This window comes from Variovorax sp. LjRoot175 (assembly GCF_964253805.1).
GTDB lineage: Bacteria > Pseudomonadota > Gammaproteobacteria > Burkholderiales > Burkholderiaceae_C > Variovorax.
In genome coordinates this window covers 5,952,751-6,007,594 of sequence record NZ_CAXURY020000001.1, presented here as the reverse complement: position 1 = coordinate 6,007,594, position 54,844 = coordinate 5,952,751, and the positions used below count along the sequence as shown (strand labels likewise).

The 54,844-nt window shown below is 67.3% G+C and carries 52 protein-coding genes, 2 pseudogenes and 1 riboswitch (2 of these 55 running past the window's edge); of the genes and pseudogenes, 27 read left to right on the top strand and 27 right to left on the bottom strand.

All coding sequences use genetic code 11. The features are described from left to right. A protein-coding gene (locus ACSQ89_RS29775; protein ID WP_436296608.1) for an RNA recognition motif domain-containing protein crosses the window boundary here: on the bottom strand, positions 1 to 245 show its 5' end (the start). Its footprint begins 298 nt before the window's first position; only the first 245 of its 543 coding nucleotides appear in the window; its start codon is at positions 243 to 245; the stop codon falls past the left edge of the window. Between the two features lie 246 nt (positions 246 to 491). Further along, positions 492 to 680, top strand: a riboswitch (yybP-ykoY riboswitch). A gap of 6 nt (positions 681 to 686) precedes the next feature. On the opposite strand from ACSQ89_RS29775, the gene ACSQ89_RS29770 reads away from it, so the two are divergent. The 5 genes from ACSQ89_RS29770 (at position 687) to ACSQ89_RS29750 (ending at position 4,562) form a co-directional block, all read left to right on the top strand. Continuing rightward, on the top strand, positions 687 to 1,253 hold the full coding sequence (locus ACSQ89_RS29770; RefSeq protein ID WP_436294841.1) for a TMEM165/GDT1 family protein: 567 nt from the start codon (positions 687 to 689) through the stop codon (positions 1,251 to 1,253). A gap of 117 nt (positions 1,254 to 1,370) precedes the next feature. After that, positions 1,371 to 2,525, top strand: coding sequence for a homoserine O-succinyltransferase MetX (gene metX / locus ACSQ89_RS29765; protein WP_436294842.1), 1,155 nt, complete (start codon positions 1,371 to 1,373; stop codon positions 2,523 to 2,525). Positions 2,526 to 2,580: 55 nt separating this feature from the next. Then, the gene (metW, locus tag ACSQ89_RS29760) at positions 2,581 to 3,168 is read left to right on the top strand and encodes a methionine biosynthesis protein MetW (protein ID WP_093107082.1); all 588 of its coding nucleotides are present in this window, start codon (positions 2,581 to 2,583) and stop codon (positions 3,166 to 3,168) included. A gap of 10 nt (positions 3,169 to 3,178) precedes the next feature. Continuing rightward, the gene (locus ACSQ89_RS29755) at positions 3,179 to 3,775 is read left to right on the top strand and encodes an IMPACT family protein (RefSeq protein WP_436294843.1); all 597 of its coding nucleotides are present in this window, start codon (positions 3,179 to 3,181) and stop codon (positions 3,773 to 3,775) included. Positions 3,776 to 4,025: 250 nt separating this feature from the next. Beyond that, entirely contained in the window at positions 4,026 to 4,562 is a 537-nt protein-coding gene (locus tag ACSQ89_RS29750) for a bactofilin family protein (protein ID WP_436294844.1), read from the top strand. Positions 4,563 to 4,574: 12 nt separating this feature from the next. On the opposite strand, the gene ACSQ89_RS29745 is transcribed toward ACSQ89_RS29750, so the two are convergent. Further along, entirely contained in the window at positions 4,575 to 5,384 is an 810-nt protein-coding gene (locus ACSQ89_RS29745; protein WP_436294857.1) for a DUF72 domain-containing protein, read from the bottom strand. A 115-nt stretch (positions 5,385 to 5,499) separates the two neighbouring features. Here ACSQ89_RS29745 and ACSQ89_RS29740 point away from each other — a divergent pair, with 115 nt between their 5' ends. Together ACSQ89_RS29740 and ACSQ89_RS29735 are read left to right on the top strand one after the other, a co-directional pair. After that, positions 5,500 to 6,993, top strand: coding sequence for a M20 family metallopeptidase (locus ACSQ89_RS29740; RefSeq protein ID WP_436294845.1), 1,494 nt, complete (start codon positions 5,500 to 5,502; stop codon positions 6,991 to 6,993). Next, on the top strand, positions 6,990 to 7,841 hold the full coding sequence (locus tag ACSQ89_RS29735; RefSeq protein WP_436294846.1) for a lysophospholipase: 852 nt from the start codon (positions 6,990 to 6,992) through the stop codon (positions 7,839 to 7,841). The genes ACSQ89_RS29740 and ACSQ89_RS29735 overlap by 4 nt, the downstream gene beginning before the upstream one ends. A 9-nt stretch (positions 7,842 to 7,850) precedes the next feature. Here the strand turns inward: ACSQ89_RS29735 and ACSQ89_RS29730 are convergent, their stop codons facing one another. Next, positions 7,851 to 8,081 (bottom strand): helix-turn-helix domain-containing protein, encoded by a 231-nt coding sequence (locus ACSQ89_RS29730; RefSeq protein ID WP_436294847.1) that lies wholly within the window; start codon positions 8,079 to 8,081, stop codon positions 7,851 to 7,853. A 157-nt stretch (positions 8,082 to 8,238) separates the two neighbouring features. On the opposite strand from ACSQ89_RS29730, the gene ACSQ89_RS29725 reads away from it, so the two are divergent. After that, positions 8,239 to 8,859, top strand: coding sequence for a helix-turn-helix domain-containing protein (locus ACSQ89_RS29725; RefSeq protein WP_436294848.1), 621 nt, complete (start codon positions 8,239 to 8,241; stop codon positions 8,857 to 8,859). A 120-nt stretch (positions 8,860 to 8,979) separates the two neighbouring features. Here ACSQ89_RS29725 and ACSQ89_RS29720 read toward each other — a convergent pair. From ACSQ89_RS29720 to ACSQ89_RS29695, 6 genes and pseudogenes are all read right to left on the bottom strand, one after another. After that, positions 8,980 to 9,102, bottom strand: a pseudogene (locus ACSQ89_RS29720) (IS630 family transposase); the annotation flags it as partial. A gap of 11 nt (positions 9,103 to 9,113) precedes the next feature. Beyond that, positions 9,114 to 9,485, bottom strand: a pseudogene (locus ACSQ89_RS29715) (MFS transporter); the annotation flags it as partial. A gap of 10 nt (positions 9,486 to 9,495) precedes the next feature. Beyond that, positions 9,496 to 9,966 (bottom strand): YidB family protein, encoded by a 471-nt coding sequence (locus tag ACSQ89_RS29710; RefSeq protein ID WP_436294849.1) that lies wholly within the window; start codon positions 9,964 to 9,966, stop codon positions 9,496 to 9,498. 31 nt (positions 9,967 to 9,997) lie between these two features. Continuing rightward, positions 9,998 to 11,356 carry a M20/M25/M40 family metallo-hydrolase gene (locus ACSQ89_RS29705; RefSeq protein ID WP_436294850.1) on the bottom strand — a complete coding sequence of 453 codons (1,359 nt, stop codon included), beginning with the start codon at positions 11,354 to 11,356 and terminating at the stop codon, positions 9,998 to 10,000. 53 nt (positions 11,357 to 11,409) lie between these two features. Next, a complete protein-coding gene (locus tag ACSQ89_RS29700) occupies positions 11,410 to 12,144 on the bottom strand; it encodes a 16S rRNA (uracil(1498)-N(3))-methyltransferase (RefSeq protein WP_093107098.1) in 735 nt (244 codons plus the stop codon). Then, positions 12,141 to 13,235 (bottom strand): aminoglycoside phosphotransferase family protein, encoded by a 1,095-nt coding sequence (locus ACSQ89_RS29695; protein WP_436294851.1) that lies wholly within the window; start codon positions 13,233 to 13,235, stop codon positions 12,141 to 12,143. Before ACSQ89_RS29695 ends, ACSQ89_RS29700 begins: the two co-directional genes overlap by 4 nt. A 93-nt stretch (positions 13,236 to 13,328) precedes the next feature. Here ACSQ89_RS29695 and ACSQ89_RS29690 point away from each other — a divergent pair, with 93 nt between their 5' ends. From ACSQ89_RS29690 to rsmA, 3 genes are read left to right on the top strand one after another with little or no spacing between them, the layout of a single operon-like run. Further along, positions 13,329 to 15,719 carry an LPS-assembly protein LptD gene (locus ACSQ89_RS29690; RefSeq protein WP_093107101.1) on the top strand — a complete coding sequence of 797 codons (2,391 nt, stop codon included), beginning with the start codon at positions 13,329 to 13,331 and terminating at the stop codon, positions 15,717 to 15,719. A 10-nt stretch (positions 15,720 to 15,729) separates the two neighbouring features. Beyond that, on the top strand, positions 15,730 to 17,136 hold the full coding sequence (locus ACSQ89_RS29685) for a peptidylprolyl isomerase (RefSeq protein ID WP_436294853.1): 1,407 nt from the start codon (positions 15,730 to 15,732) through the stop codon (positions 17,134 to 17,136). Between the two features lie 17 nt (positions 17,137 to 17,153). After that, positions 17,154 to 17,927: a 16S rRNA (adenine(1518)-N(6)/adenine(1519)-N(6))-dimethyltransferase RsmA gene (rsmA, locus tag ACSQ89_RS29680; protein WP_093107105.1), complete on the top strand. Its 774-nt coding sequence runs from the start codon at positions 17,154 to 17,156 to the stop codon at positions 17,925 to 17,927. A gap of 242 nt (positions 17,928 to 18,169) precedes the next feature. Here the strand turns inward: rsmA and ACSQ89_RS29675 are convergent, their stop codons facing one another. From ACSQ89_RS29675 to ACSQ89_RS29665, 3 genes are all read right to left on the bottom strand, one after another. Further along, complete coding sequence (locus ACSQ89_RS29675; RefSeq protein WP_093107358.1) at positions 18,170 to 18,604, bottom strand: barstar family protein; 435 nt, start codon at positions 18,602 to 18,604, stop codon at positions 18,170 to 18,172. A 47-nt stretch (positions 18,605 to 18,651) separates the two neighbouring features. After that, the gene (locus ACSQ89_RS29670; protein ID WP_093107106.1) at positions 18,652 to 19,065 is read right to left on the bottom strand and encodes a ribonuclease domain-containing protein; all 414 of its coding nucleotides are present in this window, start codon (positions 19,063 to 19,065) and stop codon (positions 18,652 to 18,654) included. Positions 19,066 to 19,245: 180 nt separating this feature from the next. After that, positions 19,246 to 21,585, bottom strand: coding sequence for an NADP-dependent malic enzyme (locus ACSQ89_RS29665; protein WP_436296607.1), 2,340 nt, complete (start codon positions 21,583 to 21,585; stop codon positions 19,246 to 19,248). Positions 21,586 to 21,741: 156 nt separating this feature from the next. Between ACSQ89_RS29665 and ACSQ89_RS29660 the strand changes: the two genes are divergently transcribed. From ACSQ89_RS29660 to ACSQ89_RS29630, 7 genes are all read left to right on the top strand, one after another. Then, positions 21,742 to 22,791 carry an SPFH domain-containing protein gene (locus tag ACSQ89_RS29660; protein WP_436294122.1) on the top strand — a complete coding sequence of 350 codons (1,050 nt, stop codon included), beginning with the start codon at positions 21,742 to 21,744 and terminating at the stop codon, positions 22,789 to 22,791. 77 nt (positions 22,792 to 22,868) lie between these two features. Then, positions 22,869 to 24,347 (top strand): DUF4178 domain-containing protein, encoded by a 1,479-nt coding sequence (locus tag ACSQ89_RS29655; protein ID WP_436294123.1) that lies wholly within the window; start codon positions 22,869 to 22,871, stop codon positions 24,345 to 24,347. Positions 24,348 to 24,368: 21 nt separating this feature from the next. Beyond that, the gene (locus tag ACSQ89_RS29650) at positions 24,369 to 24,590 is read left to right on the top strand and encodes a DUF350 domain-containing protein (protein WP_093107114.1); all 222 of its coding nucleotides are present in this window, start codon (positions 24,369 to 24,371) and stop codon (positions 24,588 to 24,590) included. Between the two features lie 97 nt (positions 24,591 to 24,687). Next, positions 24,688 to 26,229, top strand: a complete 1,542-nt coding sequence (locus ACSQ89_RS29645) for a polyamine aminopropyltransferase (protein ID WP_436294124.1) — start codon at positions 24,688 to 24,690, stop codon at positions 26,227 to 26,229. Further along, positions 26,230 to 27,825 carry an FAD-dependent oxidoreductase gene (locus ACSQ89_RS29640; protein ID WP_436296606.1) on the top strand — a complete coding sequence of 532 codons (1,596 nt, stop codon included), beginning with the start codon at positions 26,230 to 26,232 and terminating at the stop codon, positions 27,823 to 27,825. A gap of 47 nt (positions 27,826 to 27,872) precedes the next feature. Then, positions 27,873 to 28,241, top strand: a complete 369-nt coding sequence (locus ACSQ89_RS29635) for a TA system antitoxin ParD family protein (RefSeq protein WP_436294126.1) — start codon at positions 27,873 to 27,875, stop codon at positions 28,239 to 28,241. Next, a complete protein-coding gene (locus ACSQ89_RS29630; RefSeq protein WP_436294127.1) occupies positions 28,241 to 28,840 on the top strand; it encodes a zeta toxin family protein in 600 nt (199 codons plus the stop codon). Before ACSQ89_RS29635 ends, ACSQ89_RS29630 begins: the two co-directional genes overlap by 1 nt. On the opposite strand, the gene ACSQ89_RS29625 is transcribed toward ACSQ89_RS29630, so the two are convergent. Further along, positions 28,837 to 30,222 carry an aminopeptidase P N-terminal domain-containing protein gene (locus ACSQ89_RS29625; protein WP_436294128.1) on the bottom strand — a complete coding sequence of 462 codons (1,386 nt, stop codon included), beginning with the start codon at positions 30,220 to 30,222 and terminating at the stop codon, positions 28,837 to 28,839. The two genes, ACSQ89_RS29630 and ACSQ89_RS29625, sit on opposite strands and share 4 nt — an antisense overlap. Positions 30,223 to 30,471: 249 nt before the next feature. Between ACSQ89_RS29625 and ACSQ89_RS29620 the strand changes: the two genes are divergently transcribed. After that, positions 30,472 to 32,334, top strand: a complete 1,863-nt coding sequence (locus ACSQ89_RS29620; RefSeq protein ID WP_436294129.1) for a hypothetical protein — start codon at positions 30,472 to 30,474, stop codon at positions 32,332 to 32,334. Between the two features lie 528 nt (positions 32,335 to 32,862). After that, positions 32,863 to 35,220, top strand: coding sequence for a hypothetical protein (locus tag ACSQ89_RS29615; RefSeq protein ID WP_436296605.1), 2,358 nt, complete (start codon positions 32,863 to 32,865; stop codon positions 35,218 to 35,220). Between the two features lie 25 nt (positions 35,221 to 35,245). Here the strand turns inward: ACSQ89_RS29615 and ACSQ89_RS29610 are convergent, their stop codons facing one another. Then, positions 35,246 to 35,962 carry a nucleotidyltransferase family protein gene (locus tag ACSQ89_RS29610; RefSeq protein WP_436294257.1) on the bottom strand — a complete coding sequence of 239 codons (717 nt, stop codon included), beginning with the start codon at positions 35,960 to 35,962 and terminating at the stop codon, positions 35,246 to 35,248. 11 nt (positions 35,963 to 35,973) lie between these two features. Then, positions 35,974 to 36,366: an S-adenosylmethionine decarboxylase family protein gene (locus ACSQ89_RS29605; protein WP_436294131.1), complete on the bottom strand. Its 393-nt coding sequence runs from the start codon at positions 36,364 to 36,366 to the stop codon at positions 35,974 to 35,976. Between the two features lie 105 nt (positions 36,367 to 36,471). Here ACSQ89_RS29605 and tkt point away from each other — a divergent pair, with 105 nt between their 5' ends. Both tkt and gap read left to right on the top strand, forming a co-directional pair. Next, the gene (gene tkt / locus ACSQ89_RS29600) at positions 36,472 to 38,523 is read left to right on the top strand and encodes a transketolase (RefSeq protein WP_436294132.1); all 2,052 of its coding nucleotides are present in this window, start codon (positions 36,472 to 36,474) and stop codon (positions 38,521 to 38,523) included. 45 nt (positions 38,524 to 38,568) lie between these two features. Continuing rightward, positions 38,569 to 39,570, top strand: coding sequence for a type I glyceraldehyde-3-phosphate dehydrogenase (gene gap, locus ACSQ89_RS29595; RefSeq protein WP_093107137.1), 1,002 nt, complete (start codon positions 38,569 to 38,571; stop codon positions 39,568 to 39,570). Here the strand turns inward: gap and ACSQ89_RS29590 are convergent. The 5 genes from ACSQ89_RS29590 to ACSQ89_RS29570 form a co-directional block, all read right to left on the bottom strand. Then, positions 39,491 to 40,543 (bottom strand): HipA domain-containing protein, encoded by a 1,053-nt coding sequence (locus ACSQ89_RS29590; RefSeq protein ID WP_436294133.1) that lies wholly within the window; start codon positions 40,541 to 40,543, stop codon positions 39,491 to 39,493. The genes gap and ACSQ89_RS29590 overlap by 80 nt on opposite strands. Then, the gene (locus ACSQ89_RS29585) at positions 40,543 to 40,812 is read right to left on the bottom strand and encodes a helix-turn-helix transcriptional regulator (protein WP_436294134.1); all 270 of its coding nucleotides are present in this window, start codon (positions 40,810 to 40,812) and stop codon (positions 40,543 to 40,545) included. The genes ACSQ89_RS29590 and ACSQ89_RS29585 overlap by 1 nt, the downstream gene beginning before the upstream one ends. 89 nt (positions 40,813 to 40,901) lie before the next feature. After that, positions 40,902 to 41,210 carry a putative quinol monooxygenase gene (locus ACSQ89_RS29580; protein ID WP_093107141.1) on the bottom strand — a complete coding sequence of 103 codons (309 nt, stop codon included), beginning with the start codon at positions 41,208 to 41,210 and terminating at the stop codon, positions 40,902 to 40,904. A gap of 345 nt (positions 41,211 to 41,555) precedes the next feature. Then, positions 41,556 to 42,314 (bottom strand): alpha/beta fold hydrolase, encoded by a 759-nt coding sequence (locus ACSQ89_RS29575; RefSeq protein WP_436294135.1) that lies wholly within the window; start codon positions 42,312 to 42,314, stop codon positions 41,556 to 41,558. Continuing rightward, positions 42,311 to 43,336, bottom strand: coding sequence for a M14 family zinc carboxypeptidase (locus ACSQ89_RS29570; RefSeq protein ID WP_436294136.1), 1,026 nt, complete (start codon positions 43,334 to 43,336; stop codon positions 42,311 to 42,313). Before ACSQ89_RS29570 ends, ACSQ89_RS29575 begins: the two co-directional genes overlap by 4 nt. An 83-nt stretch (positions 43,337 to 43,419) precedes the next feature. Between ACSQ89_RS29570 and ACSQ89_RS29565 the strand changes: the two genes are divergently transcribed. Beyond that, complete coding sequence (locus tag ACSQ89_RS29565) at positions 43,420 to 43,551, top strand: hypothetical protein (protein WP_280142631.1); 132 nt, start codon at positions 43,420 to 43,422, stop codon at positions 43,549 to 43,551. Between the two features lie 13 nt (positions 43,552 to 43,564). Here ACSQ89_RS29565 and ACSQ89_RS29560 read toward each other — a convergent pair whose 3' ends face one another. Together ACSQ89_RS29560 and ACSQ89_RS29555 are read right to left on the bottom strand one after the other, a co-directional pair. Then, positions 43,565 to 43,990, bottom strand: coding sequence for a VOC family protein (locus ACSQ89_RS29560; RefSeq protein ID WP_436294137.1), 426 nt, complete (start codon positions 43,988 to 43,990; stop codon positions 43,565 to 43,567). Between the two features lie 47 nt (positions 43,991 to 44,037). Then, a complete protein-coding gene (locus ACSQ89_RS29555) occupies positions 44,038 to 44,445 on the bottom strand; it encodes a VOC family protein (RefSeq protein WP_093107149.1) in 408 nt (135 codons plus the stop codon). Between the two features lie 112 nt (positions 44,446 to 44,557). Between ACSQ89_RS29555 and ACSQ89_RS29550 the strand changes: the two genes are divergently transcribed. After that, positions 44,558 to 45,202 carry a TetR/AcrR family transcriptional regulator gene (locus ACSQ89_RS29550; RefSeq protein WP_436294138.1) on the top strand — a complete coding sequence of 215 codons (645 nt, stop codon included), beginning with the start codon at positions 44,558 to 44,560 and terminating at the stop codon, positions 45,200 to 45,202. A gap of 5 nt (positions 45,203 to 45,207) precedes the next feature. Further along, positions 45,208 to 45,888, top strand: coding sequence for a DNA-3-methyladenine glycosylase (locus ACSQ89_RS29545; RefSeq protein ID WP_436294139.1), 681 nt, complete (start codon positions 45,208 to 45,210; stop codon positions 45,886 to 45,888). Here the strand turns inward: ACSQ89_RS29545 and ACSQ89_RS29540 are convergent. The 3 genes from ACSQ89_RS29540 to ACSQ89_RS29530 all read right to left on the bottom strand — a co-directional run bounded on the left by ACSQ89_RS29540 (position 45,833) and on the right by ACSQ89_RS29530 (position 52,094). Beyond that, the gene (locus ACSQ89_RS29540; protein ID WP_436294140.1) at positions 45,833 to 51,088 is read right to left on the bottom strand and encodes an amino acid adenylation domain-containing protein; all 5,256 of its coding nucleotides are present in this window, start codon (positions 51,086 to 51,088) and stop codon (positions 45,833 to 45,835) included. The genes ACSQ89_RS29545 and ACSQ89_RS29540 overlap by 56 nt on opposite strands. A gap of 143 nt (positions 51,089 to 51,231) precedes the next feature. Beyond that, positions 51,232 to 51,771, bottom strand: a complete 540-nt coding sequence (locus ACSQ89_RS29535; protein WP_093107157.1) for a hypothetical protein — start codon at positions 51,769 to 51,771, stop codon at positions 51,232 to 51,234. After that, on the bottom strand, positions 51,768 to 52,094 hold the full coding sequence (locus tag ACSQ89_RS29530) for a DUF6172 family protein (RefSeq protein ID WP_093107158.1): 327 nt from the start codon (positions 52,092 to 52,094) through the stop codon (positions 51,768 to 51,770). The genes ACSQ89_RS29535 and ACSQ89_RS29530 overlap by 4 nt, the downstream gene beginning before the upstream one ends. A gap of 81 nt (positions 52,095 to 52,175) precedes the next feature. Between ACSQ89_RS29530 and ACSQ89_RS29525 the strand changes: the two genes are divergently transcribed. Beyond that, a complete protein-coding gene (locus ACSQ89_RS29525; protein WP_093107159.1) occupies positions 52,176 to 52,370 on the top strand; it encodes a hypothetical protein in 195 nt (64 codons plus the stop codon). Between the two features lie 17 nt (positions 52,371 to 52,387). After that, on the top strand, positions 52,388 to 53,233 hold the full coding sequence (locus ACSQ89_RS29520; protein ID WP_436294141.1) for a GNAT family N-acetyltransferase: 846 nt from the start codon (positions 52,388 to 52,390) through the stop codon (positions 53,231 to 53,233). On the opposite strand, the gene ACSQ89_RS29515 is transcribed toward ACSQ89_RS29520, so the two are convergent. After that, a complete protein-coding gene (locus ACSQ89_RS29515) occupies positions 53,211 to 53,990 on the bottom strand; it encodes a fumarylacetoacetate hydrolase family protein (protein ID WP_436294142.1) in 780 nt (259 codons plus the stop codon). The two genes, ACSQ89_RS29520 and ACSQ89_RS29515, sit on opposite strands and share 23 nt — an antisense overlap. Beyond that, positions 53,987 to 54,844: the 3' portion of a Bug family tripartite tricarboxylate transporter substrate binding protein gene (locus ACSQ89_RS29510; RefSeq protein ID WP_436294143.1), read on the bottom strand. Its footprint extends 123 nt past the window's final position; only the last 858 of its 981 coding nucleotides appear in the window; the start codon falls outside the window, past its right edge; its stop codon occupies positions 53,987 to 53,989. The genes ACSQ89_RS29515 and ACSQ89_RS29510 overlap by 4 nt, the downstream gene beginning before the upstream one ends.

The following is a 54,844-nucleotide window of genomic DNA, read 5'->3' as shown; positions in this document are numbered from 1 at the left end:
CGCGCTTCGTTCACGACGACGCTGCGGCCGCCCATGTCCTGGCCGTTCATGCCCTTGATGGCCGCTTGCGCTTCTGCATCGCTGCCCATTTCAACAAATCCGAAGCCCTTGGAACGCGGGGGGCTGGAGTCGCGCTCCATCATGACCTTGGCACTTGCCACGGTGCCGAACTGGCTGAAGGCGTTGTGGAGATCATCGTCGCGTGCCGAATAAGGCAGGTTACCGACGTACAGTTTGTTGCCCATCAAGGGACTCCTATAAACACATCAAGAAAAGCGATGGAGTCCCGAGAGCACCACCCAAACGAAATCCGCCGAGCCGCGCGAAACTGACCGATCACCGAATCACCGCCCCGAAATCTGAAGGGAGGCTCGTGCATTATGTGTGAAATGCTTCGAGCGCAAGTAGGAATTTGCCCGCAACCGCGCCGCGCTCAAAATTTTTCGAAAGCTAGCGCACGCTTACAAACATCCTCGGTGCTGCACTACAATCGTGCGGTCATTGGGGAGTAGCCGCCTTCCATCGCGAGAAGGGTTTGCGTCAACAGACTTGTCCTGCCCCGTGCAGGACATGGCGCAGGCAGTGTTCCACCTGGCGAGACCTTTGACCGTGCAACTTCGGATATGGCCGAAGGCGTTGCACGGTCAATTGCGTCCTCGTCCTTCGGCCCAAGGAACCCCTTTCTCGTGGAAGCTTTTCTCGTTGCGACCGGCGTGGTCGCGCTCGCCGAAATGGGCGACAAGACCCAATTGCTCTCGCTCGTGCTCGCCGCACGGTTCCGCAGGCCCTGGCCGATCGTGCTGGGGATCTTCACCGCGACCGTGCTGAACCACGCACTCGCGGGTGCGGCGGGCAACTGGGTCACGCACACGCTCGGGCCCGAGGTGCTGCGCTGGATTCTGGGCGGCTCTTTCATCGCGATGGCGCTCTGGATGCTGATCCCCGACAAGCTCGACGAGGACGATATGCCGAAGGCTTCGCACTTCGGCGTGTTCGGCACCACCGTGACGGCCTTCTTTCTCGCCGAGATGGGCGACAAGACGCAGATCGCGACCGTCATGCTCGCCGCGCGCTACGTGAGCGCCTATGTCTGGGTGGTGCTGGGCACCACGTTCGGCATGATGCTGGCGAATGCGCCGGTCGTATGGCTCGGCGAGCGCATCGTGAAGCGCGTGCCGATCCGCCTGGTTCACGGCGTCTCCGCCGTGCTGTTCCTCATGCTCGGCGCCGCCGCGTTGATCGGCTGGGGCTGAGCCGCATATACTCGTCGGACGCGCCGATTTGCTCCAGCTTGCGGGCGCTTAACAAATGCAGCTAAAGACGGATGCCGGACCCGGCTCGTTTTTGGCGAGGCCGGGTCTTTTTCATTCATGTCGTTGGTCGTCTCCTCGCAATCGATGCCGTTCGCAGGCCCGCTGCCTCTCAGCAGCGGCGCATCGATTGCCAACTACATCTTGGCCTACGAAACCTACGGCACGCTCAATGCCGAGCGCAGCAACGCGGTGCTCGTCTGCCATGCGCTGAACGCCTCGCACCATGTCGCGGGCGTCTACGCGGGCCAGGACAAGTCCGAGGGCTGGTGGGACAACATGATCGGCCCCGGCAAGCCGGTCGACACCGACCGCTTCTTCGTGATCGGCATCAACAACCTCGGCTCCTGCTTCGGCTCCACCGGGCCGATGCATGTCAACCCTGCGACCGGGCGCGTCTATGGCGCCGATTTCCCGGTGGTCACGGTCGAGGACTGGGTGCGCGCGCAGGCTGCACTGCTCGATGCGCTCGGCATTCGGACGCTCGCTGCGGTGATGGGCGGCAGCCTCGGCGGCATGCAGGCGCTGTCGTGGGCGCTGCAATATCCCGAGCGCGTGCGCCATGCGGTGGTGATCGCCAGCGCGCCCAGCCTGACGGCGCAGAACATCGCGTTCAACGAAGTCGCGCGCCGCGCCATCGTGACCGACCCCGACTTCAACGGCGGCCACTTCTACGAGCATGGGGTGATCCCCAAGCGCGGCCTGCGCATCGCCCGCATGATCGGTCACATCACCTACCAGAGCGACGACCTCATGAACGAGAAGTTCGGTCGCGCGCTGCGCAGTGCGGTCGAGGGCGAAGTGTCGAGCGCGGACTTTCTCTACTCGACCCAGGAGGTCGAGTTCCAGATCGAAAGCTACCTGCGCTACAACGGCGACAAGTTCAGCGAGTACTTCGACGCCAACACCTACCTCCTGATCACGCGCGCGCTCGACTACTTCGATCCTGCGCGTGCGTATGGCGGCGATCTGCGCGCCGCGCTGGCGCAGGCCACGGCCAAGTTCCTGCTCGTGAGCTTCAGCACCGACTGGCGCTTCGCGCCGGCACGCAGCCGCGAGATCGTGAAGGCCCTGCTCGACAACCGCCGCAACGTGAGCTACGCGGAAATCGATGCGCCCCACGGACACGACGCCTTCCTGCTCGACGATGTGCGCTACATGAGCGTGGTGCGCTCCTACTTCGAGCGCATCGCGAAAGAGGGAGCGGCCGCATGAGCCGCCGGGCCGTTCCCAAGGCGAATACCGTAGCGCGCAGCGCGGAGGTTGCCTTATGAGCGATCTGGACACCCAGCGCGTGATCGCCCGGCTCGTCCCCGAGGGCTCGCGAGTGCTCGACCTCGGCTGCGGCGACGGCGCGCTGCTCGACCTGCTGCAGCGCGAACGCGGCTGCAGCGGCTACGGCGTGGAGATCGCCGACGGCAACGTGCTGCAATGCATACGGCACGGTGTCGACGTGATCCAGCTCAACCTCGACGAAGGCCTCGCGATGTTCGACGACGCCTCCTTCGACGTCGTGCTCCAGATCGATACGCTGCAACACCTTCGCAATGCCGAAGTGATGCTGCGCGAAACCGCGCGCGTCGGCCGCATCGGTATCGTCGCCTTCCCCAACTTCGCGCACTGGCCGAACCGTATCAGCATCGCCCGCGGCCGCATGCCGGTCACGCGACGCCTGCCCTACCAGTGGTACGACACGCCCAACATCCGCGTCGGTACCTTCAAGGATTTCGAGGTGCTCGCGCGCAAGAACCGGCTGCGGGTGCTCGATGCCTTTGGCCTGCAGGAGGGCGCCGAGGTGCGCTGGCTGCCGAATGCGCGCGCCAGCACGGCGGTCTTCAAGTTCGAACGCGAACGCTAGCGGGCGAACGATGCCCTTCACGCTCGCCGCGCCGCAGCACAGCGAGCTGCTCGTCAAGAAGAGCCGCTTCATCGGCTGCGTCCAGCCGGTCGCCGATCGTGCCGCGGCGCAGGCGGTCGTCGATGCACTGCGCAGCGCGCATCCCGGCGCGACCCATGTTTGCTGGGCACTGATGGCCGGAGGGCAATCCGCGGCCAACGACGACGGCGAGCCCGGTGGCACCGCCGGCCGGCCGATGCTGGAAGTGCTGCGACATCACGAACTCGAAGGTGTGCTCGCAACGGTCGTTCGCTACTTCGGCGGCATCAAGCTCGGCGCGGGCGGGCTGGTGCGTGCCTACACCGACAGCATCGCGCAGGCGCTCGCCGGTGCCGCGCTGGTGCCGCTGGTGCGCCAGTGCGGCTTGCAGTGCGCCGTGCCGTACGCGCTCGAAGGCGCGCTGCGCCGCGAGATCGCGGCGGCCGGCGCCACGCTGGTCGAAGTTCGCCACGACAGCATGGTGCACTTCTCGCTCACGCTGCCCGAGCCCCGAGCCGCCGGCTTCATCGCCAGGGTCGACGATGCTGCGCAAGGGCGCGCCGTCTGGCAGCGGGCGATCACGCCATAGAAGTTCGTCGCGCGAGGATGACGACTGTCACGCTCGTGACAATCACGGCGATCAAGATCAGGTCGAACAGCCCTCCTGCGCGCGATTCAGAGTCTGAAGTGAGGAGCGCTGACATTGTTGACGCGCCCTTCACGCAGACGAAAGTTCCCAACGACGCGTGTTCGAGACGTATTCAGTTACGCTTCTTGCGCAATGAAGTGCGAAGCGCCGTAAGCGCCTTCTTACGATAGCCCTTTTGAGGAGCTCCCCATTGGCCACACAGTCCCCCTTCTTCGGCAAGCGTGATCGCGACGCCGACTCCCTCCCCTCCCGTCCCGCGCCGCTGATGGGTTCCGGCACCAACCTTTCGGGCACGCCGGTCAATCCTTCGAACCTGTCGGCCCAAGCGGCCAATGCGGCAGCGAGCACCGCCAAGGAAGGCGGCAGCAAGCTCACCGTCGGCCCCAACATCAAGCTCAAGGGTGTCGAGATCACCGACTGCGACACGCTCGTGGTCGAAGGCCTGGTCGAAGCGACGATGGATTCGCGTGTCATGCAGATCGCCGAACAAGGCGCGTTCAAGGGCTCGGCCGAAATCGACATCGCCGAGATTCGCGGCCTCTTCGACGGCAATCTCACCGTGCGCGAAAAGCTCGTCATCCACTCCACCGGCAAGGTCACCGGCAAGATCCGCTACGGCAAGATCGTGGTCGAAGAAGGCGGCCAGCTGTCCGGCGAGATCAGCTTCGGCGCATCCGCCGGCAGCAGCAGCAGCAGTGCCAAGCCGGCACTGCAAGCCGCCGCCTGACGCGACTTCAGTTCAGCCCAGGCGCTGAATCAAGGCACCTGCTGCGGCCGGTGCCTTTTCTTTTGCGCCGTTGATGAAGTAGATGAACACGTCGCGCGCCGCGGCAGCCCTCGGCGCGGCCTTCTCGACGCGCGGCAACGCAGCCGGCGAACCGCCCTCGGCCCAGATCTTGGCTGCCTCGGCCCATGCATCGAGCGCCTTCGGCGCATAGCCACTTTTCAGTTTGGCGTCGCTCATCATCAGCCGCGCATAGACGAACTCGCCGGTCAGGTCGGCGAAGGACGGAAACTTGTCGGCGTCGGTGAAGACCGTCGCGGCCTCGTACTTGCGCGCGAGCGCCAGGTACTCCGGCGTCATGAAGCTCTCGTGCCGGACATCGAGCACGTGGTGCAGCGTGCGGCTGCCCTCCTTCTTCGGAAGCAGCGCGAGAAAGCCCTCGAAATCCTCCGCATCGAAAGCCTTGGTGGGCATGAACTGCCAGACGATCGGCCCCAGCTTGTTGCCCAGTTCGGCGATGCCGCTCTCGACGAAACGCGCGATCGACTCGCCGGCCGCCGACAGCTGCTTGCGGTTGGTCGCGAAGCGCGATGCCTTGAGCGAGAACATGAAATCGTCGGGCGTCTCGTCATGCCACTTCTTGAAGGTCGGCGGCTTGAAGCTGCTGTAGTAGGTGCCGTTGACTTCGATCGCCGTGAGCTGCCGGCTGGCGTAGCTCAACTCCTGGCTCTGGGGCAGCCCGGCGGGATAGAAATTGTTGCGCCAGGGCTCGTAGGTCCAACCTCCGATGCCGACGCGGATGCGCTTGTTTGTACTGCTCAAGATCTCGCCTTTCGAAAAAGCTGCCACTCTGAAGCAGCGGCGAGATTAGCCCAAGGCCTGCGGGTTTGGCGAGCTGCGCCCATAATTCGCCACGCCCCTTCTCACACGCGGAGACCCCATGAACGCTCCCCTGCACCGCGAAATGCCCTCTGGCCTGCTCGATGCCGAGCGCGCCTTGTCAGATGTCTCGTCCAAGTGGGACCAGGACATCCTCAGGCAACTCACCGGCTACATCGCGATCCCGGCCAAGTCGCCCGGCTTCGACAAGGACTGGGTGCAGAACGGCTATCTCGAAACCGTTCTTCAGAATGCGGCCAGATGGGTCGAGGCGCAAAAAGTCGAGGGCCTGAAGCTCGAGATCGTGCGGCTCGAAGGCCGCACCCCGGTGCTCTTCTTCGAAGTGCCGGCCACCGGCACCGAGATGAAGGAAACCGTGCTGATGTACGGCCACCTCGACAAGCAGCCCGAGTTCACCGGCTGGCGCAACGACCTCGGGCCGTGGACGCCGAAATACGAAGACGGCCTGCTCTACGGCCGCGGCGGCGCCGACGACGGCTACGCGGTGTATGCGAGCGTGGCGGCGCTGCAGGCGCTCAAGGCGCAGGGCGTGGCGCATCCGCGCATCGTGGGCCTGATCGAAACCTGCGAAGAATCCGGCTCCTACGACCTGCTGCCCTACATCGACGCGCTGCGTCCGCGCCTCGGCGAAGTGGGCCTCGTGATCTGCCTCGATTCGGGCGCCGGCAACTACGATCAGCTGTGGCTCACCACCTCGCTGCGCGGCATGGCGAGCGGAACGCTGAAGGTGGAGATCCTGACCGAGGGCGTGCACTCCGGCGATGCCTCCGGCCTCGTGCCCTCGAGCTTCCGCGTCATGCGGCAGGTGCTGGACCGCCTTGAAGACAGCAAGACCGGCCGCCTGCTGCCGGAGAGCTTCCATTGCGAGGTGCCGGCCGAAAGGCTCGCGCAGGCGCAGGCCACTGCAGCCATCCTCGGCGACGAGGTCTACAAGCGCTTTCCGTGGGCGCACTACGACTGCGGCGGCGCGACCGCGTTCGCGTTGCCGACCACCAGCGACCCGGTGGAGGCGCTGGTCAACCGCACCTGGAAGCCGACGCTCTCGGTGACGGGTGCCGAAGGCTTCCCGGCATTGAAGGATGCGGGCAACGTGTTGCGTCCTTACACCGCCTTCAAGCTTTCGCTGCGCCTGCCGCCGCTGGTCGATGCCGATCAGGCGGTGCAGCAGCTCAAGACGCTGCTCGAAGACAACGCGCCCTACCAGGCCAGGGTCACCTTCGACAGCAACGGCGGCGCCACCGGATGGAACGCGCCCGGCACCGCACCCTGGTTCGAGCGTGCACTCAATGCCGCGTCGCAGGCGCACTTCGGCGCCAATTGCGGCTACATCGGCCAGGGCGGCACCATCCCGCTCATGAGCATGCTGAGCGTCGGCTTCCCGAAGGCGCAGATGATGGTCTGCGGCGTGCTGGGGCCCAAGAGCAATGCGCACGGCCCCAACGAGTTCCTGCATGTGCCCTATGCGAAGAAGCTGACCGCGGCGGTGGCCGAGGTGATCGCCGCGCTGCCAGCGGCGCACGCCCTCGCCGCTTGAAGCCGCAGCCCACGCAGAACAGCACGCTGCGCACGCCGGACGGCGAAACGTTGGCCGTCCACGAGTGGCCGCTGCCCTCCGACCTTCCTGCAAAGGCCATCGTCCTGCTGGTGCACGGCATCGGCGAGCATGCGGGCCGTTACCGGCGCGTGGCCGAGCGGCTCAACGACTGGGGCTTCGCGGCGCGTGCCGCCGACCACCACGGCCACGGCGCATCGAGCGGTCCACGCGGGGGCTTGCCCAGCGTGATGCGGCTGGTCGACGATCTCGCGCTCGTGGTCGACGACACGCGGCGCAGCCATCCCGGCCTGCCGCTGGTGCTGCTGGGCCATAGCCTCGGTGGATTGGTCGCCGCAAGCTTCGTGGCGCGGGCGGTCCGCAAGGTCGATGCGCTGGTGCTTTCATCGCCGGGGCTGGATCCGGGCCTCGGCGCATTCCAGAAATTCCTGATCGCGCTGCTGTCGCGCGTGGCGCCCGATCTGCGCGTGGGCAACGGGCTCGACGACCACTACCTCTCGCACGACCCGGCCGTGGTGCAGGCCTACCGCGACGATCCGCTGTGCCACGATCGCATCGGCGCCCGGCTCGCGCGCTTTCTGGCCGACGAAGGTGCGGTCGTTCAGGCGGCCGCGCCGCAATGGCAGGTGCCGACGCTCCTGATCTACGCGGGCGACGATCGCCTCGTGAAGCCTGCGGCCAGCCGCGCCTTCGCGGCCGCCGCGCCGGCTTCGGTGCTCAGCGCCACCTGCTTTCCGGCGCTCTATCACGAGATCTTCAACGAGCGCGATGCGACGCCGGTGTTCGAGACGCTGGAGCGCTGGCTCGGCGAGCGCTTCCCGTCTCCCTAGCCCTCGCGGCTACCTGGCGAGCAGCTCGGCCACATCTACACCCAACGCAATCGCAAGGCGCTCAATGTTATCGAGCGACACATTGCGCTCCTTTCTCTCGACTGAACCAACGTAAGTTCGGTGCAGAGCGGCGATGTCAGCCAATGCTTCCTGGGAAAGTCCACGCTCCGCACGCAGCGCGCGAAGATGCCGGGCCAGTCTGGCCCTCGCCGATTCCAAGGTTCTTGCCCCACCGCTCATGCGGTTGAGAATTACGTTTGGATGACTTAAAGTCGACAGACGTTAAGTAGCATCTATTTGTTGAGCAACAGCCGTGGCCACCCCCATCAACCGCCCAGGCAGGCCTGTGCACAAATCTCTCCTGGCCTTTCCGTTACCAGCTGCCAGAAGGTCTGCGATGCTTCAAGCAGTTGCTCGTGCCAACCCGCAGCGCCCCGCCGCAGCGGCGAAAAGCGAATACGTACTCAGGCTCGGCGAACAGATCAAGGCCTTACGCGTTGCGTCCGATCAGACGGCCGGCGATATGTCGCGAGCCACTGGGATATCTCGCTCCATGCTATCCCGCGTCGAACGCGGCTTAGTTTCACCTTCAGTCGAGACCCTCAGGCGGATCGCAGCTGGCCTTGATGTGCCGCTTTCCCGCTTCTTCTCCGACCAACCAGCCAGAAACGACCTGTCGTTCGTGCGAGCAGGCGAAGGAGTCATTGTCGATCGCAGCGGTGCCGTCGCCGACTACCGATACCAGTTACTGGGACATGTGCTGTCCGGCAATCTCTTTGTCGAACCGTACCTCGTTGAACTGCTAGAGAACGCAAAGCCCTACGTAAGCTTTCAGCACCCGGGAATGAAGTTCCTTCACATGAAGACCGGCCGGGTACGCTATCGCTTTGGGGAACGGGTCGCGGAGGTTCGCGAGGGCGACTCTCTGCTCTTCGAGGCCAGCGTACTGCACGGGATTGAGGAGGTGTTGCAGCATCCGGTGAGCTACCTGGTTGTGGTCTTCACCATTCGAGAGTAGCTGCCCTCCCCGCCATGGGCGGCACGCGAGTTCAGCGGCGCGAATCAATTTCGCGGCAAGCCAACCAACGTACTGAGGCCGCCACCGTGTCCTAGTGTAGTGCGCCACTCAGATATGTACTTATCTTGTGGTCCGTGCCAGCGCAGCTTTGGCGCGCGTGACCTTGGCCAGGATGTCGGTCGCGCTGGCCGTCCAGATGAACGGTTTGGGGTTGGCATTGTGCTGGGTCACATACAGATCGATGGCCCCCCGTCAGGAGCGGCCAATTCGGCGGCGGCAAAACGGTAGAGGCTGGCGTTCGCGTTGTAGTAGCCGGCCACCACCGTGGCGAAGCACAGCAACCAGAAGTCTTTCCAGACCGCGGCTTGCGCGCACAGCAGAGCCGAGCCCAGCGCCACCGCAAGGCCGATCTGGAACGAGTGGCGCCGCCCGAAGCGCTGCTGCGTGCGCGCCACCAGGCCGGTAGCGAGTGCGCCGCCGACCACGTAGCCCATCACGGGCAGCGTGGCCATCCAGCCGCGCGGTGCGAGCGCCAGACCCACGAGGCCGTTGATCGCGATGAAGGTGACGTTGTTGGTCAGGAACAAGCCCTGGCAAACGGCGAGCAGCCAGAGATTGCGCTTCATCGAGACCTGTTCAACCCTTCTGCAGCAGGCCGCTCAACGAGGACAGCAGGTCGTCCTGGTTGCCCAGGCCCTCGGCCGGCACCTGGCCCTTGGGCGTGAGCTGATCGATCAGCGTGGGCAGCAGCGTGGCCAGCATCGGCAGCAGCGTCGCCGCGTTGATGCCGAGCTTTTGCGCGATGCTCGAGATCACGTCACTGCCCAGCACGTCCTGCAGCTGCCCGCCCGAGATCGGCGCGTTCTCGCCCTTGCCGACCCAGGAGCCGATCACGTCGCCCATGCCGGCCTGCTCGAACTTCGAGACCAGGCCGCCCAGACCGCCCTGCTCGCCATTGTTGGCGAGCAGCCCGCCGAGCGCATCCGCGAGGCCGCCGAGATCACCGAGTCCGCCGCCCATGCCGCCGCGGCTGCCTATGCTGCCGTCCTGGGCCTGTGGCTGTGCACCGCCGAGCACCTGTCCGAGTACCGAATCGAGCAATCCCATGGTGGGCTCCTGAAGTAATGGGGGAGATGGCCTACTTCGACCGCGGCGGACGCTTCGGCAGCAGGGGCTCGCTCACGCCTTGCACGCCGACCAGCCCCAGCACGGTCGCCAGGGAATTCTGCGCGCCCTTCCACCCGTCTGTCACGTCGATCCATTCGGAGAGCGAGTGAAAGCCGCCGGTCTTGCCGCCGCCGCCGATGATGATGGCCGGGATGCCGAGCGACATCGGCACGTTGGCGTCGGTGCTGGCGCCGGTCAGCAGGGTCTTGTGGCCGAAGGCGCTGTTCGAGCGGATGGCCGCTTCGACGATCGGCGAATCCGAAGGCGTGCGCCCGCCCGGCCGATCGCCAATCAGCTTGTTGGACACGGCGAGCGTCGTCACATTCCAACGCTTGTTTTCCTCCGCCACCGCTTCCTCGATCGCGGCCAGCACCTTCTTCTCGGTGTCGAGCAGCGCGCCCATCTCGTCGGAGCGGATGTCGACCGCCATGCGCGCGTCGGGTGCAATGGTGTTGACCGACGTCCCGCCGCCGACGGTGCCGACGGTGAAGGTGGTCTTCGGAAAGCTGGGCGTCCTGATCTCGGCGATCTTGGCGATCGCGCGGCCCATGCCGTGGATCGCGCTCGGCACCTGGCCGAAGGCGGCATAGCTGTGGCCGCCGGGTCCCTTGAAACTCACTTCGTAGCGATGACTGGCGGTGCCGAGGACCAGCACGGTACCGTCGGGCGCGGGCTCCACGCCCACCATGCCGTCGATGTCGAGGTGGTCGCGGAAGATGGCCTTCATGCCGCGCAAGTTGCCCAGCTCCTCTTCGCCGACGTTGCCGACGAAGAGCAGGTCGCCCACGGTCTGCACCTTGTTGTCGTTGAGCACCTTGAGCCACGACAGGAGCACCGCGAGGCCGCGCGTGTCGTCCGAGATGCCGGGCGCGTGGAGCTTGCCGTCGCGCTCCTTCACCTTGACGTCGGTGCCGGCGGGAAAGACCGTGTCGAGATGGGCCGAGACCAGCAGCTTCGGTCCGTTGCCCGTGCCCTTGCGCAGGCCCACCACATTGCCCTCGCTGTCGATGCGCGCATCCGCGAGCCCCAGCGCCTTCATGCGGGCGAGAAAGGTCTCGGCGCGCTTCTGCTCCTTGAAGGGCGGCGCTTCGATTTCGGTGAGCAGCTTGAGGTCCTCGATCGAACGCTCGTGGTCGGCCTTGACCGCATCGAGCAGCTGCTTGACGGCGGGCGCGGCCAGGAGTTGCGTATAGGCCTGGTCGACGGCCGGCTTCACCTGCGTGGGCGTCGGCGCCACGGCCGTGCCTTGCGCATGGACGGCGCCGGCGGCGCAAAGGGCGGCAAGCAGAACGGGCGCGAGGCGCGACGGAACGGAATGGAGGGAAGACATGCGTTGGCGGCCTTGGGCTCGATGGGGTGATGGAGGAAAGGAAGAAATTCTGGTCACTGGCCCGCAAGCAATGCAAGCGCCGCGAGGGCCGCGGTCTCGGCGCGCAGCACGCGCGGCCCGAGCGTGAGCGGTGCGAAGCCGCGCGCGATCGCATCCTGCTCCTCGGCGGCGCTCAGGCCGCCCTCGGGGCCGCTCAGAACGCAGGCGCGGCGAAGCGCGGTGACCGACGTCCGCTCGCGGATCTCGCGCATGTCGCAGGTGCCCTCGGCCAGGCTCAGGACGAAGCGCTCCGCATCGTCGATCGGCGGCATGTCGATCCAGCCGGCCAGGGCGCGCACTGGGTGGATCAGCGGCAAGCGGTTGCGGCCGCATTGTTCGCAGGCGGCGATGGCGATCGCCTCCCAGTGCGCGCGCTTCTTGTCGGCGCGCTCGCCAGCCAGGCGCAGCACGCCATGGGCGGTCATCAGCGGCTGGATGCTCGCCACGCCGAGTTCGGTGGCCTTCTCGACCAGCCAGTCCATGCGCTCGTTGGCCGGCATGCCGATCGCCAGGTGCACGGCGCGCGGCGCCTCCCGCTCGACGGCGATGTGATTCTCGACCTGGACCGTCACTTCGCTGCGGCCCATGCGCTCCACCGTGGCGGCGTACTCGCCGCCGCTGCCGTCGAACAGCGTCAGCGCATCGCCCGGCTGCATGCGCAGCACCTGCACGTGGCGTGCGGCGCCGGGCGGCAGCGCCAGCGCGCTGCCGGCGGCCAGGGTCACGGCGCAATGGAAGCGCGGCGTCACATCCGCCCGTACGCAAAGCCGGTGGCGGCCTGCGTGCCTTCGACCTCGTCGATCACGCGCAAGAGCGGCGTGAGTTCGCGATAGCGGCCGGCGGTCGCGCGGATGTAGGCGATGAAGCGCGGGGTGTCGGCCAGGTACCTCGGCTTGCCGTCGCGCAGCGTCAGCCGCGCGAAGATGCCGGCGACCTTCAGGTGGCGCTGCAGGCCCATCCACTCGACTGCGCGGTAGAAGGCGCCGAAGTCCTCGTCGACCGGCAGCCCGGCCTTGCGCGCCTGTTCCCAGTAACGCACCGTGACATCGAGAACGAAGTCTTCGTCCCAGCTCAGGAAGGCATCGCGCATCAGGCTCGCGATATCGTAGGTGATCGGGCCATGGACCGCGTCCTGGAAATCCAGCACCCCGAGCGTGGGGCCACCGGTGATCATCAGATTGCGCGGCATGAAGTCGCGGTGCACGTAGACGCGCGGCGCGGCCAGGTTGTTCTCGACGATCAGCTTGAAGCTGCGTTCGAGGCGCTCCTGCAGCTGGCCTTCCACGCGCATGCCGCGGTGCCGCGCGATGTACCACTCCGGAAAGAGCGCCAGCTCGCGCTCCAGCAGCGCCCGATCGTAGGGCGGCAGCACGTCGGGCCTGGACGCCAGCTGCCAGTGGATCAGCGCATCGATCGCCTGGGCGTAGAGCGGCCGTGCCGCATCCGAATCGGCCGGGTCGATCACCTCGAGCATGGTCTGCCGGCCGAGGTCGTCGAGCAGCAGGAAGCCCTGGGCCTCTTCCCATTCGAGCACCTGCGGCGCGGTCAGGCCGGCCGCGCGCATCAGCTTGGCGACGTGCACGAACGGGGCGCTGTTCTCCTGGGCAGGGGGCGCGTCCATCACGATCCGCGTCATCGCGGCGTCGCTGGTGTCGATCCTGAAGTAGCGCCGGAAGCTCGCGTCGGCCGAGGCGAGGCGCACGGTCGCGGGCAACAGCCGATGCCGCTCTGCGATGTGTTCAAGCCATTGCGCGAAAGCCTTGGCGCGCTCCGGATCGCTCCAGCTGAACGGGTAGGAAGGCGTCGCGGCGCCGCTGGCCGGGGGCGGGGAAGCTGTCATGGATAATCGATTCTACAAATCCGCCCGGCGCGGACCTCCGCAACCCGCCAGCCGCTGGCGCCAATTCCCCGAAGACCTCTCCGTTCCGTACCGATGCCTGACCTGACCCGAGCTGCCTGGCGCCGGTGCCGCCCGCCTTTGCCGCTGGCCGTGCTGTCGCTGGCACTGCTTCAAGCGCACGGCGCGTCGGCACAGGACGCCGGTCTGGACGCGCCGCTCACTCTCAAGCGCACCCCGCAACTCGTCGAGACCATCCCGCAGGCGCAGCGCGGCCAATTGCCGAGCTTTGTCGACGGCGACCGCATTTCCGGGCGGCCCGATCTCGAAACGGTGGTCGAAGGCAACGCCTCCCTGCGCCGCGGCGAGACCGTGATTCATGCCGACCGGCTCGAGTACTACCAGCCCGACGACCTCGCCAAGGCGCGCGGCAACGTCCGCGTCAACCAGGCCGGCAACGTCTACGAGGGGCCTGAATTGGAGCTCAAGCTCGAGACCTTCGAAGGCTTCTTCAACAACGTGCGCTATCGCTTCCTGGCGACGGGCGGGGGGGGCGATGCCGAGCGTATCGACTTCGTCGACAGCAATATCTCGGTCGCCCGGCGCGCCACTTACACCACCTGCCGGCGCGAAGACTATCCTGGCTGGATGCCTGCCTGGCTGCTGAGCGCCGCGACCCTCACGACCGACACCGAAGAGAACGTCGGCGTCGCCACCGATGCGCGCCTGAGCTTCATGGGCATCAGCACCCCGCCCTTTCCGTCGCTGAGCTTTCCGCTCGGCAACGACCGCAAGAGCGGCTGGCTGCCGCCGACCATCGGCATCGACAGCGTGAACGGTGTCGACATCACAGCGCCGTACTACTGGAACATCGCGCCCAATCGCGACGCGACCTTCTACCCGAACCTGATGAGCAAGCGCGGCGTGAATCTCGGCACCGAGTTCCGCTACCTCGAGGAGAAGTACAACGGCGAGGCCCGCGTCGACTACATGCCGACCGACAGCCTGCGCAACCGCAAGCGCTGGGGCATCTGGACGCACCACCAGCAGACCTTCGATGCCAAGTCCTACGGCCTGGACTCGCTGGGCGCCACGATCAACTTCAACCGCGTCAGCGACGACGACTACTGGCGCGACTTCACGCGCACACCCTCGCTGACGCAGCGCCTGCTGTCCAACGATGCCTCGCTCAACTGGAGCAAGGGCGACTGGAGCGGCGCCGCACGCACGCTGAGCTACCAGACGCTGCAGTACGCGCCCTCGCCCATCCTCCCGCCCTACGACCGGCTGCCGCAGATCACCGCCAACTACAACAAGTACGACTGGCACGGTTTCGATTTCTCGCTCAACACCGACTACACGCGCTTCCGCGCCGACCCGGTGCAGCAGGGTCAGCCCAACGGCGAGCGCGTCTTTGCGCTGGCGTCGCTGAGTCGGCCCTTTCTCACGCCCGGCACCTTCGTCATCCCGAAGGTGCAGCTGCATACGACCTCCTACCAGTTCGAGGCACCGCTCGCCAACGGCGCGAGCTCGGCCAGCCGGACGGTGCCGACCTTCAGCCTCGACAGCGGCATGATCTTCGAGCGCGACGCCAACTTCTTCGGCCGCGCGTTCCGCCAGACGCTGGAGCCGCGCGCGTTCTACGTCTACACGCCCTACCGTGACCAGAGCCTGCTGCCGAATTACGACTCGGCGTCCAACGACTTCAACTTCGCGACCGTCTACACCGAGAACGCGTTTTCCGGCAACGACCGCATCTCGGACAGCAACCTGCTCACGCTGGGCGTGACGACGCGCCTGATCGATCCCGAAAGCGGCGCCGAAGCCGCGCGCTTCGGCATTGCCCAGCGCCTGCGCTTCAGCGACCAGCGCGTCACGCTGCCCAATACCACCGCCGTGACCGACCGGCTCAGCGACGTGCTGCTCGGGGCCCAGATCAACTGGACGCCGAAATGGAGCGTGGACACCACGCTGCAGTACAACCCTGACGACCACAAGTCGACGCGGACGGCGATCAGCGCGCGCTACAACCCCGGCTCGTACCGCAACATCAGCGCGGCCTACCGCTACCAGGCGAACAGCACGCCGACCGCGACGGACGGCAACAAGTCGATCGACGTGAGCTGGCAATGGCCGCTGAACGACCTGTGGGGCGACAAGGGCCAAGACCTCGGTCCGGGCCGCGGCCAGGGCGGCGGGCGCTGGTACGCCGTCGGCCGTCTCAACTACAGTCTGCAGGACCGCAAGCTCACCGACGGCGTGCTCGGCTTCGAATACGACGGCTGCTGCTGGATCGGCCGCGTGGTGCTGGAACGCATCAGCACTGGCCAAGTCACGGCCGCGACGCGCATCATGTTCCAGCTGGAGTTCGTTGGATTCGCCGCCATCGGTTCGAGCCCGAAGCGCACGCTGACACAGAACATCCAGCGCTACCAGCCCCTGCGTCAACCGGTGGCTGCACCGAGCCGCTTCACCAATTACGACTGAGCTTCTTGCCATGAACCACATCCGCTCCATCCTCACCCTGGCGTGCCTCGCAACGCTGGCCGCGGCGGCCGGCGCGCAAGGACAAGGGCAGCGCCCCGGCCTCGGCATCACGGACATCATGCGCGCAGGTCCGCGCCTCGCACCGGCGCCCGCCGCACCGCGCACCGCCCCGCCGGCAGCGCCGGTGCAGCGCTCGGCCGAATACATCGTGGCGTTGGTCAATTCGGAGCCCATCACCAACACCGAAGTGCAGACGCGGGTCGAGCGAATCCTGAAGGAAAACGCCGAGGCGCAGCGCGTGCCGCGCGCCGAGCTCACGCGCCTGGTGCTCGAACGGCTCATCGCCGAACGCGCCCAGCTGCAACAGGCCAAGGAAGCCGGCATCAAGGTCGATGAACTCGCGATCGACCAGGCCGAACAGACGGTGGCGCGCCAGAACCAGATGAGCCTGGTCGAGCTGCGCAGCCGCGTCGCGGCCGAGGGCATCTCGCCGCAGACCTTCCGCAACGACCTGCGTGACCAGCTCCTGCTCACGCGCCTGCGCGACCGCGAGGTCGAGGCCAAGGTCAAGGTCAGCGATATCGAGGTCGACCAGTTCATCCGCGACCAGCGGACCTCCCCCAATGCCGCGACGCAGAACATCAATATCGCCCAGGTACTGGTCGCCGTGCCCGAGAGCGCGAGCGACGCGCAAGTCGCTTCGCTGCAGCAGCGTGCGCAGGGCGTCGCGCAGCGTGCCCGCGCCGGTGAAGACTTCGCCAAGCTCGCGCAGGAATTCTCCGATTCGCCGGATCGCGCCGTCGGCGGCGCGTTGGGCATGCGCAGCGCCGACCGCTACCCGAGCCTGTTCGTCGACGCGACGCAATCGACGGCGGTCAACGGCATCGCAGGGCCGATCCGCTCGGGCGCCGGCTTCCACGTGCTCAAGGTGCTGGCCAAGAGCCAGCCCGGCGCCGCCGATGCCGTCGTCACGCAGACCCAGGTGCGCCATATCCTGCTGCGCAGCGATGCCAAGCGCAGCACGGCGCAAGCCGTCGCCCAGCTGGCCGAGTTCAAGGAGCGGATCCAGAAGGGCACCGGCGACTTCGCCGGCCTGGCGCGGGACAACTCGCAGGATGCCAGCGCCAAGGAGGGCGGCGACCTGGGCTGGTCGCGCCCCGGCCAGTTCGTGCCCGAGTTCGAAGAGGCGATGAACCGGCTGGCGCCGGGCCAGCTCAGCGATCCTGTCGTTTCGCGCTTCGGCGTGCACCTGATCCAGGTGGTTGCGCGGCGCGACGCCAAGCTGAGCCAGGCCGAGCAGCGCGAAGCCGCCCGTGCCGTGCTGCGCGAGAAGAAGGTCGAGGAAGCCTTCGAAACCTGGGCGCAGGAAATCCGGGCGCGGGCCTACGTCGAATACCGCGAGCCGCCGCAGTCCTGACGCGGTGACGCCCTGAGGTGAAACACATCGCGCGCAAGCGCTTCGGGCAGCATTTCCTGTCCGACGCGGGCATCATCGACGCGATCGTGCGCGAGATCGCACCCGAGCCGGGCGATGCCATGGTCGAGATCGGGCCGGGCCTCGCGGCGCTCACGCAACCGCTGGTGGAGCGACTGGGGCGGCTCACAGTGATCGAACTCGACCGCGACCTGGCGCAGCGGCTGCGCGCCCATGGCCAGCTCGAGGTGATCGAGTCCGACGTCCTGAAGGTGGACTTCGCTGCCCTGGCGGCCAGCCTGGTCAAGCCCCCGGCAGCGGCCCTGCGCGTGGTGGGCAATCTGCCCTACAACATCTCGACGCCGATCCTGTTTCATCTGCTGGGCTATGCGCACCTGATTGCCGACCAGCATTTCATGCTGCAGAAGGAAGTCATCGACCGCATGGTCGCGAAGCCGGCCACCTCGGACTACAGCCGCCTCAGCGTGATGCTGCAGTGGCGCTATGCGATGGACAACGTGCTGTTCGTGCCGCCGGAGAGCTTCGAGCCGCCGCCGCGCGTCGACAGCGCGGTGGTGCGCATGGTGCCCTTTGCTGCGCCGCCGCAGGTCGATGCGGCGCGGCTCGGCGAGATCGTGCAGGTCGCTTTCAGCCAGCGCCGCAAGCTGCTGCGCCACACCTTGGGCAAGTGGCTGGAGCAGCACGGCTTTGCCGGCACCTTCGACACGCAGCGTCGCGCCGAGGAGGTCCCAGTGGATGAATACGTTGCGCTCGCACAGGCCGTCCCGCCATGAAAAAAGCCCGTCGAAGACGGGCTTTTTCTTGGCGTGGTGCCGTCAGGCTGCGGCGAGCCAATAGCCGGCGTTGAAGGGGCTGCTCATGCGCAGCGCCAGCGGGGACACGTCGACCAGTTTGTCGGTCGGCATCTTTTCGGCCGCCGGGTCGGTGGGTGGGAGATCGATGCCGGAAACCGGAGCGGCAGCGTTCTGTTGAGCCTCGTTAGCCCGTTCTGCTTGGCTGGTGTGTGCAGAACGGGCTACAGAAAAGAATAGAAGCACCTGAACGGTATCTTCCGGTCCCCCCAGTAGTCGGCGGCGTCGCGGAAGATGTCGAGCAGTTGCTCGCGGGCTTCCTTGTCGAACTTGGCATTGGCCGGAATCTGCTCGAGCACGATGACGAAGCCGGGCTGCGGGCCTGATTTATGCAGCGGGTCGGTCATGCAGTCGTACAGCGCGTCGAAGTTCTTGCCGAAATGCTGCGGAAAGGTGAACTGCTGAGCGATCAGATCGAGCACGTCCTGCTTGGTCTGGGCATTGCCCAGGTTGGCGTAGAGGAAGTGCTGGCCCGCCGCATGCGCCGCCTCCTGCAGGTCGCTCACGCGAAAAGCGCGAATCGACTGCACGATGTTAGGTCGCACGGAACGAAGGGATAGGGTCATCTCCGCTGGTCTTTCCATAGTTGTCGTCGTCATCATTTCTTCTGAGCGCTTGGGTGCGCCGCTCCAATCCAATTCATTGCTCATGGCACGATCCGTCTGAAACTTGCATAGTGGTCTGCCGTGTACCAGCACATCGCCGGCGCCGTGCGCTCGCCTCCGCAGACGATGCGCCGTGCACCACGATCGCGCGAGCCGGGTGTATCGACCGTGTACTCTCGGTAGTGGCCTCGTCGCTCTCGCGGCAACAAGCGTTCGCGGTTGCCGAACACCGTGCCGTCTTTCTCATGCCGGAAGGGACCACCGTTCAATATGGCCCCATAAGTGCGCTGGCCCTGCACCGGCAATTCGGCCAGAGCGATCGTTTCCTGTGCCGGCTGAACGGCGTGGGTGCCGGACCATTCACGGGCCTGGGCTCCGGCAGTGAGGGCTACGAGCATCAAGCTAGTGAGCACAAACTTGGAGACACGGGACGTGATCGAGGCGTAAGCCGCCATGGGGCACCAGAAGGAAAAGAGCGAGGGCCGAATCGGGGGGCAACCTTCGGGTTAACCCGCAAATTCAAGGCCGCAAGTGTGCACCAGAGGCGCACAAATAGCAAGCGCCTGCTCAATCTTTGAGCAGGCGCCAGGGTCTATGCGGGTCTTTGAAGTTAGCGACCGCTGTCGCGTTTGCGCCTATCGTTCGGCGTTTGCGTCGGCAACTGTGAGGGCTGTCATATTCACGATCCGGCGAACAGTCGCGCTCGCCGTGAGAATGTGCACAGGTTTGGCCGCGCCGAGCAGGACCGGGCCGATGGCGATGTTGCCGCCTGCCGCCGTCTTGAGCAGGTTGTAGGAAATATTGGCCGCATCGATGTTCGGGAAGACCAGCAGGTTGGCGTTGCCGGCCAGCGCGCTGTGCGGCATGACGGCGGCACGCTGCTTGCCGTCCAAAGCGACGTCGCCGTGCATTTCGCCGTCGACTTCCAGCCATGGTGCTTGCACACGCAGCAGATCGAGGGTCTGGCGCATCTTGACCGCGCTGGGCTGGTTGCTGCTGCCGAAGTTGGAATGCGACAGCAGCGCCGCCTTCGGCTTGAGGCCGAAGCGCATCATTTCCTCGGCCGCCATGGTGGTGATCTCGGCGAGCTCCTCGGGCGTCGGGTCGTAGTTGACGTGCGTATCGACCAGGAACACCTGCCGGTCGGGCAGGAGCAGGCCATTCATGCAGGCATAGATCGGCACGTCCTGCGGCGTGTTGGGACAGCCGCCCGGGCGCTTGCCGATCACCTGGTCGATGTAATGCAGGTGGATGGCGGTGGTGCCCCAGGTGCCGCAGATCATGCCGTCCACGTCGCCCTTGTGCAGCAGCATGGCGCCGATCAGCGTCAGGCGGCGGCGCATCTCGATCTTGGCGGTCTGCACCGTCGTGCCCTTGCGCTCGGTCATGCGGTGGTAGGTCTGCCAGAAGTCGCGGTAGCGATGGTCGTGCTCGACGTTGACGATGTCGTAGTCCAGCTCTTCCTTGAGACGCAGGCCGAACTTCTCGATGCGCTGGGCGATGATCGCGGGCCGGCCGATCAGCGTGGGACGGGCGATGCCTTCGTCCACCACGATCTGCGCCGCCCGCAGCACGCGCTCTTCCTCGCCCTCGCAGTAGGCGACGCGCTTCTTCGGCGCGCGCTTGGCGGCGTCGAAGATCGGCTTCATCGTGGTGCCCGAGGCGTAGACGAAGCTCTGCAGCTTGTCGCGGTAGGCGTCCAGGTCCGCAATGGGGCGCAGCGCGACGCCGCTCTCGGCCGCGGCCTTGGCCACGGCCGGCGCGATTTTCATCATGAGCCGCGGGTCGAAGGGCTTCGGAATCAGGTACTCGGGACCGAAGCTGAGCTTTTCGCCGACATAGGCGGCAGCCACGCGCTCGCTCTGCTCGGCCTGCGCGAGTTCGGCGATGGCATGCACCGCTGCGACTTCCATCTCGTCGGTGATGGTGGTCGCGCCGCAGTCGAGCGCGCCGCGGAAGATGTAGGGGAAGCACAGGACGTTGTTGACCTGATTCGGGTAGTCGGTGCGCCCGGTGGCCATGACCACGTCGCCGCGCACGGCATGCGCGTCCTCGGGCGAAATCTCGGGGTTGGGATTGGCCAGCGCGAAGATCACCGGCTTGGCCGCCATCTTCGCCACCATCGCGGGCTTGAGCACGCCGCCGGCCGAGAGGCCGAGGAACACGTCGGCGCCTTCGATCACCTCGGCCAGCGAGCGCGCCGAGGTCTTTTGCATGTACTGGCGCTTGTCGTCGTCCATCAGCTCGGTGCGGCCTTCGTAGACCACGCCGGCGAGATCGGTCACGAACACGTGCTCGCGCTTCAGACCGACCTTCAGCAGCAGGTTCAGGCAGGCCAGCGCCGCGGCGCCGGCGCCCGAGGTGACGAGCTTGACCTGCGAGATGTCCTTGCCCACCACCTTCAGGCCGTTGAGCATGGCGGCCGCCACCGTGATCGCCGTGCCGTGCTGGTCGTCGTGGAAGACCGGGATCTTCATGCGCTTGCGCAGCTCGCGCTCGACGTAGAAGCAGTCCGGTGCCTTGATGTCTTCGAGGTTGATGGCGCCGAAGGTCGGCTCCAGCGCGGCGATGACCTCCACCAGCTTGGCCGGGTCCTTCTCGTCGATCTCGATGTCGAACACGTCGACGCCGGCGAACTTCTTGAACAGGACGCCCTTGCCTTCCATCACCGGCTTGGCGGCCAGCGGCCCGATGTCGCCGAGGCCCAGCACGGCGGTGCCGTTGGTGATGACCGCAACGAGGTTGCCGCGCGCGGTGTACTTGAAGGCGTTGACCGGGTCCTTGACGATTTCCTCGCAAGGTGCCGCCACGCCGGGCGAGTAGGCCAGCGCCAGGTCGCGCTGGTTGAGCATCTGCTTGGTCGCCGCGATCGCGATCTTGCCCGGGACCGGAAGCTCGTGGTATTCGAGCGCGGCCCGGCGCAATTCGGCGCGCTTGTCTTCGGGCGTGGAAATCGGGGAGGTCAGATCTGACATGTGCCTTGGCTCCGTGCAACGCTTCTTGTGAGGGGCGCCGATTGTAGACCTCGGGCTCCAAGGGCACAGCCCGAGGCGCAGGGCGGCAAAAAGCGCCGAGGCGTCAAGCCGATGTGGCAATATGCCCAGCTCAGAAAAACCTGACGAGGAGCGACCATGGCGCTGATGGATTTCATCAAGAAACAGTTCATCGACATCATCCAGTGGACTGAGACCGGCGACGGAACGCTGGCCTGGCGCTTCCCGATGGCTGAGATGGAAATCCAGAACGGCGCCTCGCTCACCGTGCGCGAGTCGCAGATCGCGGTGTTCGTCAACGAGGGCCAGGTGGCCGACGTGTTCGGTCCGGGCATGTACAAGCTCACGACGCAGACGCTGCCCGTGCTCACCTACCTCAAGAACTGGGACAAGCTCTTCGAGTCCCCGTTCAAGAGCGACGTCTACTTCTTCAGCACGCGCCAGCAGGTCGACCAGAAATGGGGCACGCCCCAGCCGATCACGATCCGCGACAAGGATTTCGGCGCCGTGCGCCTGCGCGCCTTCGGCAACTACAGCTTCCGCATCGGCGACGCCAAGCTGTTTCACACCGAGATCTCGGGCACGCGCGACATCTATTCGGTGGCCGATCTCGACGGCCAGTTGCGCGGCCTGGTGCTGCAGAACATCAGCAACGCGATCGCTTCCAGCGGCGTGCCTTTTCTCGACCTGGCAGCCAACCAGATCCAGTTCGCGCAGGCGCTCGCGGCGCAGCTGGTGCCCGAGTTCGCCAAGATCGGCATCAAGCTCGAGGCCATCACGGTCCAGAACGTCTCGCTGCCGGAAGAGCTGCAGAAGATCCTCGACCAGAAGATCGGCATGGGCATGGTCGGCAACGACATGAGCAAGTTCATGCAGTACCAGACGGCGCAGGCCATCCCGAAGTTCGCCGAGGGCGCCGGTGGCGGCAGCGGCATCGCGGGCGACGCGATGGGTCTGGGCGCCGGCGTGGCGCTGGGCCAGGTGCTGGCGCAGAACCTCGCGCAGGGCTTGAGCCAGGGCGCGCCCGGCGCACCGGTCGCTGCGCCGGCGCAAGCTGCGGTCGCGGTGGTCAGCCCGGCCGATGTTATGACCACACTCGAGAAGCTGGGCGAACTGAAGACCAAGGGCATCCTCACGCAGGAAGAATTCGACGCCAAGAAGGCGGATCTGCTGAAAAAGCTGGTCTGAGCCCGTTCCGTTCGGGCTGAGCTTGTCGAAGCCTCTTCGACGAGCTCGCAGCGAGCGGGCCCCTGCCGTCGCCTTTCGTGGCCACCGACTCCTCCCAGCAGCGCTACTACCGCGCGCCCTGCCCGGGCTGCGGCGCGCCGGTCGAATTCCGTTCGGCGCAGTCGACGCACGCCGTCTGCCCCTATTGCCAGAGCACCGTGGTGCGCCAGGGCGACACGCTCGCGCGCACCGGCAAGATGGCGGAGCTGTTCGACGACTTCAGCCCGCTGCAGCTGTTCGCCGCCGGCCGCATCCAGGACCAGCCCTTCACGCTGGTCGGGCGCCTGCAATACAGCTACGACGGCGGACGCTGGACCGAGTGGATCGCGGCACTCGACGGCGACCGCACCGGCATCCTGAGCGAGGACAACGGCGCCTTCGTCTTTTCGCTGCCCTTCGAGCTGCAGCGCGAGGCCCCGCATCCGGCCGAGCTGCGCGTCGGCGCCACCACCGTCTTCAACGGCCAGAGCTACACGGTGGCCTCGAACGAGCAGGTCAGGCTGGTCTCGGCGCAGGGCGAGCTGCCACGGCTGCCCGAACTCGGCCGGCCCTTCGCGGTGGTCGAGCTGCGCAGCGACAAGGGGCTGGTGCTCAGCCTCGACTACGACACCCAGCCGCCGGGCGCCTACCTCGGCCGCGCGGTGCAGCTCGAAGACCTGCAGCTCACCGGCTTGCGCGACGAATCGGCCAAGGACGAGAGGGGCCGCAGCTTCAATTGCCCGAACTGCGGCTCGCCGGTCACCGTCAACCTGGCGGACAGCAAGAGCATCACATGCCGCGCCTGCAACAGCATCATCGACCTGACGCAGGGCATCGGCGGCGAGCTGAAGCATGCCGTACAGGACGAGCCGGTCCAGCCGCTGATCCCGATCGGCACCGTGGGCCAGTTCCAGGGTGCGCAGTGGCAGGTGGTCGGCTTCCAGCACCGCATGGGCGTGGCACCCGGCGACGACGAGCACTTCGGCTGGAACGAGTACCTGCTCTACAACAAGAAGCGCGGCTTCAGCTTCCTGGTCGATGCCGAAGACGGCTGGAGCATGGTCAAGCCCACCACGGGCGCGCCGACCATGGCCGAGAACGGCTCGCGGGCCACCTACCTCGGCAAGGTCTATCAGCAGCAGTACGCCTACAACGCCGAGACCGGCTACGTGGCGGGCGAGTTCTACTGGCAGGTCGAGCGCGGACAGAAGAGCTTCAATCGCGATTTCGCCAGCGGCAGCGCGCTGCTGTCGATGGAGCGTTCGGCCAAGGAGCTGACCTGGTCCTCGGGCAGCAAGGTCGACAGCGCGGCCGTGGCTGCCGCGTTCAAGCTCGACGGCAAGAAAGACATGTTCAAGCGCAGCGATGCGCTGCCCGTGAGCGCAGCCTCCAGCCTCGGCTGCGGCACGATCATCCTGATCATCGTGGTGATCATCATCCTGTTGATCATCCTGAGCACCTGCAGCAGTTCGAGCGGCGGTTCGCGCAGCTCGGGCGGCTCTTTTGGCGGCTATTCAAGTGGCGGCGGCCACAAATGACGTTTTTTTCCGGAGGTCCTCATGTTGGGAATTGAATGGTTACGGCCCGCGGCCTTCCTGGGCTCGCTGCTCTACGCGGTCGTCGGCGTGCTGGTGTTCTGGGTCACCTTCCTGATCATCGACAAGCTCACGCCTTATGACCTGTGGCAGGAGATCGTCGAGAAGCAGAACGTGGCGCTCGGCTTGGTGGTGGCCGCGATGAGTCTCGGCATCTGCGTCATCGTGGCCGCAGCGATCCATTGAGCCCCCCGGCTTGCCACTTCGTGTGCTTCGCCACCCCCCGCGGGGGAGGCTCGGCCGCCTTGGGGCGGCCCGGCGGCGACCGATGAACGAAGCGCCCATGTCCGCGCGCCCCGCTGCGGGGAGCGGCCCGCAGCCCGTCGAAGTCGCGCTGCTCGCCAGCGTGTTCGTGGTCGCGGCCTGCGGGCTGGTCTACGAGCTGAGCGCGGCGGCGCTGAGCTCCTACCTGCTCGGCGACTCGGTGCTGCAGTTCAGCACCATCATCGGCACCTACCTGTTCGCGATGGGCGTGGGCTCCTGGCTCTCGCGCTACTTCGAGCGCCAGCTGCCAGCGCATTTCCTGCGCATCGAGCTGATGGTGGCGCTCGTCGGCGGCGCGCTGCCGGCCCTGCTCTTCATCGCCAACGCCTACGTCCCTGGCGCCTTCCGCCTGCTGCTCTACGGGCTGGTGCTGGTGGTCGGCACGCTGGTCGGGCTCGAGATCCCGCTCGTGATGCGCATCCTGCGGCGCAACGTGATGCTCAAGGAGCTGGTCTCGCAGGTGCTGACCTTCGACTACCTCGGCGCGCTGGCGGTGTCGGTCGCCTTCCCGTTGGTCCTGGTGCCGCAGCTCGGCATGATCCGCACCGGCCTGCTCTTCGGCCTCATGAACGCGGCGGTGGCGCTGTGGGCGCTGTGGCTGTTTCGCCATGAGCTGCGCCGCGTCGGCGCGCATGCGCTGGCCTGCGTGCTGGCGCTGGCCGCGCTGGCCGGCGCCTTCGTGTTCTCCGAGCACATCACGACGCTGGCGGAAGACAAGTTCTACCAGGATCGCATCGTGTTCAGCGCGAGTTCGCCCTACCAGCGCATCGTGGTCACGCGCGGCGCCGCCGGACATCGCCTGTTCCTCAACGGCAACTTGCAGTTCGCGGAGCGCGACGAGTACCGCTACCACGAGGCGCTGGTGCATCCTGTGATGGCCGCGCACGGTGCGCCGAAGAAAGTTGCCGTGCTCGGCGGCGGCGACGGCATGGCGGTGCGCGAGATCCTCAAGTACCCCTCGGTGGAAAGCATCACGCTGGTCGAGCTCGATCCCCACATGACGCGGCTTTTCAGCGAGCACGAGACCCTGGCGGCGCTGAACGGCGGTGCGCTGAAGTCGCCGAAGGTCCGCATCGTCAACACCGACGCCTTCCAGTGGCTGCAGCAGAACAGCGAGATGTTCGACGTGATCGTGGTCGATTTCCCCGACCCGACCAACTTCGCGATCGGCAAGCTCTACACCAACTCCTTCTATGCGCTGCTCGACAAGCGGCTGTCCGCGAGCGGCTATGCCGTGATCCAGACCACCTCGCCGCTGGTGGCGTGCAAGAGCTTCTGGACCGTGGCCGCCACCGTCGAATCGGTCGGCCTGCTGGCGACGCCCTATCACGCTCATGTGCCGAGCTTCGGCGAGTGGGGCTACATCATCGCGAGCCGGCGGCCCTACCGGCTGCCCGATGCCATGCCCGAGGGGCTGCGCTTTCTTGCGCTGCCCGCCTTGCCGCAACTGTTCGAGTTCCCGCGCGACATGGCGCGCGTGCCGGCCGAGGTGAACCGGTTGTCGAACCAGACGCTGGTCACGACCTACGAGCGGGAATGGGGCAAGGTCACGGGGCACTAGATGAAGCGCCGCGAATTCCTTGCAGCTACGGCTGCCGGGGCCGCAGCCCTTGGAGGCTGCGAGGCGCCACACGTGATTGAAGGCGGCTTCACCGGCATCGATGTAGAGCGCGGCCACGCGTTGCGCGATGGCGCCTGGCGCGCCGGCGCGCCTGCCGGCGTGCGCCGTACGCGCGTCGTCATCGCCGGCGGCGGCGTGGCCGGCCTCGCCGCCGCACGGGCGTTGCGGCTCGCCGGCATCGAGGACTTCGTGCTGCTCGAACTCGAGGACACGGCCGGCGGGAACAGCCGCGGCGGCCAGGTCGGCGGCATCGCTTGCCCGCTCGGCGCGCACTACCTGCCGGTGCCGGGCGACGAGGCGCATGAAGTGCAGGAGCTGCTCGAAGAACTGGGCATGCGCCGGCGCGTGGCGGGCCGCTGGGAATACGAGGAGCGCCACCTGTGCCACAGCCCGCAGGAACGCCTGTTTTTTCAAGGCACGTGGCAGGACGGCCTGTTGCCCGTGCGGGGCGTGGGCGAGGCCACGCTGACGCAGTACCGCCGGTTTTCGCAGCGCGTGGAGGCCTTGCGGCACACGGCGCGTTTCTCGATACCCGTGCTGCGGGCGCAACCTGCGCCGCTCTTGCTGGCGCTGGACGCCGTCCCCTTCGGTGTCTGGCTCGATCGCGAAGGCTTTACCGATCCGCATCTGCGCTGGTACCTCGATTACAGCTGCCGCGACGACTACGGCGCCGGCATCGCCCAGGTCTCGGCCTGGGCCGGCATCCACTACTTCGCCAGCCGCCATGGCTTCCATGCGCCGGGAGATGATGGAGCCGAGCGCGATGCGGTGCTGACCTGGCCCGAGGGCAACGGCTGGCTCACGCGCCGGCTCGCCGACCCGCTCGGCGATCGCTTGAAGGCGGGCCATGCCGTCGTGCGCATCGCGGACACCCGTTCCGGGGTCGAGGTCGATGCCTTCGATGTCGCCACCCGGTCGCGCGTGCGCTGGCAGGCCGAGCGCTGCATCGTTGCGTTGCCGATGTTCATCGCCGCGCGCGTGGTCGAGAACCCGCCCGAGCTGTTGCGCCACGCGGCCGCGCACCTGGGCTACGCGCCGTGGCTGGTCGCCAACGTGCATCTGCGAGCTCCGCTGGCCGACCGGCCCGGCGCGGCGCCGAGCTGGGACAACGTGATCTACGGCACGCGCGGGCTCGGCTATGTCGACGCGCGCCACCAGGCGCTGGACCCCACGCCGGGTGCCACCGTGCTGAGCTGGTATCGCCCGCTCGGCCCCAGTGCCTACGATGGGCCGGACGGCCGCCGCCGGCTGCTCGATCGCCCATGGACGGCCTGGCGCGACGACCTGCTGGCCGAACTCTCGCTGCCCCATCCGGACCTCGCCGGGCTCGCCACCCGCATCGAGATCACGCGCTACGGCCATGCGATGGCGATACCGGCGCCCGGCCTGCTCGGCCAGCTCGGCCAGCTCGGCGCGCGTGAGCGCGTCGCCGCCGGCCGGCTCGCCTTCGCGCACAGCGACTGGTCGGGCTATTCGATCTTCGAAGAAGCGTTCACGCGCGGACATCTGGCAGCGGCCGGTGGAGCCGCTGCTTGACGTGATTTTGCGGATTGGCGCAAAATGCGCCAATCCGGAGTGAAACCATGTCCACGGCAACCCCCTTTGCTTCCGTCAAGCTTCCGGCCGCGCTGGTCGACAAGGCGCGCAATGCGGCGCAGCCCATGCGCCGGTCGGTGGCCAGTCAGATCGAGTACTGGGCCACCCTGGGCCGCGCGCTGGAGCAAGCGGGCCTGTCCACGCAGGACAGCCAGGCGCTGATTGCGCGCGAGGAATCGGCGGCCTACGCCGGCGAGGTCAACGTGCAGCCCGCCCTCTCACCCGAACTTGACGCCTTGCACGGCCACGTGCTGGCTTTGGCGCAGTCCGGCGCGTTGGCTGAGCGCGCCAAGGTGGCGGTGGCCGAGAACCGCGCCAAGGCAGCGCCCCGTGCGCGTGGCCGCAACGCGGCCTGATGCCGGTTCTCCACCTGATCGCCGGCCCCAATGGCGCCGGCAAGTCGACGCTCTACCGCTATCTGATCCAGCCGCGCTATCCGCAGCTGCCCTTCATCAACGCCGATCTGTACGAGCGCGAGCAGCTCGGCCATGTCCGCCATGCGGTCCGGCGCTCCGAAGCTGCCCGGGCCTGGGCCGATGCGCAACGCGTGGCGCATCTGCGCGCCGGGCAGTCCTTCGTCAGCGAAACCGTCTTTTCGCATCCTTCCAAGCTGCAGCTCATCGCCGATGCGCGTGCGCTCGGCTTCGAGGTGGTGCTGTACATCGTGTGCCTCGACGAGCCGCGCCGGCTGCTGGAACGCGTGCGGCAGCGCATTCACGAAGGCGGCCACAGCGTGCCCGCGGACAAGATCCTGGCGCGCTATCCGCGCACGCTCGAGAACCTGCGCCAGGCCGTGCGCGAGGTGCAGCTCGCGATGCTGTTCGATGCGACGGACACCGACGCGGGCGGCCCGCACCTCGTGGCCTCGGTGGTCGCGGGCCAACTCCAGCCGCATGGGCCGTGGCTGCCCGGCTGGGCGCGCAAGGTGCTGAGCCCGCTGGGCGATGCGGCTTAGGGCCGCATCAGCGCCTCGATCTCGTCGGCCTTGACCGGCACGCCGCGTGAGATCAGCTCGCAGCCGGTCTCGGTGACGATTGCGTCGTCCTCGATGCGAATGCCGATGTTGTGGAACTGCTCCGGCACGCCCTCGCCCGGACGCACGTAGATGCCCGGCTCGATGGTCAGCACCATGCCCGGCTTCAGGATGCGGCTGGGCCGGTTCTTGATGACTTCGTTCGACAGCGGGTCCTTGCGTTCGCTCACCTCGCCCACCTGGGTCGGCTCGACGTAGCTGCCGCAGTCGTGCACGTCCATGCCCAGCCAGTGGCCGGTGCGGTGCATATAGAAAGGGAAGTAGGCGCGCTGCTCGATCACGTCGTCGACGCTGCCCACCTTGTTGGCGTCCAGCAGGCCCAGGTCCAGCATGCCCTGCGACAGCACCTTCACGGTGGCCTCGTGCGGATCGTTGAAGCGCTGCCCGGCCCGGGTGGCCGCGACTGCCGCGTCCTGGCTCGCCAGCACCAGGTCGTACAAGGCGCGCTGCGGGCCGGTGAACTTGCCGTTGGCCGGAAAGGTCCGCGTGATGTCGCTGGCGTAGCCGTCGAGCTCGCAGCCGGCGTCGATCAGCACCAGTTCGCCGTCGCGTACCGGTGCTGCGTCGGCACGGTAGTGCAGCACACAGGCATTGGCGCCGGCGGCCACGATCGAGCTGTAAGCCGGGTATTGGGAGCCGCCGAGGCGGAATTCGTGCAGCAGCTCGGCGTCGAGGTGGTATTCGCGCACGTCCTTGCCCTCGCGCAGCATGCGCGCCGACAGCTGCATGGCGCGGATGTGGGCCCGGGCGCTGATCTGCGCGGCGCGGCGCATGGTGTCCTGTTCGTGCGCGTCCTTGACGAGCCGCATCTCGTCGAGCGGCCCGCACAGGTCGCGCTGCTCTTCGGGGCACAGCGCGCCGTAGCGCACCCGGGCGCGCACTGCCGACAGCCAGCCGTCGATGCGCGATTCCAGCCCCTTGTGGGTCGCGAAGGGGTACCAGACGGTCGACCTGTTCTCCAGCAGCCGCGGTAAACGGGCGTCGAGTTCGTCGATCGCAAAGGCCTCGTCGACGCCGAGCGCGGCCGGCGCTGCCTCCGGCCCCAGCCGGTAGCCGTCCCAGATCTCCCGTTCCAGATCCTTGGGCGCGCAGAACAGCGTGGCACGACCTTCGCTTGTGAGTACCAGCCAGGCATTCGGCTCGGGAAAGCCCGTCAGGTAATAGAAATAGCTGTCGTGGCGGTACAGGAAGTCGCTGTCCCGATTGCGTTGCCGCTCGGGCGCGGTGGGAATGATGGCGATGCCATCGGCGCCCAAATAAGTAGAAAGACGTACACGGCGCGCGGTTTGATGAGTTGCGGTCATAACGTGACTATGCAATACCTTTGTAACTCCACTGGGGGGGAGTGAAAACACATAAGGAAAAGATTTGCAAGAAGGGTTGCCCGGTAGGACTGCACCCACGTACAAACGCACATCTTTGTCAAATTGGAGGTGTTTTTGTTGAAATTTATCCATAAAAGCGCGCTTCTCCTGGTTGTTGCCGCAGGCGCGTTATCAGCTTGTGGAGGCGGGGGTGGTGGTGGCGGTGGTGGCTTTGCGGGCCTGGCCGCCGTGAGTGACCCGGGTACGGGCACGACGACCGGCGGCACGCCGATTCCGAATGACGTGGTCGACAGCTCCGGCAATGTGGCTGCCGACGCCTACAAGGCGACTGCCGCCCAGTTCGCGAAGGATGCAGGCATTGCTTATCGCTATGGCAACGCGCCGGCCGTGAACAACACCGGCATCCCGACCCTGGCAACCCGGCCGGACCAGACGATGAGCTATCACGCCGGTACCTGGCAGGTTGGTGGCCCGGTTCTCAGCGAGGCTGGCCTGTATTCGACCAACCAGGCGCACGTCGGCTTCGTCGCCGACAACACGGCTGCGCGCGTTGGCGTGGGCGATCTGCAGATTTCCGCGATCGATCACAACACCTTCGCGCAGGCGCCGCAGCTGCCCTGGCAGGAAGCGGCAGCCTGGGATGGCAGCGCCGGACGCGACAACTACAACATCAGCACCTACAAAGCTGCCGGGCAGGTGACGGGCGAACCGGTGGCGGTGGCGCGTTGCGGTGGTCGCACCGGCTTCTGCGCGACTTCCCTGGTGGCTTTCCAGAACGGCTTGATCGGCACCGCCGGCACCAACACCGCCAACAATCGCGTCTCGGTGAAGCTGCCCGCCAACAAGGTGCCCACCGGCATGGCCGTCACCAACACCAGCGAATACGCGCTGGTGACGGTGTGGGATACGACGGCGCTGAAGGGCCAGGTGGCGGTGATCTCGCTGGCGGGTCTGTGCAACAACTGCGATCCCTACAACCCCAATGGCGGAAACGCGACGGGCATTCGCGATACGAAGTACAGCGCTTGGTACGACTGGTGGCATGAGTGGATGGGCGTGTACCCGGGCCTGCCGAACATGGGCAACACCGCCTTCATGAAGGTGCTGGGCTACATCGACCTGCCGGGCATGAACGCGCCGACGGAAATCGCCGTCACTACCGGCTTCGATCAGTTCCAGACTTCCTTGCCGGAGAAGAACGGCGAGTTCATGGGGCAGACCTACTCGCCGCTGACCGATTCGGCCAAGCGTGCGACGTTCTCGGGTTCCGGCACGAACGCCAACCGGTACGCCAAGTCGGGTGTGGCGGTGGTCATCTCCAAGTCGGAGAAGAAGGCCGCCTTCATCGACCTGAAGCCGTTGTTCAGCTACGTCAACAGCGTCTACTTCGGCACCGGTCCGACGGAGTTCACGAACCTGGGTCAGGCCGACAACCAGTGGCCGTACACCTTCGCCAACAAGCCGCAGCAGACGCCGACGGTGATCTCGACGGTGGCGCTGGATGACCGGCCGACAGCGGTCAGGACCACGCTGTTCGGCAGTGTGCACCGCGCCTGGATCGCAACCGAAGCAGGCTCGCTGCGCATCTTCGGGCTGGGCAACGTGCCCACCGGCACCACGGCCGCGGATATCACCGAGAAGAGCCGCGTGGCCATCGGCAAGAATCCGACTTCGCTCGCCATATCCAAGATCGATCCGGACGACACCAGCTTCGAACCGCTGAACCGTCAGGTGCTCGTGGCTTCACGCGGCGATCGCAAGGTCCAGTGGGTAAGGTTCGCGGCCGATGGCAACAGCGGCAGCGTGGTTCGCGAATTGGCGGACAGCCGTATCGTCGACCCTATCGCGGTTGAAGACGCCGACAACTTCTCGAACGTGGGCCATGTGCTGACGATTGCGGACTACACCGGCAAAAAGGTATCCAACTACCGCTATGGCCCGGTGTTCTTCTCTGATCGTGGTGGCTCCTGGACCTGCCAGCCGCCGGGCGGATGCCCGGTCCAAGCGACTGGTGACGTCAAGATCGAGTTCGGCGGCAGCTACACGATGGAAGGCAAACCCTTCCAGCTCAAGACCGCCAACGTGCCTTGATCTGCTGAGAACTGCGCTCAATTGAACTGCGGCCCGCTCCATGCGGGCCGCTTTTTTTTGCGCTTCAGTCCGGCGGCCGTAGCGTCCAGGCCCTTTTCGACCGCCCATATGACAGTAAGAAGTAAGACAACACCGGAGTGCCTGCGTTTGCGTTGAAGTCGTCACCAAGCACAACCTTGGTAACACCGCCCTAGGGAGCCGGAAACACACAGGAAAGGAAGTGCAAGAGAGGTTGCTCGCACCGGTCAACCCCCGTAAAAACCCCAACTTAACCAATTTGGAGGGATTTGCGTGAAAGTCACAGATAAAAGCGCGCTTCTGCTGTTTGTTGCGGCAGGAGCGCTCGCTGGTTGTGGAGGTGGGGGAAGTGGCAGCAGTGGCGGGGGAGGCTTTGCTGCCCTGGGCGCTGAAACATCGACTGCTCCGGCTGCTGCCGCGCCGGCAGAAACTACCGCGACCAAGGAAGCAGCGCCGATCAGCAAGCTCGATTCGAGCTGGACCAAGGTCGCGGACGAAAATCAAAGCTTCGTGCTGAGCTCGGCGCAGGTCGTGCAGTACGGCGCGAACGACACCTACACGAACAAGTCGCTGTCGGGCACGGTTGCCTGCAGCAATGCGACCTTTGGCGACCCGCTGCAATACGTGGCGAAAGCGTGCTACGTGCAGACCGCGACGGCACCAGCGCCGGCACCCGCACCCGCCCCCGCACCCGCACCCGCACCCGCCCCCGCCCCCGCGCCTGCAGCGGGAACGCGGCTCGCCGGCGAGGGTTCGTCATTCAGTGTCGCCTCTGCCACCCTGGTCCAGTACGGGGCCGGATCATCGTGGGTTCAAAAGACGGTCACCGGCACCGCCAACTGCACGAACGAATACTTCGGCAAGGATCCTGTGCCGTTCGTCGTGAAGGCTTGCTATTCCCTCGGTGCAGCAACTGCGCCGGCTCCTGCGCCGGCTCCTGCGCCAGCTCCGGCTCCGGCTCCGGCGCCCGCCCCGGCACCGGCCCCTGCACCCGCTCCGGCGCCCGCCCCGGCCCCCGCCCCGGCCCCCGCGCCGGCACCGGCACCGGCACCCGTCTCCGGCGACGTCGTCGACAGCGCCGGCAACGTGCAGGCCAGCGCGTACCGTGCCATGGCACCGGTCCTCGCCAAGGCAGAAGGCATCGCCTACCGCTACGGCAACGCCCCGTCCGTGAACAACACCGGCATCCCGACGCTGTTCAAGCGCGCGGACCAGACGATGAGCTACCACGCCGGCACCTGGCAGGTGGGCGGTCCGGTCCTCGCCGATGCAGGGCTTTACTCGACCAACCAGGCCCACGTCGGTTTTGTCGCCGACAACACGACGCTGCGCATGGGCGTTGGCGACCTGCAGGTCTCGGCGATCGACCACAACACCTTCGCGCAAGCGCCGCAACTGCCCTGGCAGGAAGCGGCCGCGTGGGACGGCAGCGCCGGACGCACGAACTACAACGTCAGCACCTACAAGGACGCCGGCCTCACGACCGGCGAGCCGGTGGCGGTGGCGCGTTGCGGCGGGCGCACGGGCTTCTGCGCCACCTCGCTGGTGGCTTTCAACAACGGCCTGATCGGCACCGCCGGCAGCAACACGGCGAACAACCGCGGCTCGGTGAAGCTGCCTGCCAACAAGGTGCCGACCGGCATGGCCGTCACCAACACCAGCGAATACGCGCTGGTGACGGTGTGGGACACGACGGCGCTGAAGGGCCAGGTGGCGGTGATCTCGCTGGCCGGCTTGTGCAACAACTGCGACCCCTACAACCCCAATGGCGGAACGCCCACCGGCATCCGGAGCACGACTTACGACCGCTGGTACGACTGGTGGCATGAGTGGATGGGCGTGTACCCCGGCCTGCCGAACATGGGCAACATCGCCTTCATGAAGGTGCTGGGCTACATCGACCTGCCGGGCATGAACGCGCCGACCGAGATCGCCGTCACCACGGGCTTCGATCAGTTCCAGACGGCACTGCCGGAAAAGTACGGCGAGTTCATGGGGCAGACCTACTCGCCGCTGACCGATTCGGCCAAGCGCGCGACGTTCTCGGGTTCCGGCACGAACGCCAATAGGTATGCCAAGGCAGGTGTGGCGGTGGTCATCTCCAAGTCGGAGAAGAAGGTCGCCTTCATCGACCTGAAGCCGTTGTTCAGCTACGTCAACAGCGTCTACTTCGGTACCGGCCCGACGGAGTTCACCAACCTGGGTCAGGCCGATAACCAGTGGCCGTACACCTTCGCGTACAAGCCGCAACAGACGCCGACGGTGATCACGACGGTGGCGCTGGACAGCAAGCCGACCGCGGTGAAGACCACCATCTTCGGGCCGACTCACCGCGCCTGGATCGCCACGGAAGAGGGTTCGCTGCGCATCTATGGCCTGGGCAACGTGCCCACCGGCACCACGGTCACGGACGTCGTCGAGAAGGGCCGTGTCGCGATCGGGAAGAACCCGACCTCGCTGGCGATCTCGAAGATCGACCCGGAGAACAGGACCTTCGAGCCCTTGAACGAGCAGGTGCTGGTGGCTTCGCGCGGCGATCGCAAGATCCAGTGGGTGAGGTTCGCAGGCGACGGCAACAGCGGCAGCGTGGTTCGCACCCTGCAGGACTCGCGCATCGTCGACCCGATTGCGGTCGAGGATGCCGACAACTTCGCAAGCGACAACATGGTGCTGAGCATCGCGGACTACACCGGCAAGGTCGTGTCGAACTACCGCTACGGTTCCGTGGTCTTCGCGGGCGGCGGGGCCTGCTCGGCGTCATCGGGCGGCTGCCCGGTGCAGCCGACCGGTGGCATGAACATGGAGTTCGGCGGCAGCTTCACGATGGAGGGCCGGCCCTTCACGCTCAGGTCGGCCAACGTGCCCTGATCGCCCAGACCGTGATCTAGCCTGTCTACGGCCCGCCTCGTGCGGGCCGTTTTTTTTGATTCAGCGCAGCCAGGCGCTCGGGCGTGCCGACGTCGGTCCAGTCGCCGGCGTAGAGCTCGGCGCCGACCCGGCCTTCCTCCATCGCCGCGCGCAGGATGGGCGCGAGCGGCGCCTTGGCGCCCTGGGCATTGCCGGCTGGGATGCCGCAGTACGGCGGCGCGAACAGCCCCGCGCGGTAGAGGCCGATGGTGGAGAAGGTGTGCTTGACCGGCGCGTCATTCAACGCCAGCCCGGCCGGCGAAATCCCGAAGTCCCCGCGCAGGTTGTGCGGCGGGTTCGGCACCAGCCACAGGTGGGCAAGCCGTCCGCTGGCCGCGAAGCGGTCGACCGCTTCCCGCGTGAACGCGAACTCCGGCGCGAACACGTCGCCCGCCAGCACCCAGAAGATGTCGCCCAGAAGCGGCAGCGCACGCACGATGCCGCCCGCCGTCTCGAGTGCACCGCCAAAATCGCGGCCCTCGTGGGAGTAAGAAATGGCGGAAGCCGCATGGCGGTGCCCGAAGCGAAGCGGGATCTGCTCGCCCAGCCAGTCGGTATTGACCACGAGCTCGGTGAAGCCGCCCGCCGCCAGCGCCTCGATCGGCCACTGCATCAGCGGCTTGCCTTGAACCTCGAGCAAGGGCTTGGGCGTGACATCGGTCAGCGGCCGCATGCGCACGCCGCGCCCGGCGGCGAGGATCATTGCCTTGATGCTCACGCTGCCTCGGCCTTCTCGATCGCGCCGCGCTTCAATGCGTGCCTTTCCGCGTGGCCCGGCACGAACAGCGCCTCCAGGGCCTCCATCACCGCCCTCGCCTTGGCGGAGTGGTCGGCGCCAAAGTTGCACACGTAGACATCGAGCGTCACGCCGCGCTGTTCGGGCCAGGTGTGGACGCACAGATGCGACTCAGCCAGAAGCACGGTAGCTGTCACGCCGCCCGGACCCAGCGGCGTGGTCGGAAAGGTGTGGAACAGCGTGCCGACCGCCTGCAGCCCGGCAGCCTCCACGGCCTTGGCGCAAGCCGCGCCGACGGCCTGGGCGTCCACCAGCCAATGCGTCCCGCAGCGGCAGTCGTGGAGGTCGGCGGTGAGATGCAAGCCATGCATGGGCGGCACTCTAGCAGCCCGACCTCTGCCCCGGACGGCCCCCCCCGAAGCTCGCCCGTTAAAATACCGGGTTCCCCCTAACCTGCCCCCCAGAAAGCCGATCAGATGGCCAACCAAGCCTTGATGGCCAACGCGATTCGCGCGCTGGCAATGGATGCCGTACAACTTGCAAACTCGGGGCATCCGGGCGCGCCGATGGGCATGGCCGACATGGCGGTTGCGCTGTGGGGCGAGCACCTCCAGCACAACCCCGTCAATCCGCACTGGTTCGACCGCGACCGCTTCGTGCTGTCCAACGGCCATGCCTCGATGCTCATCTACGCCGTGCTGCACCTCACGGGCTATGCGTTGCCGGTCGAGGAGCTCAAGCGCTTCCGCCAACTGCACAGCAAGACCGCCGGCCATCCCGAAACGGGCGTGACGCCCGGCGTCGAAACCACCACCGGTCCGCTGGGCCAGGGCATCACCAACGCGGTCGGCTTCGCGCTGGCCGAGAAGCTGCTGGCCTCCGAGTTCAACCGCAAGGATCACGCGATCGTCGATCACTACACCTACGCCTTCCTTGGCGACGGTTGCCTGATGGAAGGCATCAGCCACGAGGCCGCGGCGCTGGCCGGCGCCTGGAAGCTGGGCAAGCTGATCGCGCTGTACGACGACAACGGCATCTCCATCGACGGGCGGGTCTTGCCCTGGTTCATCGACAACACCGAAGAACGCTTCAAGGCCTACGGCTGGAACGTGATCGGCCCGATCGACGGCCATGACGTGAAGGATGTGTCCAAGGCCATCGAGAAGGCGAAGAAGCACACCGACCGCCCGACGCTGATCATCTGCAAGACGCAGATCGGCAAGGGCAGCCCGAACCGCGCCAACACCGCCAAGGCGCACGGCGAACCGCTGGGCGCCGACGAGATCGGCCTCACGCGCACGGCGCTGCAATGGGCGCACGAGCCCTTCGAACTGCCGCACGCCGTGTACGAAGAGTGGGATGCCAAGGCCGCCGGCGCCCAGCGTGAAGCCGCGTGGAACGACAAGTTCGCCGCCTACGCGAAGCTGTACCCCGACCTGGCAGCCGAGTTCACGCGCCGCATGAAGGGCGAGCTGCCGAAGAACTTCCATCAGACCGCCTTCGACACCGTGGTCGCCGCCCACACCAAGGGCGAGACCGTGGCTTCGCGCAAGGCCTCGCAGCTCGCGCTCGAAGCCTTCACCGCCGCCCTGCCCGAACTGCTGGGTGGCAGCGCCGACCTGACCGGTTCGAACCTCACCAACACCAAGAGCACGCCCGCCCTGCGCTTCGACAAGGACGGCGCCGTGGTCCGCACCGAAGGCAACGAACAGGTCCCCGACGGCCTGCCGGGCCGCCACATCAACTACGGCGTGCGCGAGTTCGGCATGGCGGCCATCATGAACGGCGTGGCGCTGCACGGCGGCTTCATTCCCTACGGCGGCACCTTCCTCACCTTCAGCGACTACAGCCGCAACGCGATCCGCATGGCGGCGCTGATGAAGCAGCGCGTGATCCACGTCTTCACGCACGATTCCATCGGCCTGGGCGAAGACGGCCCGACGCACCAGTCGATCGAGCATGCCGCCTCGCTGCGCCTGATCCCCAACCTCGACGTCTGGCGTCCCGGCGACACCGCCGAGACCGCGGTGGCCTGGGCGGTCGCGCTGCAGAACGCCGACCGCCCCACCGCGCTGCTGCTATCGCGCCAGAACCTGCCCTACTCGCCCAAGAAGGACCTGAGCGACATCAGCAAGGGCGCCTACGTGCTGGCCGAGCCCGAGGCCGTCGGCCTCAAGAACAAGAAGCTCAAGGCCGTCATCATCGCCACCGGCTCCGAAGTGCAGCTTGCGCTGAAGGCCCAGGAGCTGCTGGCGGCAAAGAACATCGGCGTGCGCGTGGTCTCCATGCCGTCCACCACCACCTTCGACCGCCAGGATGTGGCGTATAAAAAGAGCGTGCTGCCCAAGGGAACGCCGCGCATCGCGGTCGAAATGGGCGCCACCGACGGCTGGTGGAAGTACGGCGTCGCAGCCGTCGTCGGGATCGACACCTACGGCGAATCGGCACCCGCCGGCGTGCTGTTCAAGCATTTCGGATTCACGGCAGAGAACGTCGCTGCCACGGTCGAAGCGGCGCTCAAGCGCTGACATCGACCGCATCACCCAGTTTTCAACCCTCCAGGAGCAAGGCACATGGCTATCAAACTCGGCATCAATGGCTTCGGTCGCATCGGTCGCAACGTTCTCCGCGCGGCGGTGCAGAACTTCAAGAACGACATCGAGATCGTTGCCATCAACGACCTGCTCGAGCCCGACTACCTGGCTTACATGCTCCAGTACGACTCGGTGCACGGCCGCTTCCAGGGCGAGATCAACGTCGAGGGCAACACGCTTATCGTCAACGGCAAGAAGATCCGCCTCACGCAGGAACGCGATCCCGCGCAACTCAAGTGGAGCGACGTCGGCGCCGACATCGTGCTCGAATCCACCGGCCTCTTCCTGACCAAGGAAACCGCGCAGAAGCACATCGACGCGGGCGCCAAGAAGGTGATCCTGTCCGCGCCCAGCAAGGACGACACGCCGATGTTCGTCTACGGCGTGAACGACAAGAAGTACGCCGGCGAGGCCATCATCAGCAACGCCAGCTGCACCACGAACTGCCTGGCGCCGCTGGCCAAGGTGCTGAACGACAAGTGGGGCATCAAGCGCGGCCTGATGACCACCGTGCACGCCGCCACCGCGACGCAGAAGACCGTCGACGGCCCAAGCAACAAGGACTGGCGCGGCGGCCGCGGCATCCTGGAAAACATCATTCCCTCCAGCACCGGCGCTGCCAAGGCAGTGGGCGTGGTGATTCCCGAGCTCAACAAGAAGCTCACCGGCATGAGCTTCCGCGTGCCGACCTCCGACGTGTCGGTGGTCGACCTCACGGTGGAACTGGTCAAGGAAGCCACCTACAAGGAAATCTGCGCCGAAATGAAGGCGCAAAGCGAAGGCGCGCTCAAGGGCGTGCTCGGCTACACCGAGGACAAGGTGGTCGCCACCGACTTCCGCGGCGACCCGCGCACCTCGATCTTCGACGCCGAGGCCGGCATCGCGCTGGACGGCACCTTCATCAAGCTCGTGAGCTGGTACGACAACGAGTGGGGCTACTCGAACAAGTGCCTGGAAATGGTGCGGGTGGTGGCGAAGTAAATCGCTTCAACCTCAAGCAATAGCGCGCCTTCGGGCGCGTTTTTGTTATCAAGCCGCTTGCAACAGTCGCTTGATCGTTTGCCGCGTCGTCGACGCCACGAATTGCTGTACGCGCCGCGCCAGCGTCTTGGCGCCGGACGCTAGGATCCACGGCCGGTTGCACGCTGTACTGGCGGATCAACTCTGCACAGCGCCCGGCGCCCGGGCCGCCTTCGGTTTCGTACTTCTTTTCCGACACGGTGCCCGCCAGCTGGCACAGGTCGTACTGCAGCAAGCGCCCAAGCGCGCCATCGGGCCGCTGGATGCGATCGAGGCGCTTGACGACGCAGGCCTGCGTGAGAGGCTCGTAGAACACGTCGGCCGTTGGCAGGCGGCACAGTGCGGCGGCGCGCATGATTACGGCTTCGTTTGCTGCCGAATGCCAGACCTTGGCGAGGCGTCGGATGTCCGGCTTGAGGATGTGCGTGGAAGGCGAGGTGCCCTGAGGAAGCCGAGGGATGCCGTCTTCGAACAGTGCGATGGAGGCCTTGTCCTGCGCTCCGGCCAATGAGACGCGTGCATGGCGCCCCTTGATGTCGATGGCCGATGCCGATTTGCTGCCGAGGAAGTCGGCCAGCGCCTGCCATGTCGTCGCCTCGTAAGACGCAGGCTGGGGGCGCTCACCGCCCGGCAGGATGACGAACCCGCCCGCTGTGTCGCCGGCCACCTCGTACAGCAGCGAGAACAGCGTCGATGCCTTCTTCTGCTCCGTGATGTAGGCGCGCAGTTCGCCTTCGGGCAGCAGATTTTCCAGGAAAACCTGGACGGCGTCGCAGTGCTGGCGGCCGGGACTCGGCGGGATTGCCGCGACCGGCAAGCGCTCGGCGCGTGCGAGCCAGTCGGGCGCATATTCGAATTCGAGTGGCGAACTGTCGTAGATGAAGGCGACATGATCCTCGCCATGGAAAAGATCCAGGCGGTCAGGGCGTGCCATCACCGACCCGTCGTGCCGCGCGGCCGCACCACCACCTCGAGGCCGAGCAGTTGCAGCACGTCGAGTGCCTTCTGCAATTGCACAGTCGGCTTGCCTGCCTCCAGATCCACGATGAAGCGGTTCCCCGTGTTGCCCAACCCGGCGATATCGAGCTGATTCAGTTGCAGAGCGCGCCGACGTTGGCGGATCAGCTCGCCCAGTTCGGTGGTGGAATGCACGACGGTGCCGTTCAAATTACCGACAGGTAAGTTCGAGGCTGATTCGGTCATGGATCTCCCGTTTAATTACCTTTCGGTAATTTTGCGTCTTTGAGCCTGTGGAAAGTCAAGAAATAATGACCGCTCGGTAATTCAAGGTATCACACCGGCTCCAGCACGTGGATGACCCGGTTCTCGGTCCACTCCTTCACCTGGGCGCCGTAGGCCGCCATGTGCGGCGCGGCGGCATGGGCCTGCAGCGCGGCCAGCGTTTCCCACTTCTCGATGACGACGAAGGTGTCCGGGCCGAAGGAGCCGCGTGAGGGCGGCATGCCGGCTGCGTCCACCGTGGCGTTGTATTCGATGCAGCCCTGCTCGGCCAGCACCGCGGGTCGGTTGGCGCGGAAGGCTTCGAGGATCCGATCGCGTTGGCCGGGCTTGGCCGTGATGACGGCGACGACGTGAATCATGGGCAGGTGCTCCTCTTGGAATGGAGCGTCGAATTTAGAGCCAAGAAGCCGTTCGCGCCTGTCGCGTCGGGAGCGGCCCTCGTCAAGCCCTGGCGCCCACCGGCCCGGCCGGGCGCCACCCGCGCTCGGGCATGTCGTGGGCATGGTGGAGTTGCATGCCTTGCGTCACGAAGCTCATGACGCCGCGGCGCCGAAGGGCGTCGTGTCGCGGCCCGCGGAAATGAACGCGGACTTCGTGTAGCGGCGCTGGTCGCGGGGCTGGCGCTCTCCCACGATCCGATCCAGCACACGGCTCGAGAGGTTGTCGGGCCTGCCCTGGTTGGGCACTCTCCGCCGCATGACGCCCTACGCGCCGGCCCGCGCCGCCCAGCGGCCGACCTGCTCGGCCAGCCAGGGCCCGTCGTCCAGCGGCAGGTCATGGCCGGCCGTGGGATGTTCGACCAGCGCCACGCCCCACTGCCGCGCCAGGCGCCGCGAACAGCGCACGTCCACCAGGGCGTCGCGCGCGCTGCCGAGCACCAGCAAGGGCACGGCCGGCGCCTGCACCGGCGCACGGTAACGCGCCGCGGCCAGCAGCTGCCGCAAGGCGTTGGATGGCGACACCGGCCGGGCTTCGCGCAGCGCCGTCCAGTCCTCGATCACGGCCGCGTCCGGCTGCAGGTGGCGGCTGGTCAGGCGCAGGATCGTTTGCTCGCGTCCGCGCGCGGCCTGGCGCGCGAACAGAAGACCGAGCAAGGCCCCGTAATTCGCTGGCCGCAGGCGTCGGTACCAGGGACTGAAGGGACGCAGACTGGTATTGATCAGCACGCAGCCGGCGAGCTCCAGGGGATGCTTCGCGGCCCAGTCCACCGCCACCATCGCACCGAGCGACATCGCAAGCAGATGCCAGGGCGGCTCGACCCCCAGGGCTAGCAGCTGTCGACGGCAGTCTTCCATCGTCGCCTCGATCCGCGCCGGGCTGCGTGCCTGGTTCAGGCGCCCGTTGCCGGGAAGGTCGAGCGCCACGATCCGGGCCCCCGGCAGGCGCTCCTGCAGAAGCTCGGGGAAGTGCCCCCAATGGCCGCTCTCACGCGTCAACCCGCGCAGCAGGACCCAGGTGCTCATAAGGGCTGTCGTCCGTACCACCTGGCCATCGCCTGCTGCCGGTGATGCGCTCTCTGTTCGCCGGCCGGCAGCCATCGTTCGTAGCTGCACACGGCCCGGGTGATGAAGTCCAGCCAGCCGATGTGCCGGCGCAGCACGCGCTGCTGCCGGTGCTCGATCATCGGATTGAAGATGCCGTGGCGCGAGAAGATCTGGCGCGGGTTCTTCTTGATCCACAGCCACGAGCCCATCTCCAGCGTCACCGGCAGGAACACCGTGTCCGGCCGATTGGTGGCGCCGAGGTACAGGTGGTCCCACAGGTCGCCGTGGGCCAGGTACTGGCGGCTCTGCGGTTCCAGCACGTAGCGGTGATGCAGCAGCGTCTGGTCGAGGATCTCGCACAGCGCGTGCATCTCGGGAAGATGCGCGATCGGGCGGGAGGTGTGCGCGTAGGGAAACCAGATGCGGTCGGTCAGGCCGAAGCCGGAGTGGCAATCCACCGCGACGCTCAAGGGCCGGCCCAGCAGCTCGGTCTCGACCAGCGCGCACAGCGCGGCGCTCTCGCATTCCATCGGCTGGCCCTGCGCGCCGCGGTACCACGGCAGGCCGGCGCTGATGCGCTGGCCGCCGACCAGGTAGGGCACCCGTTCCTTCGACTCGACCGGCGCATTGCGCATCAGGTCGACGCCGTTGGGATTGGCGCGTGTGCCGAGCCACAGCCCGCCCGGATTGACCAGCGGCATGAACACCAGGCGCATGGCTTCCAGTTGCCGGTGCAGCGTCTCGTCCCACGCGAGCCGCATCACGATGCTGCGCAGGTAGGCGATCGTCACCTCGGCGCCGATGCGCTCCAGGCCATGCACGCCGCCGAAGAAGCCGACCGCCGGCGCATCCGCTCGCGCGCTGCCGAGCACGAAGGCGTGGACCGGAAAGCGCTGCTCGCCGGCCACGACCTCACACAGCACGCGCTGCTCCATCAGCGGGCCCGCCAGCTGGGCGAGCCTCTGCAGCTCCAGCAGTTCAGGCAGATCCGTCGGATTCACTCGTCAAATGGAAGTCGGGTGAAACCAGGATAGCGGCATTGCATGCCATCAACGTGTCATATGACGCTCTTAGGGTGGGACCCATGCCTCACATGCTCTGGCCCACCACGACCCATTCCATCCGCGCACTCGGCGGCGCCCTCGTCTGGGGCGTGGTCGAAGTCGTCGCTCTGGCGCGCTCGCGCTGGAGCGCCCGCAGGCACGCCAGCCACTGAACGCGGGGCGGTCTCACTCCGCCAGCACCATCCACGACACGCCGAAGCGGTCGGCCACCATGCCGAAGGCCGGTGAGAAGAAGGTCTTGGCCATCGGCATCTGGACCTGGCCGCCTTCGCTCAGGGCCGCGAAGAGGCGCCGGGCTTCGGCTTCGTCCTTTGCGGTGAGCGCGAGCGAAATGCCCTCGAACTTGGGTTGTCCCGCGGCCATGCCGTCGGAGGCCAGCAGCTCGGTCTCGCCGATCTGGAAGGACGCGTGCATCACCTTGTCCGGCGAGATGGGCGCGCCGGAGCCGTTGCCGCATCCTTCGGCGCCGGCCGGGTCGGGGTTGTCCTTGAAGCGCATCAGGTCCTTCACCTTGGCGCCTAGCTTGCTGCTGTAGAACTCGAGCGCCTCTTCGCAGCGGCCGTCGAACAGCAGATAGGACTGGACTTTCATTTCGGATCTCCTTGGGGGTGGGTGGGGGGATATCGCCGATTCCGGCTTCAGCTCTTGGGAAAAGCGCTCATGTCCATGTACGCCAGCTCCCAGAGATGACCGTCCAGGTCCTCGAAGCCGTGCTGGTACATGAAGCCGTGGTCCTGCGCCTTGTTGGGCGTGCTGCCGCCGGCGGCCACCGCCTTGGCGACCTGCGCATCGACCTCGGCGCGGCTGTCGCACGAGAGGCACAGCAGCACCTCGGTGCTCTTCTTGGCGTCGGCGATGGCCTTGGGCGTGAAGGTCTTGAAGTAGCTCTCGACCAAGAGCATCACGTAGATGTTCTCGCTGACGATCATGCAGGTGGCGTTCTCGTCGGTGAACTGCGGGTTGAACTTGAAACCGAGCGCTGTGAAGAACGCGACCGATTTGTCGAGGTTCTTGACCGGCAGGTTCACATAGATCTGGGTCGCCATGTCTTGTCCTTTGGAAAGTGCGGTGGGGTCGGGGGAAAAAAGTCACACGTTGTGTACAACGTCCACAAGAAAGATAGCAGACATAATGGACGCTGTCCACATGGAATTGAAAATGAGTGTTCCCAGCCCCGTCCCGCCTGCACGCAGCACCTATCGCCATGGCGATCTGCGGCGTGCGCTGCTGGAGGCGGGGGTCGAGTTGGCGCGCAGCGGCGGGCCCGAAGCGGTGGTGCTGCGCGAGGCCACGCGGCGCGCCGGCGTGGTTCCCAATGCGGCCTACCGGCACTTCGCGAGCCGCCAGGCGCTCTTGCAGGCGGTGCGTGCCGCCGCCCTGGCAGCGGTCGCGACCGCGATGGAGGCCGAGCTCGCGGCGCAGCGCACCGATGGCGACCCTGCCGAAGCCGCCCGTGCTGCGGTGCGCGCCATCGGCACCGGCTACCTGCGCTTCGCGCAGACCGAGACCGGGCTGTTCCGCACCGCCTTCGGTGCGCCGGTGGATGTGGAAGACGCGCCGCCCGAGGCCAAGAGCGGCCAGAGCGGGCTGAATCCCTTCGAGCTGCTGGTCGCCGCGCTCGATCAGCTGGTCGCGGCCGGGGCGCTGCCGCCCGAGCGCAGGCCCGGCGCGGAATTCCTGGCCTGGTCGGCGGTGCACGGCCTCGCGCTGCTCATCATCGACGGGCCGCTGCGCGGCATGCCGCGCGAGCAGACGGACGCGCTGGGTCAGCAGCTGCTGGAAATGGTCGAAAAAGGTCTCTAGCGACCATGACCGGGCTGCGCCGCGTGAAGCCCCATCGCCCGCTTGCCGCGGCTGCCGCCATCGACTTCGCCGCGCCCTCGCATGAGGTCGCGCGCCTGTTGATCGGCGTCACGCTGCTGGTCGACGGCGTCGGCGGCCGCATCGTCGAGACCGAGGCCTACGACCGCGACGACCCGGCCTCGCACAGCTTCGGCGGCCCGACCCTGCGCAACGCCGCGATGTTCGGGCCGCCGGGGCGCGCCTACGTCTATCGCTCCTACGGCATCCACTGGTGCCTCAACTTCGTCTGCCGCGAGGAAGGGCATGGCGCCGGGGTGCTGATCCGCGCGCTGGCGCCGGCGATGGGGCTCGAGCGCATGCGCGAGCGCCGCGGGCTCGAGGACATCCGCCTGCTCTGCGCCGGCCCCGGCCGCGTCGCGCAGGCGCTGGGCATCGACGGCGCCTTCAACGGCCGTGCGCTGGACCGACCGCCCTTCGTGCTGCTGGCCGCGGCGGACGATCATCCGGCCGTGATGGTCGAGACCGGGCCGCGCATCGGCATCTCCAAGGCGGCCAACGTGCCATGGCGCTTCGGCGAGCGCGGCTCGCGCTTTCTCAGCAAGCCCTTCCGTCCGGCAGCGCGCGGCGCGATCAGTGCGCCCCCAGGTTCTCCTCGCGGGCGACCTGCTGCAGGCTCTCGTAGATGAGCCGGCGCGGCGCGACCTTCCACCCCAGCAGCGCCTCGATGGCCGCCACCGAGCGCATGGCCATGAGCGAGTGCCCGCCGAGATCGAAAAAGTTGTCGGTGCGGCCGATCTTCTCGACCCCCAGCAATTCCGACCAGATGCCGGCGATGACCTGCTCGCTGTGGGTGACCGGCGGCACGTAGCTGCGCCCGTCGGGCAGCACGATGTCGATGACCGGCGCCGGCAGCGAAGCGCGGTCGACCTTGCCGTTCGGCAGCATCGGCATCGCGGCGAGCGCGACGAAATGCTGCGGGATCATGTAGTGCGGCAGGCGCGTGCGCAGGTGCTCTCTGAGCAAGAAGGGCGTCGGCGCCGTGCCGATGCGCGCCACGCTGTAGGCCACCAGCCGCACGTCTTCTTCGCTCTGCGCGTGCGTCACGGCGACGCAATGCGCAAGATCCGGATAGTCCAGCAGCGCGGACTCGATCTCGCCCATCTCGATGCGGTAGCCGCGCAGCTTGACCTGGTGATCGGCGCGGCCCAGGTGCTCGAGCACGCCGTCATGGCGCCAGCGGCCGAGGTCGCCGGTGCGGTAGAGCCGTGCCTCCGCGTCGTCGCTGAAGGGGTCGGGCACGAAGCGCTCGGCCGTCAGTGCGTCGCGGTGGTAGTAGCCGAGGGTGACGCCGGCGCCGCCGACGTACAGCTCGCCCGGCACGCCGATCGGGCAGGCATGGCCATGCTCGTCGAGCACCCAGACCGTGGTGTTGTCGATCGGCCGCCCGATGGCGATGCCATCGCGCGGCGACTCCACCTTCCAGGCCGTGGTCCAGACGGTGGTTTCGGTCGGTCCGTAGATGTTCCAGAGCTCGGCGCTGCGCTCCATCAGCCGCTCCGCCAGGATCGGCGGCAGCGATTCGCCGCCGATCAGCGCGCGGAAGCCGGGCGATCCGGCCCAGCCGGTTTCGATCAGCCCGCGCCACCCCGAGGGCGTGGCCTGCAGCAGCGTGACGCCATGCCGTTCGAGCAATGCGCGCAGCGCAGCCGGCTCGTGCACCTGCTGCTGCGAGGCGATGACCACCTTCGCGCGCACGACCAGCGGCAGCAGCAGGTCGAGCACCGAGGGGTCGAAGGACGGGCTGGTGATCGCCAGGACGCAGTCATCGGCCGCGAGCCCCGGCATCTTCACCATGCCGGCCAGGAAATTGACCACGCCGCGGTGCGGCACGCGCACGCCCTTGGGCTGGCCGGTGGAGCCCGAGGTGTAGATCAGGTAGGCCTCGTCGGCCGGCGTGGCATCGAGCTCGGGCTGCGGCTCGAGCGCGTCGCCTGAGCTGCCGGCCGTCAGCCGCTCGTCGTCGACCCGCAGCATCGGCACGTTCAGCCCGTCGAGGATGGCGCTCGCGCTGCGCTGCGTGAGGATGGCAGACAGGTCCGCGTCGGCCGCCATGAAGCGCAGCCGTTCCACCGGATAGTCGGGGTCCAGCGGCACGTAGGCCGCGCCGGCCTTCATCACCGCCAGCTGCGCGATCAGCATCGCGGGGCTGCGCTCGATGCACAGGCCGACGCGCTGGCCGCGCGCGATGCCGCGCGCGCGCAGCACGCGCGCCAGCATGTTCGACTGCGCTTCGATCTCGCCGTAGCCGAGCGTGTCGCCATCGGCGTCGATGACGGCCACGCGCGTGCGAATTTCGGGCGCGCCCAGGTCCAGGTAGCGGTGCACCAGCTGCTGCGCGGGCAGCGGCGCCCTGGCGCCGTTCCAGCCGTGGCGCAGCAGGCTCATCTGCGCCGGCGAGAGCATCTCGTGCTCGGACAGGTGGCGCTCGGGCTGCGCGAGCAGCCGCTCGACCAGCGACAGGTAGTTCTCGAGCATGCGCGCGGCGCTGGCCGCGCTGTAGAGGTCGGTCGCGTATTCGAGGTGGATGCGATGCGCGAACTCGGTGTCGATGTGCATCGACAGATCGAACTGCGCGGCCGTGCGCTCGAAATCGAACTCGTCGACCTCCAGGCCGAACAGCTCCGGCTTGCCCACCGGCGCATTCAGCACGTTGAAGAGCACGCGCACCGGGCCTTCGGGACGCAGCGTGCGGTCGTGTCCCAGCGCATCGATCAGCTCGTCGAAGGGCGCCTCCTGGTGCGTATAGGCCTCGAGCGCGTTCCTGCGCACGCGGTGCACGAGTTGCGTGAAGCTCGGGTCGCCCGCGAGGTCGGTGCGCATCACCAGCGTGTTGACCAGCGTGCCGACCAGATGCTCCGCGGCGAAGCGATGCCGGTTCGCGATCGGCATGCCGATCGCGACGTCGTCGCTCTTGGCCTGCCGCGACAGCATCAGCACGAAGGCCGACAGGTAGATCACGAAAGGCGTGACGGCCTCGCGGCCACCGAATTCGCGCATCGCCTCGCGCAGCCGCAGCGGCAGCTCGGCCGAGACGCGCGCGCCCTTGGCGCTGGCCTTTGCCGGACGCGGGAAATCGGTGGGCAGGTCGAGCTCCGGCAAGTCGCGCAGGCGTTCGAGCCAGTACGCCAGGTGCGGGCGCCGCGCCTCGACCGATTCGGGCCGGCGCTGCCAGGCGGCGTAGTCGGCATAGGCAATCGCGGGCGGCGCCGATTCCGGCCTGCGACCGGCCGCCAGGGCGCCGTACGCCGCCAGCGCTTCGCGCATCAGCAGCGCGCCGGCCCAGTTATCGGTGATCGCGTGGTGCAGCAGCCAGAACAGCACATGCTCGCGTTCGCCGAGCCGGATCAGGGTCGGCCGGTGCAGCGGCGCCTGCGAGAGATCGAAGGGTTGCGCAATGCGATCCGCCAGCAGCGCGCGCGCCTGCTCGTTGCCCTCGCGGCCGGGCAGATCGCTCAGGTCGATGAACTCGATCGGCACCGCGAGCTTCGGCGCGATGGATTGCATGGGCTCGTCCTCGCCCATCACGAAGGCCGTGCGCAGGCCTTCGTGCCGCTCGACCATGAGGTCGAGCGCCTGCTGGCACAGCGCCGGGTCGAGCGCGCCGCGCAGCCGGATCGCGATTGGCACGTTGTAGGCGGTCGATGCCGGGTCGAAGTGCTGGATCACCCACATGCGGCGCTGCGAGAGCGAGGCCGGCAGCGGCCCGCTGCGCGGCACACGCTCGATGCCGCCGTCATGCGCGGCGGCTGCCCCGCCGCCCGATGCGGCCTGCCGCGCCACCTGCGCCGCCATCGCGGCGACGCTCGCATGCTCGAACAGCTCGGCGAGCGGCAGCTCGACGTCGAAGCGCTGCCGGATGCGCGAGAGCACCTGCGTCATCCGCAGTGAGTTGCCGCCGAGCTCGAAGAAGCTCTCGTGCACGCCGAAGGCGCGCGTGCCCAGCACTTCGCGCCAGATGTCCCAGACGGCCTGCTCGCGCGCGTCGCGCGGCAGCACGGCGCCGGGCCGCTCCTCGGGGGTGGCCAGTGCCTCCTCGTCCAGGGCCGTCGCCTCGTCGCCGCCGGTATCGAGCGGCGCCGCCAGCGGCAGCTCGTTCGCAAGAAAGGCCTCGCGGCAGCGGTGCCGCTGGATCTTGCCGCTCGAGGTGCGCGGCAAGGCGCCGGCGCGCACCAGTGCCACTGCGTGCACCGGCAGCCCGTGCTCCACCGCGATGGCGCGGCGCACCGCGCTGAAGACCGCCTCGGTGTCGGTGGGGACCGGGCGCCGCTGGAGTTCCAGTGCCAGCACCACCGCTTCTCCGCCCGGCGTATCGACCGGGAAGGCGGCGCCGTGGCCCACGCGCAGGTCGGGATGGGCGCGCTCGGCGCTCCATTCCAGGTCTTGCGGATAGTGGTTCTCGCCGTGGACGATGACCAGGTCTTTCAGTCGCCCGGTAACGAACAGCTCGCCGCGGTCGAGAAAGCCCAGGTCGCCGGTGCGCAGGAAAGGCCCGGCGCCATTGGCCAGGTGGCCGCCGAAGACGGCTTCGCTGGCCTCGGGCTGCATCCAGTAGCCTTCGCCGATGCTCGGCGAACCCACCCATATCTCGCCGACCTCGCCGTCGGCACACGGGCGTCCGGCTTCGACGACCAGGAGCTCGGTGTCGGGCATCGCCCGCCCGCAGCCGACCAGTCGGCGCGCGTCGCGCGATGTGTCCGCGGCGGGTTCGAAGCGATGGGCCAGCAATGCGGCCGCATCAGCCGAAACGATGCGAGGCGGCGTGCCCGGCGTCGTCGAACTCACGCCCAGCACGGCCTCGGCGAGGCCATAGGACGGCGCGAACGCATCGGGGCGCAGGCCGGCGGCGCCGAAGACCGCCAGCACGCGCTCTACCGTGGCGGCGCGGATCGGCTCGGCACCGCAGGTCAGCGACACCAGGCTGTCGAGGCGCATGCCGAGCGGCTTGTCGCCCAGTGCCTGCAGGCAGGCGGCGTAGGCCGACTCGGGTGCGCCGCTGTGCGTGATGCGATAGGCCGCGATGGCTTCCAGCCAGCGCAGCGGCCGGCGCAGAAAAGCCACGGGCGACATCAGGTAGCTGGTCGCGCCTGCGATCACGGGCGCCAGCACGCCGAACACCAGCCCGTAGTCGTGGAAGTGCGGCAGCCAGCTGAGCGCCCGGCTGGCGTTGTTTCCATGATTTGACGCGATCACCGCGCGGATGTTGGCAATCACGTTGGCATGCGTCAGCCGCACGCCGCGTGGCGCCGAGGTGGAGCCGGAGGTGTATTGCAGGTAGGCGAGGCTGGCGGGCTCGAGCGCCGGCGGCGCGAAGGCTGGCGTCTCGGCGCTGTCCAGCGACGCCGAATCGGGCAGCGCCATCCAGCGCGCCATCGCGAAGGTGGCCGGGTCCAGCGTGGCGGCCGCCGCATCGAGCAGCGATGCGCTGGTCAGCACCAGCGCGGCGCGCGAATCGGCGATCAGGCTGCGCAGGCGCGGTGCCGCATGGTGCAGCCGCACCGGATCGGGCGCGGGAACCGGCACCGCCACCCGGCCCGAGAGCACGCAGGCCCAGAACACGCGCACGAAGTCCAGCCCGGGCCCGAAGGCGAGCAGCACGCGGTCGCCCGCATGGGTCTGGGTCGACAGCCAGGCGGCGATGCCGTGGACATCGGCCTGGAGCCGGCCATAGCTGCTCTCCTGCGCGACGCTCAGGTCATCCTTGAGAAAGCCGTAGACCAGCTTGTTCGCATGCGCTTCGCACTGCACGTCGAACAGCGATGCCAGGGTGTCGGGCAACACGCGGGGAGCAACGGCGGACAAGGCGGTCTCGGTCGAAGAATGAAACATGGATGGACTTGCCCCTGAGAAGACATCACGCCGGTTAGAACCAAAGCCTTCGCCATTATGTTGCGGTGCAGCGGAATGTCTTTCCTTGCGATCCCGTCGCGGTGTAGGCCAACGCCTATCCGGCACGGGGTCCCGGGTGCGGGTCAAGCGCGATCGAGCACCCGCAGCACACGGCCATCGCCGACGAAGGACTCGTCGACCAGCATCCGGAACACGGCGTCCCGCGGGAAGCGCGGTAGCGCGAGCGCCGGTGTCAGGAACTCGACTTCAAGCGCCTGCGCCGTTCCGCGCCGGAACGCGCGGCCCGGCGCCACCAACCATCGAGCCGAGAAGCCTTCGTTGTCCACCACCAGCGCGCAGCGGTACTCGCCTTCCGCAATGGGCACGTCCTCTGAAGGCAGTTGCGACGCGCGCATCGTGAGTTCGACCAGGGCGTGGGGATGGAATGCGCTTCGGGCCTCGAAACCCGACGAATCGGCGGCCCCGGGCGCCGTACGCCGCAGCTTCGCGAAGAGCCAGGCGACGACGCTGCCGATGACCGGCAGCCACAGCACCATCAGCAGCGTGCCGACGTCGCGCGCGGTCGATCCCGGCGCCGCGAAGTGCCGCAGCAGCGCGCCGCCGGCGGCCACGCACAGCAGCACGATCACGATCAACCTGCGCCGTGCCTGGATGGTCGTCATGGCGCGGCCGGATCGGGGCCGGCGGCCGGCGCGTCCGCGGGCCGGCTGCGGCGATGGCCGGGCTTGGCCAGGATCTCGGCATAGAACTGCGCGCCGCCCTCTTTCGCCACGCCGTCGACCAGCGCCGTGAGCGCGGACAGGTGAACCGGTTCGGCCGCTTCGGGCGTCGGGCCGAACTTGCAATCGAAGTCCCAGAAGTCCGCGCCTTCGGGCAGATCGCGCCGCCGTTCGCGCTTGACGTATTTGCGAAGCTCGTGCTTGACGGCATCCAGAACCCGGTCGGGGTTCTTGCCTTCGATATGGAGCTGGAATGTCTTTTTCATGGGCGATCCTAACGCGCCGGCGGTGCCGTACGCCCTCCGACGCAGTGACAGCGCGGCGCGAAATGCGCGATCATTCGCGCCATGGATCCCATCACCTCCATCGATCGCTACGTACCCGACTACGCGCACGCCTGCGAGGTGTGCGGTACCACGCCGGTGGTGGCCGGCATGAAGGCCGAGAGGCTGGTCTATCTCGCCACCATGTGCGGCCCCTGCCTGTGGAACGAGCCCAAGGCGGTGGACCCGGCGACCTGGAACGAAGCGCCTCCCGATTGATGCGCGGCGCGCACTGAATGGACATCAGGATTCGCACCCTGCGGCGCGGCGAGATGCCCGTCGTCATCGAATTCGCGGCGCGCGAAGGCTGGAACCCCGGGCTGCATGACGCCGACCCCTTCCACGCGGCGGACCCCGGCGGCTTCCTGGTCGCGGAGCATCAGGGGCAGGCGGTGGGCTGCATCGGCGCCGTCTCCTATGCGGGGCGCTTCGGCTTCATCGGCCTGTACATCGTGGCGCCGGACTGGCGCGGGCGCGGCATCGGGCGCCGGCTCTGGGCCAAAGGCATGGCGCGACTGGCGGGCCATGTGGTCGGGCTCGACGGCGTGCCGGCGCAACAGGACAACTATCGCAAGAGCGGCTTCTCCCTGGCATGGCAGAACATCCGCTTTGCCAGTACGGCCCGGCGCAGCGAGCGCACCGGCGACGCGCCGATCGTGCCGCTTCGCGACGTCGACTTCGCGGCGCTTTGCGCCAACGACCGCCGCATCTTTCCCGCGCCGCGCGAGGCCTTTCTGCGCGCCTGGATCGCGATGCCGGAGGCGACGGGTCTGGCCTGGGTGGATCAGGGCCGGCTCGCCGGCTGGGGCCTGATCCGGCGCTGCCGCGAGGGCCACAAGATCGGCCCGCTGGTGGCGGACCGCCCGGAGGTAGCGAGCACTCTCTACGCCGCGCTGTGCGACAGCGTCCCCGAAGGCGACCCCGTCTACCTCGACGTTCCCATGCCCAATGCCGACGCATTGGCGCTGGCACGGGCGCTGGGCCTGCGCAGCGTGTTCGAGACCGCGCGCATGTACGCGGGCACGGCACCGGCCTGCGAACTTCAGCGCCTCTACGGCATCACGAGCTTCGAGCTGGGCTGAACAATGCGGCCTCGGCGCGACCGATGCCGGGAAACTCGACCACCACAGCCTCCCCGCGCGCGACCGGCAGCACGCCGACCCAGGAACCGGTCGTGACCACGGTGCCGGCCGGCACGACGGCGCCGTTGCGCGTCGCATGCCGCAGCCAGGTCGGCAGCAGCCAGGCCGGGTCGCCCAGCGGATGCGTGCCGGTGCGCAGCACGGGCTCGCGCGAACCGATGCGCGTCTCGCAGCGCTGCGAGGCCCAGTCGCGCGCGGCATAGGGCACCCATGCGCCCAGCACCAGCGCGCCGTGCGACTGCTGGTCGGCGAGGCGCAACCAGGCCGACGCAAGCGCCGCGTCTTTCCAGCGCGAATCGACGATCTCGATGGAGACGGCCATGGCATCGACCAGCTTGCCGGCGGTCTCCGGCGTCAGTGCGGCGGCCTGCGCCGGCGTCACGCTTTGGCCCAGCCGCAGCGCGATCTCGGTCTCGATGCCCGGTGCGTTGAAGCGCATGTCGCCGAAGTCCGTGGGGCTCGCCCGCACGCCGGCCGGCGGCAGCGGCGCATGCGTGAGCACCGCCTCGCGCGACGGGCCGCCGGACTTCCAGTGCTTGGGTACGGGCGTGCCTTCGAACCATTCCATCGCTGCCGCCACGCGCTCCTGCACCAGGTAGGCCTCTGCCGCGTCGCCCACCTTGTCTTGCCATGCGGCGGCGTCGAGCGCGCGGCCCTCGCGCCAGGCCGAGGCCAGCGCCTGCGTCACGTCCGTCATGCGTCGACCTTCACCTTGCCGTCCTTGACGACCTTGGCCCACTTCGTGATTTCGCTGGCGATGAATTGCCTGAACTTCTCGCGCGAGCCGCCGCCGTCCTCGGCGCCGTAGGTGTCGAGCCGTTCCTGCACGTCGGGCATCGCGAGCACCGTGTTGACGTCGCGGTTGATCTTGTCGGCAATGCCGGCCGGCAGCTTGCCGGGGCCCGCGAGGCCGTACCAGGTGGTGGCCTCGAAGCCGTCAAAGCCCTGCTCCTGCATCGTCGGTATGGCCGGGTGGCCCTTGGCGCGCTTCATGCGGGTCTGCGCCACGCCGATCACCTTGCCGCTCTTCACGTGCGGCGTGGCCGCGGTCATGGTCTCGAAGCTGTACTGGATCTGGCTGCCCATGAGGTCGGCCAGGAGCGGCCCGCTGCCCTTGTAGGGCACGTGCAGCGCATCGACCTTGGCCTGCAGCTTGAACATCTCCAGCGCCAGGTGCTGCGCCGAGCCGGCGCCGGCCGAGCCGAAGCTCACCTTGCCGGGCTCCGCGGCGCACAAGGCCACGATGTCCTTCACCGTCACCGCCTTCTGCGTCGGGCTCGCGATCAGCAGGTTGGGCGTCACGCCGACCAGCACGATGGGCACGAAGTCGCGCTCCACGCTGTAGCGCAGCTTGGGCTGCAGGCTGGGCGCGAGCGCGTGGCTATTGATGTGCGCCATCAAGAGCGTGCTGCCGTCGCTTGGCTGCGTCGACACGTACTCGGCCGCGAGCACACCCGCCACGCCGCCCTTGTTCTCGACGATCACCGACTGGTTCCACATCGTCGACAGCTTCTGCGCCACCACGCGCGCCAGCGCATCGGTGCCGCCGCC

Excerpts from the sequence above, each read along its gene's own strand:
- ACSQ89_RS29695 (WP_436294851.1), bottom strand. The coding sequence starts at position 13,235 with ATGACAGCTTCCCCGCCCCCGGCCAGCGGCGCCGCGACGCCTTCCTAC.
- gap (WP_093107137.1), top strand. The coding sequence starts at position 38,569 with ATGGCTATCAAACTCGGCATCAATGGCTTCGGTCGCATCGGTCGCAAC.
- ACSQ89_RS29515 (WP_436294142.1), bottom strand. The coding sequence starts at position 53,990 with ATGACGGACGTGACGCAGGCGCTGGCCTCGGCCTGGCGCGAGGGCCGC.
- ACSQ89_RS29650 (WP_093107114.1), top strand. The coding sequence starts at position 24,369 with ATGTTGGGAATTGAATGGTTACGGCCCGCGGCCTTCCTGGGCTCGCTG.
- ACSQ89_RS29565 (WP_280142631.1), top strand. The coding sequence starts at position 43,420 with ATGCCTCACATGCTCTGGCCCACCACGACCCATTCCATCCGCGCACTC.
- ACSQ89_RS29670 (WP_093107106.1), bottom strand. The coding sequence starts at position 19,065 with ATGGCGGCTTACGCCTCGATCACGTCCCGTGTCTCCAAGTTTGTGCTC.
- ACSQ89_RS29605 (WP_436294131.1), bottom strand. The coding sequence starts at position 36,366 with ATGCATGGCTTGCATCTCACCGCCGACCTCCACGACTGCCGCTGCGGG.
- ACSQ89_RS29690 (WP_093107101.1), top strand. The coding sequence starts at position 13,329 with ATGCCTGACCTGACCCGAGCTGCCTGGCGCCGGTGCCGCCCGCCTTTG.
- ACSQ89_RS29730 (WP_436294847.1), bottom strand. The coding sequence starts at position 8,081 with ATGAGCGGTGGGGCAAGAACCTTGGAATCGGCGAGGGCCAGACTGGCC.
- ACSQ89_RS29645 (WP_436294124.1), top strand. The coding sequence starts at position 24,688 with ATGTCCGCGCGCCCCGCTGCGGGGAGCGGCCCGCAGCCCGTCGAAGTC.
- ACSQ89_RS29630 (WP_436294127.1), top strand. The coding sequence starts at position 28,241 with ATGCCGGTTCTCCACCTGATCGCCGGCCCCAATGGCGCCGGCAAGTCG.
- ACSQ89_RS29635 (WP_436294126.1), top strand. The coding sequence starts at position 27,873 with ATGTCCACGGCAACCCCCTTTGCTTCCGTCAAGCTTCCGGCCGCGCTG.
- metX (WP_436294842.1), top strand. The coding sequence starts at position 1,371 with ATGTCGTTGGTCGTCTCCTCGCAATCGATGCCGTTCGCAGGCCCGCTG.
- ACSQ89_RS29560 (WP_436294137.1), bottom strand. The coding sequence starts at position 43,990 with ATGAAAGTCCAGTCCTATCTGCTGTTCGACGGCCGCTGCGAAGAGGCG.
- ACSQ89_RS29610 (WP_436294257.1), bottom strand. The coding sequence starts at position 35,962 with ATGATCCTCGCCGCCGGGCGCGGCGTGCGCATGCGGCCGCTGACCGAT.
- ACSQ89_RS29530 (WP_093107158.1), bottom strand. The coding sequence starts at position 52,094 with ATGAAAAAGACATTCCAGCTCCATATCGAAGGCAAGAACCCCGACCGG.
- ACSQ89_RS29755 (WP_436294843.1), top strand. The coding sequence starts at position 3,179 with ATGCCCTTCACGCTCGCCGCGCCGCAGCACAGCGAGCTGCTCGTCAAG.
- ACSQ89_RS29640 (WP_436296606.1), top strand. The coding sequence starts at position 26,230 with ATGAAGCGCCGCGAATTCCTTGCAGCTACGGCTGCCGGGGCCGCAGCC.
- ACSQ89_RS29625 (WP_436294128.1), bottom strand. The coding sequence starts at position 30,222 with ATGACCGCAACTCATCAAACCGCGCGCCGTGTACGTCTTTCTACTTAT.
- ACSQ89_RS29525 (WP_093107159.1), top strand. The coding sequence starts at position 52,176 with ATGGATCCCATCACCTCCATCGATCGCTACGTACCCGACTACGCGCAC.
- ACSQ89_RS29685 (WP_436294853.1), top strand. The coding sequence starts at position 15,730 with ATGAACCACATCCGCTCCATCCTCACCCTGGCGTGCCTCGCAACGCTG.
- ACSQ89_RS29540 (WP_436294140.1), bottom strand. The coding sequence starts at position 51,088 with ATGTTTCATTCTTCGACCGAGACCGCCTTGTCCGCCGTTGCTCCCCGC.
- ACSQ89_RS29575 (WP_436294135.1), bottom strand. The coding sequence starts at position 42,314 with ATGAGCACCTGGGTCCTGCTGCGCGGGTTGACGCGTGAGAGCGGCCAT.
- ACSQ89_RS29550 (WP_436294138.1), top strand. The coding sequence starts at position 44,558 with ATGAGTGTTCCCAGCCCCGTCCCGCCTGCACGCAGCACCTATCGCCAT.
- ACSQ89_RS29725 (WP_436294848.1), top strand. The coding sequence starts at position 8,239 with ATGCTTCAAGCAGTTGCTCGTGCCAACCCGCAGCGCCCCGCCGCAGCG.
- ACSQ89_RS29585 (WP_436294134.1), bottom strand. The coding sequence starts at position 40,812 with ATGACCGAATCAGCCTCGAACTTACCTGTCGGTAATTTGAACGGCACC.
- ACSQ89_RS29705 (WP_436294850.1), bottom strand. The coding sequence starts at position 11,356 with ATGTCTTCCCTCCATTCCGTTCCGTCGCGCCTCGCGCCCGTTCTGCTT.
- ACSQ89_RS29545 (WP_436294139.1), top strand. The coding sequence starts at position 45,208 with ATGACCGGGCTGCGCCGCGTGAAGCCCCATCGCCCGCTTGCCGCGGCT.
- metW (WP_093107082.1), top strand. The coding sequence starts at position 2,581 with ATGAGCGATCTGGACACCCAGCGCGTGATCGCCCGGCTCGTCCCCGAG.
- ACSQ89_RS29535 (WP_093107157.1), bottom strand. The coding sequence starts at position 51,771 with ATGACGACCATCCAGGCACGGCGCAGGTTGATCGTGATCGTGCTGCTG.
- ACSQ89_RS29555 (WP_093107149.1), bottom strand. The coding sequence starts at position 44,445 with ATGGCGACCCAGATCTATGTGAACCTGCCGGTCAAGAACCTCGACAAA.
- ACSQ89_RS29710 (WP_436294849.1), bottom strand. The coding sequence starts at position 9,966 with ATGGGATTGCTCGATTCGGTACTCGGACAGGTGCTCGGCGGTGCACAG.
- ACSQ89_RS29580 (WP_093107141.1), bottom strand. The coding sequence starts at position 41,210 with ATGATTCACGTCGTCGCCGTCATCACGGCCAAGCCCGGCCAACGCGAT.
- ACSQ89_RS29660 (WP_436294122.1), top strand. The coding sequence starts at position 21,742 with ATGGCGCTGATGGATTTCATCAAGAAACAGTTCATCGACATCATCCAG.
- ACSQ89_RS29590 (WP_436294133.1), bottom strand. The coding sequence starts at position 40,543 with ATGGCACGCCCTGACCGCCTGGATCTTTTCCATGGCGAGGATCATGTC.
- ACSQ89_RS29675 (WP_093107358.1), bottom strand. The coding sequence starts at position 18,604 with ATGACGACGACAACTATGGAAAGACCAGCGGAGATGACCCTATCCCTT.
- ACSQ89_RS29740 (WP_436294845.1), top strand. The coding sequence starts at position 5,500 with ATGAACGCTCCCCTGCACCGCGAAATGCCCTCTGGCCTGCTCGATGCC.
- ACSQ89_RS29520 (WP_436294141.1), top strand. The coding sequence starts at position 52,388 with ATGGACATCAGGATTCGCACCCTGCGGCGCGGCGAGATGCCCGTCGTC.
- ACSQ89_RS29665 (WP_436296607.1), bottom strand. The coding sequence starts at position 21,585 with ATGTCAGATCTGACCTCCCCGATTTCCACGCCCGAAGACAAGCGCGCC.
- tkt (WP_436294132.1), top strand. The coding sequence starts at position 36,472 with ATGGCCAACCAAGCCTTGATGGCCAACGCGATTCGCGCGCTGGCAATG.